Annotated in this window: 50 protein-coding genes (2 of these 50 running past the window's edge); 4 read left to right on the top strand and 46 right to left on the bottom strand. The window is 38.6% G+C overall.

The annotated features are described in order from the left end of the window. Positions 1-496 carry the 3' portion of a DUF2987 domain-containing protein gene (locus ABJE44_RS14860; protein ID WP_348111460.1) on the top strand. The gene continues 134 nt to the left of window position 1, outside the view, so only the last 496 of its 630 coding nucleotides appear in the window; its start codon lies beyond the left edge, outside the window; it ends in the stop codon at positions 494-496. Positions 497-566: 70 nt separating this feature from the next. Here the strand turns inward: ABJE44_RS14860 and ABJE44_RS14865 are convergent, their stop codons facing one another. The 11 genes from ABJE44_RS14865 to ccoN form a co-directional block, all read right to left on the bottom strand. Then, entirely contained in the window at positions 567-1,613 is a 1,047-nt protein-coding gene (locus ABJE44_RS14865; RefSeq protein WP_348111459.1) for a patatin-like phospholipase family protein, read from the bottom strand. A gap of 10 nt (positions 1,614-1,623) precedes the next feature. Further along, positions 1,624-2,541 (bottom strand): tRNA 2-thiocytidine(32) synthetase TtcA, encoded by a 918-nt coding sequence (ttcA, locus tag ABJE44_RS14870; protein WP_348111490.1) that lies wholly within the window; start codon positions 2,539-2,541, stop codon positions 1,624-1,626. Between the two features lie 176 nt (positions 2,542-2,717). Continuing rightward, positions 2,718-3,650, bottom strand: a complete 933-nt coding sequence (gene uspE / locus ABJE44_RS14875) for a universal stress protein UspE (protein WP_348111458.1) — start codon at positions 3,648-3,650, stop codon at positions 2,718-2,720. Positions 3,651-3,759: 109 nt separating this feature from the next. After that, positions 3,760-4,431 carry a sulfite exporter TauE/SafE family protein gene (locus ABJE44_RS14880; RefSeq protein WP_348111457.1) on the bottom strand — a complete coding sequence of 224 codons (672 nt, stop codon included), beginning with the start codon at positions 4,429-4,431 and terminating at the stop codon, positions 3,760-3,762. Next, positions 4,424-4,615 carry a cbb3-type cytochrome oxidase assembly protein CcoS gene (gene ccoS / locus ABJE44_RS14885; protein WP_348111456.1) on the bottom strand — a complete coding sequence of 64 codons (192 nt, stop codon included), beginning with the start codon at positions 4,613-4,615 and terminating at the stop codon, positions 4,424-4,426. The genes ABJE44_RS14880 and ccoS overlap by 8 nt, the downstream gene beginning before the upstream one ends. Before the next feature lie 13 nt (positions 4,616-4,628). Continuing rightward, a complete protein-coding gene (locus ABJE44_RS14890; RefSeq protein ID WP_348111455.1) occupies positions 4,629-6,998 on the bottom strand; it encodes a heavy metal translocating P-type ATPase in 2,370 nt (789 codons plus the stop codon). Positions 6,999-7,002: 4 nt separating this feature from the next. Continuing rightward, on the bottom strand, positions 7,003-7,494 hold the full coding sequence (locus ABJE44_RS14895) for a FixH family protein (RefSeq protein ID WP_348111454.1): 492 nt from the start codon (positions 7,492-7,494) through the stop codon (positions 7,003-7,005). 80 nt (positions 7,495-7,574) lie between these two features. Continuing rightward, positions 7,575-8,531, bottom strand: a complete 957-nt coding sequence (gene ccoP, locus ABJE44_RS14900) for a cytochrome-c oxidase, cbb3-type subunit III (protein WP_348111453.1) — start codon at positions 8,529-8,531, stop codon at positions 7,575-7,577. Next, entirely contained in the window at positions 8,524-8,697 is a 174-nt protein-coding gene (locus ABJE44_RS14905) for a cbb3-type cytochrome c oxidase subunit 3 (RefSeq protein ID WP_133471571.1), read from the bottom strand. Before ABJE44_RS14905 ends, ccoP begins: the two co-directional genes overlap by 8 nt. Position 8,698: 1 nt before the next feature. Continuing rightward, positions 8,699-9,304, bottom strand: a complete 606-nt coding sequence (gene ccoO / locus ABJE44_RS14910) for a cytochrome-c oxidase, cbb3-type subunit II (protein WP_133471570.1) — start codon at positions 9,302-9,304, stop codon at positions 8,699-8,701. Positions 9,305-9,316: 12 nt separating this feature from the next. Further along, positions 9,317-10,750: a cytochrome-c oxidase, cbb3-type subunit I gene (ccoN, locus tag ABJE44_RS14915; RefSeq protein WP_348111452.1), complete on the bottom strand. Its 1,434-nt coding sequence runs from the start codon at positions 10,748-10,750 to the stop codon at positions 9,317-9,319. Between the two features lie 231 nt (positions 10,751-10,981). Between ccoN and ABJE44_RS14920 the strand changes: the two genes are divergently transcribed. Continuing rightward, entirely contained in the window at positions 10,982-11,443 is a 462-nt protein-coding gene (locus tag ABJE44_RS14920; RefSeq protein ID WP_348111451.1) for a hypothetical protein, read from the top strand. A gap of 52 nt (positions 11,444-11,495) precedes the next feature. Here the strand turns inward: ABJE44_RS14920 and bfr (ABJE44_RS14925) are convergent, their stop codons facing one another. The 5 genes from bfr (ABJE44_RS14925) to ABJE44_RS14945 all read right to left on the bottom strand — a co-directional run bounded on the left by bfr (ABJE44_RS14925) (position 11,496) and on the right by ABJE44_RS14945 (position 15,574). After that, positions 11,496-11,963 (bottom strand): bacterioferritin, encoded by a 468-nt coding sequence (gene bfr, locus ABJE44_RS14925; RefSeq protein WP_348111450.1) that lies wholly within the window; start codon positions 11,961-11,963, stop codon positions 11,496-11,498. A 1-nt stretch (position 11,964) separates the two neighbouring features. Continuing rightward, positions 11,965-12,438: a bacterioferritin gene (gene bfr, locus ABJE44_RS14930; protein WP_348111449.1), complete on the bottom strand. Its 474-nt coding sequence runs from the start codon at positions 12,436-12,438 to the stop codon at positions 11,965-11,967. Between the two features lie 122 nt (positions 12,439-12,560). After that, a complete protein-coding gene (locus ABJE44_RS14935; RefSeq protein ID WP_348111448.1) occupies positions 12,561-14,147 on the bottom strand; it encodes a cation:proton antiporter family protein in 1,587 nt (528 codons plus the stop codon). Positions 14,148-14,607: 460 nt separating this feature from the next. Continuing rightward, positions 14,608-15,243, bottom strand: a complete 636-nt coding sequence (locus ABJE44_RS14940) for a heparan-alpha-glucosaminide N-acetyltransferase (protein WP_348111447.1) — start codon at positions 15,241-15,243, stop codon at positions 14,608-14,610. 79 nt (positions 15,244-15,322) lie between these two features. Then, positions 15,323-15,574 carry a hypothetical protein gene (locus ABJE44_RS14945; protein ID WP_348111446.1) on the bottom strand — a complete coding sequence of 84 codons (252 nt, stop codon included), beginning with the start codon at positions 15,572-15,574 and terminating at the stop codon, positions 15,323-15,325. Between the two features lie 136 nt (positions 15,575-15,710). Here ABJE44_RS14945 and fabA point away from each other — a divergent pair, with 136 nt between their 5' ends. Beyond that, the gene (fabA, locus tag ABJE44_RS14950) at positions 15,711-16,229 is read left to right on the top strand and encodes a 3-hydroxyacyl-[acyl-carrier-protein] dehydratase FabA (protein WP_348111445.1); all 519 of its coding nucleotides are present in this window, start codon (positions 15,711-15,713) and stop codon (positions 16,227-16,229) included. Between the two features lie 53 nt (positions 16,230-16,282). On the opposite strand, the gene rmf is transcribed toward fabA, so the two are convergent. The 30 genes from rmf to ABJE44_RS15100 all read right to left on the bottom strand — a co-directional run bounded on the left by rmf (position 16,283) and on the right by ABJE44_RS15100 (position 55,928). Continuing rightward, positions 16,283-16,456 carry a ribosome modulation factor gene (gene rmf, locus ABJE44_RS14955; protein ID WP_348111444.1) on the bottom strand — a complete coding sequence of 58 codons (174 nt, stop codon included), beginning with the start codon at positions 16,454-16,456 and terminating at the stop codon, positions 16,283-16,285. Between the two features lie 274 nt (positions 16,457-16,730). Further along, positions 16,731-18,419, bottom strand: a complete 1,689-nt coding sequence (locus ABJE44_RS14960; protein WP_348111443.1) for a DUF3466 family protein — start codon at positions 18,417-18,419, stop codon at positions 16,731-16,733. 26 nt (positions 18,420-18,445) lie between these two features. Next, positions 18,446-20,347, bottom strand: coding sequence for an ABC transporter ATP-binding protein (locus ABJE44_RS14965; RefSeq protein ID WP_348111442.1), 1,902 nt, complete (start codon positions 20,345-20,347; stop codon positions 18,446-18,448). Next, complete coding sequence (locus ABJE44_RS14970) at positions 20,344-20,577, bottom strand: glutaredoxin family protein (protein ID WP_348111441.1); 234 nt, start codon at positions 20,575-20,577, stop codon at positions 20,344-20,346. The genes ABJE44_RS14965 and ABJE44_RS14970 overlap by 4 nt, the downstream gene beginning before the upstream one ends. A 14-nt stretch (positions 20,578-20,591) precedes the next feature. Further along, positions 20,592-22,691: a bifunctional 23S rRNA (guanine(2069)-N(7))-methyltransferase RlmK/23S rRNA (guanine(2445)-N(2))-methyltransferase RlmL gene (gene rlmKL / locus ABJE44_RS14975; RefSeq protein WP_348111440.1), complete on the bottom strand. Its 2,100-nt coding sequence runs from the start codon at positions 22,689-22,691 to the stop codon at positions 20,592-20,594. Positions 22,692-22,802: 111 nt separating this feature from the next. After that, positions 22,803-23,327, bottom strand: coding sequence for a cell division protein ZapC domain-containing protein (locus tag ABJE44_RS14980; protein ID WP_348111439.1), 525 nt, complete (start codon positions 23,325-23,327; stop codon positions 22,803-22,805). Positions 23,328-23,447: 120 nt separating this feature from the next. After that, the gene (gene pyrD, locus ABJE44_RS14985; RefSeq protein ID WP_348111438.1) at positions 23,448-24,455 is read right to left on the bottom strand and encodes a quinone-dependent dihydroorotate dehydrogenase; all 1,008 of its coding nucleotides are present in this window, start codon (positions 24,453-24,455) and stop codon (positions 23,448-23,450) included. Positions 24,456-24,529: 74 nt separating this feature from the next. Then, entirely contained in the window at positions 24,530-29,365 is a 4,836-nt protein-coding gene (locus tag ABJE44_RS14990; protein ID WP_348111437.1) for an NAD-glutamate dehydrogenase, read from the bottom strand. A 276-nt stretch (positions 29,366-29,641) separates the two neighbouring features. Continuing rightward, positions 29,642-29,863, bottom strand: coding sequence for a DUF2835 domain-containing protein (locus ABJE44_RS14995; RefSeq protein WP_133471546.1), 222 nt, complete (start codon positions 29,861-29,863; stop codon positions 29,642-29,644). A 14-nt stretch (positions 29,864-29,877) separates the two neighbouring features. Continuing rightward, on the bottom strand, positions 29,878-32,460 hold the full coding sequence (pepN, locus tag ABJE44_RS15000; RefSeq protein WP_348111436.1) for an aminopeptidase N: 2,583 nt from the start codon (positions 32,458-32,460) through the stop codon (positions 29,878-29,880). A gap of 69 nt (positions 32,461-32,529) precedes the next feature. Further along, positions 32,530-34,002: a Na+/H+ antiporter NhaC gene (gene nhaC, locus ABJE44_RS15005; RefSeq protein ID WP_348111435.1), complete on the bottom strand. Its 1,473-nt coding sequence runs from the start codon at positions 34,000-34,002 to the stop codon at positions 32,530-32,532. Positions 34,003-34,039: 37 nt separating this feature from the next. Beyond that, entirely contained in the window at positions 34,040-35,380 is a 1,341-nt protein-coding gene (locus ABJE44_RS15010) for a sodium-dependent transporter (RefSeq protein ID WP_348111434.1), read from the bottom strand. 65 nt (positions 35,381-35,445) lie between these two features. After that, positions 35,446-37,485, bottom strand: a complete 2,040-nt coding sequence (gene prc / locus ABJE44_RS15015; protein ID WP_348111433.1) for a carboxy terminal-processing peptidase — start codon at positions 37,483-37,485, stop codon at positions 35,446-35,448. 4 nt (positions 37,486-37,489) lie between these two features. Beyond that, positions 37,490-38,134: an RNA chaperone ProQ gene (gene proQ / locus ABJE44_RS15020; protein ID WP_348111432.1), complete on the bottom strand. Its 645-nt coding sequence runs from the start codon at positions 38,132-38,134 to the stop codon at positions 37,490-37,492. A gap of 17 nt (positions 38,135-38,151) precedes the next feature. Then, positions 38,152-38,442: a hypothetical protein gene (locus ABJE44_RS15025; protein ID WP_348111431.1), complete on the bottom strand. Its 291-nt coding sequence runs from the start codon at positions 38,440-38,442 to the stop codon at positions 38,152-38,154. Then, positions 38,443-38,922, bottom strand: a complete 480-nt coding sequence (locus ABJE44_RS15030; protein WP_348111430.1) for a GAF domain-containing protein — start codon at positions 38,920-38,922, stop codon at positions 38,443-38,445. A 35-nt stretch (positions 38,923-38,957) separates the two neighbouring features. After that, entirely contained in the window at positions 38,958-39,647 is a 690-nt protein-coding gene (locus ABJE44_RS15035) for an SIMPL domain-containing protein (protein WP_348111429.1), read from the bottom strand. A gap of 343 nt (positions 39,648-39,990) precedes the next feature. Continuing rightward, a complete protein-coding gene (gene prpF / locus ABJE44_RS15040; RefSeq protein ID WP_348111428.1) occupies positions 39,991-41,169 on the bottom strand; it encodes a 2-methylaconitate cis-trans isomerase PrpF in 1,179 nt (392 codons plus the stop codon). An 82-nt stretch (positions 41,170-41,251) separates the two neighbouring features. Beyond that, entirely contained in the window at positions 41,252-43,873 is a 2,622-nt protein-coding gene (gene acnD, locus ABJE44_RS15045) for a Fe/S-dependent 2-methylisocitrate dehydratase AcnD (protein WP_348111427.1), read from the bottom strand. 65 nt (positions 43,874-43,938) lie between these two features. Continuing rightward, a complete protein-coding gene (gene prpC, locus ABJE44_RS15050) occupies positions 43,939-45,063 on the bottom strand; it encodes a 2-methylcitrate synthase (RefSeq protein ID WP_348111426.1) in 1,125 nt (374 codons plus the stop codon). 70 nt (positions 45,064-45,133) lie between these two features. Beyond that, positions 45,134-46,015, bottom strand: a complete 882-nt coding sequence (gene prpB, locus ABJE44_RS15055; protein WP_348111425.1) for a methylisocitrate lyase — start codon at positions 46,013-46,015, stop codon at positions 45,134-45,136. Further along, entirely contained in the window at positions 46,012-46,689 is a 678-nt protein-coding gene (locus tag ABJE44_RS15060) for a GntR family transcriptional regulator (protein ID WP_348111424.1), read from the bottom strand. Before ABJE44_RS15060 ends, prpB begins: the two co-directional genes overlap by 4 nt. Positions 46,690-46,782: 93 nt before the next feature. Beyond that, positions 46,783-47,907, bottom strand: a complete 1,125-nt coding sequence (locus tag ABJE44_RS15065) for an alanine--glyoxylate aminotransferase family protein (RefSeq protein ID WP_348111423.1) — start codon at positions 47,905-47,907, stop codon at positions 46,783-46,785. A 180-nt stretch (positions 47,908-48,087) separates the two neighbouring features. Next, complete coding sequence (locus ABJE44_RS15070) at positions 48,088-48,609, bottom strand: gamma carbonic anhydrase family protein (RefSeq protein WP_348111422.1); 522 nt, start codon at positions 48,607-48,609, stop codon at positions 48,088-48,090. Positions 48,610-48,813: 204 nt separating this feature from the next. Then, the gene (locus tag ABJE44_RS15075) at positions 48,814-49,683 is read right to left on the bottom strand and encodes an acyl-CoA thioesterase domain-containing protein (protein WP_348111421.1); all 870 of its coding nucleotides are present in this window, start codon (positions 49,681-49,683) and stop codon (positions 48,814-48,816) included. Between the two features lie 36 nt (positions 49,684-49,719). After that, entirely contained in the window at positions 49,720-51,573 is a 1,854-nt protein-coding gene (locus ABJE44_RS15080; RefSeq protein ID WP_348111420.1) for a protein kinase, read from the bottom strand. Between the two features lie 3 nt (positions 51,574-51,576). Next, a complete protein-coding gene (rlmJ, locus tag ABJE44_RS15085; RefSeq protein ID WP_348111419.1) occupies positions 51,577-52,452 on the bottom strand; it encodes a 23S rRNA (adenine(2030)-N(6))-methyltransferase RlmJ in 876 nt (291 codons plus the stop codon). A gap of 89 nt (positions 52,453-52,541) precedes the next feature. Beyond that, entirely contained in the window at positions 52,542-53,744 is a 1,203-nt protein-coding gene (locus tag ABJE44_RS15090; RefSeq protein ID WP_348111418.1) for a 2-oxo acid dehydrogenase subunit E2, read from the bottom strand. Between the two features lie 19 nt (positions 53,745-53,763). Beyond that, complete coding sequence (locus ABJE44_RS15095) at positions 53,764-54,741, bottom strand: transketolase C-terminal domain-containing protein (RefSeq protein ID WP_348111417.1); 978 nt, start codon at positions 54,739-54,741, stop codon at positions 53,764-53,766. A gap of 2 nt (positions 54,742-54,743) precedes the next feature. Then, positions 54,744-55,928: a thiamine pyrophosphate-dependent dehydrogenase E1 component subunit alpha gene (locus ABJE44_RS15100; protein WP_348111416.1), complete on the bottom strand. Its 1,185-nt coding sequence runs from the start codon at positions 55,926-55,928 to the stop codon at positions 54,744-54,746. A gap of 281 nt (positions 55,929-56,209) precedes the next feature. Between ABJE44_RS15100 and ABJE44_RS15105 the strand changes: the two genes are divergently transcribed. Continuing rightward, positions 56,210-57,671 carry the 5' portion of a M2 family metallopeptidase gene (locus tag ABJE44_RS15105; RefSeq protein ID WP_348111415.1) on the top strand. 392 nt of this gene lie beyond the right edge of the window, so the window shows 1,462 of its 1,854 coding nt (coding positions 1-1,462); its start codon is at positions 56,210-56,212; its stop codon lies off the right edge, out of view.

Below are 57,671 nucleotides of genomic sequence, written 5' to 3' on the forward strand. Positions count from 1 at the left end.
TGCTTTTGGGTTTCAACACATAGCAAATAATCGTCTTTGTAAAATTTCCTCAGCACAAATAGTTACCCAAAAACAAACATTACCTTTAGTGGTAGAGGCTAATGATAGATTTACGGTTCCGACCGATAAAATTTTGAAAATGGCTAAGGCGATAGTTGTACTAGACATTAACGATCAAGCTAATCAATGTGATATTTCTGTACAGCTAGAGACTAAACCTCAATATTTAAAAATGCATTACTCTCAAGATGAGCTGGGCTATCTATTAGACCAATACACTGCTTTTTTTGATGATATGGGTGGGTTTCTATCTTTTATGATGCCTTCAGTAGAAGGGTTGGTTTTTCATTTCGACGTAAACTCAAAGCCTTTTAAAGCTGAGTTTGGTCTACAGCAAGGAAATCGGCTAACCCTAAATAGAGAAGAGATAAAGAATGCCAAAAATTTCAATCTTCCTATTAAGCCCATACGTATTACCGCTTTAGTAGAGAAATAATTATTAACCTCAGTGCTTGAAACTTAATGCCCTGTAATTAAGGGGGGGTTACTATTTTCCAGCTCTGAGTTTACTTAGCCTCATCTAAACTAAGATGATATTTAATTTGAGCTGCGATGCGTTCAACGCTGCCATGGCCCTCTGAAATTAGTTCTTTGGCACGGTAAAACTCCATCATGCCAAAATCTCTAAGCTGGGGCTCAATTAAGATATCTGGAGGATCTCCAGCAAGTCTAGAACGGGTTACTCTTGCAGATAGTATATCTAGAGAGCCCGTCATCGCGTTGATAATTGACGGCGCTGGCGGAGCGGGCACGTTAGTTTGTGGATCTTGATCCTCTTCTTGTTGTTTTTCCAAAGCAGGTTCTAACATATCGAGACATTCTTGAGTAAGGCAAGGCTCATCATCTTCATCTACTGCTTCTTTTATTAACGGTTCTTCTACCACTTCTGAGGTATGAGAGTCTTTCTTAAACCATTGTTGAATCTGTTTATGGCTACGTTTAAAAAAGTCTGATGTTTTCTTTTGGTTATTACCGTGATCTATTTCTCGGTTTACCAATGACTGGGGCCTAAAATCTGCACTTAGGTTCACGGCAATGACAAAGTCAGCTCCTAGCATCCTACACATATTAACAGGAACAGGATTGACAACCCCGCCATCAACTAACCACCGGTTTTCATGTAGACTCGGCGGAAATAAGCCAGGTATAGAGCATGAGGCTCTCACTGCACTAGCAATTGAACCTGATAAAAAGTTAACTTCTCTGCCGCTGTATAAGTCTGTAGCAACTGCCCCAAATGGCATATCTAGTTGCTCGAATGTTTCACAGCTGAAATTGTCTTCAAGGGCCGTAAATACCTTTTGGCCGCTCATCAAGCCGCCTTTGTGAAAGCCCACCCCCATTAAAGAAAACACTTGCCATTCTGTTAGGCTTTCTACCCACTCAGCTAACTCGGGTAATTTACCTGAAACATAGGCTGCTCCAACATAAGAGCCGATAGAACAGCCCGTTACTATATCAATTTTGATACCCATTTCTTCTAAGGCTTGTATCACACCAATATGTGCCCACCCTCGAGCTGCACCGCTCCCTAAAGCTAATCCAATTTTCATGATACTTTCCTTAGAGGTTGGTTACAGCTAGTGGAGTGACTATATTGATTGACTGATTGGTTTCAGATGTCACAGTGTCGTGTTTAACCTCTGGCTCATCAAATCCAATATCTCCATTTTCATAAGGAGTATCTTGAGTACTTAAGTGTTCAAATGCAAAAATGTTATTGTCAGCCAAGTGAGATGGCACCACATTTTGTAAGGCTCTAGCCATATTTTCTATACGGCCAGGAAAGCGTTGTTGCCAGTCTTGGAGCATGCCTTTAATTTTTTTACGTTGTAAGTTTTCTTGGGAGCCACATAAATTACAGGGAATAATAGGAAAGCCCATGTTAGCTGAGTACTCAGCAATATCTTGTTCTGCACAGTATGCTAGAGGCCTAATTACTATATGTTTACCGTCATCACTTACTAGTTTTGGAGGCATAGATTTTAATTGCCCACCATAAAACATATTTAACATTAGTGTCTCCAGCATGTCGTCTCTATGGTGACCTAATGCTATTTTTGTCGCTCCTAAACGACTTGCTGTTTTATACAAAATGCCTCGACGTAAACGAGAGCATAAAGCACAAGTTGTTTTACCCTCTGGTACTTTGTCGACCACAATAGAGTAGGTGTCTTCTTCTACAATTTCGAAGTCTACCCCTAACTCTGTTAAATACTTAGGCAAGATATGTTCGGGGAATCCTGGTTGTTTTTGATCTAAATTAACTGCCACGATACTAAATGAGATCGGTGCGACTTTTTGTTTATAAAGCAGTACGTCCAACATGGTGTAGCTGTCTTTACCACCAGACAGACAAACCATAACTTTGTCGCCTTCTTCAATCATATTAAAATCAGCAATGGCCTTACCGGTAAAATGCCTGATACGTTTGCGATTTTTAGGAGCGTTTGGGTTTGGTTTTAGATCTTGGTTAGGCATATGACTCATGGTTATCTTACTTAAATAAACTGAAAGTTTGTGGCTAGGCGATTATCGGCAAATTATACCCTATATTGGTTGGCTGTCTAAGGGGTAGGCTTTGAAACAATGGAAGTTTTAAAGAGGCCTTGACTTGCATTGATAGGCAAGGCAACAAATAGACCATTTAAAATTGGTTAAGATAATTTTATCGGGGATATAAACCCATCAGGCTTAATGGCTAATACATCACAATTTAGCTTATCTATTACATGTTCAGCAGTATTCCCTATAAGTGCTGCAGAAATCCCTTGCCTACCCACTGTCCCCAGTACGACTAATTCAGCATCAAGTTTCGAGGCGTAGTCTGGAATGACGTCTTCGGGTAACCCCATCGCCACATGACAAAGCTCAGTAGAGATTTGATATGCTTTTCCATGGGTTTGAAGTGATAATTGATGGTGTTCTTTGACAGTTTCTTGGTGTGTTACCGGATCAAAGTCAGGAATTGTCATAACAATATTAAGTGGTGTACTGGGATAAGCGTTAACCAAATGGACATCTGAAGCTAATAAACTTCCAAAGCTATTTGCATGCTTGGAGACCTGTTCGTTAAGAGATAAATGGTCTGCATCGTTTGCCCCCGCATTGATAGCAGCGATTATTTTACCACCTATAGGCCAATCGTGTTCTTTAACTAAGAGCACAGGGACAGGGGCTTTACGCATAATATGCCAATCTGTAGGCGTAAAAATAACAGATTCCAAGGTATCGTGTTGTTGCGTCCCTTTAACTATTAAATCAAAACCATTTTCTAATACTTCTCGAATGATGCTTTCGTAGGGGCGGTTATGCCAAACAATTTTAATATCTATATCAATAAACTCTCGTCCTATGGTTTTAGCTACTAAATTTTTAAGCCAATCCGTTCTATCGTCAACTACAGCCTGTCGCATATTTTCCCGCTCATCCATAGACAGCATAGTTGTCATTTCATAGGAAAAATCATAAATACATAGGAAGGCAGTTATACTTGCTTGGTTCATTCGTGCGATTTCAAGGGCTCTGGAGAGGGATTTTTGTTGTGTAGAATCTGCTTCAATAACAGCTAAAATTTTATCGTATTGCATTGGCTTACCTCTTAAATTTAAAAAGTTAACACCTTCTCAGTTTATGAAAATAATTTAAATTCTGTCAACCGTTACGTTAACGCTTGGTTTAGTAATAAAGTTGAGATATTTACTTTAAGGAATTTTGAAATGTTAGATACATTTGAAAAGCTGCAAACATTAGCAATAATATCCCTATCACTTTTTTGGTGACCGGTAGCTGTAAATAGGTCTTAGATCTTTCAAACCCTAAGGCCATCAAGAACATGATAGGTAAAGTGCCTAATCCAAAACCTAACATTATTTTTGCACCATTAATGGCTGAGCCACTGGCTAAAGACCAAGTAAGAACTGAGTATACTAAACCACAGGGTAACCACCCCCAAATAGCGCCATAAGGTAATGCTTGTAACGGACTTTTGAAGGGTAATATTTTCTTCGACCAAGGGCGGAGAACTTTCCAAAATAGGCTGCCAATAGCTTCAACTTTGGTTAAACCTTGCCACCAACCTGCAATATAAAGAGCCAATATGACTAAGAACACACTACTTAGAAACTGCAGAATCACTATGCCTTGATCAACTTGTTGGGATACCATTTGACCTAACCATCCGGTTAAGGCACCAGCGACAGTATAACTGGTTACCCTACCTATATTATAAGTAATGGCATACAGCTGAGTAGACGCACCTTTAGGAATAGCATAAGAAAATGCCCCTACAATACCCCCGCACATTCCCACACAATGAATACCTCCCGCCAGACCAATTATTAAGGCAGAAAGAAATGATAGCTCATTCATTTTTTTCTGAAGTAGGGGGAGTTGAGTTTTGCTTATGTTTAGGTAGGTCATCGTCGAACAAGATGCTACTGCCGTGTCTTTCTAAATCATCAAATTGGTTAGATTTAACGGCCCAAAAAAACACGAATACTGCTATACAGACTAATAAAATAGCAATGGGGATCAACACATAAATAATACTCACGAAACACCTTCCATTACTTTAAAAGTCTAATTGAATTGATTACCACAATTAAGGAACTAAGAGACATACCAATGACAGCCATCCAAGGCGTTAATACTCCAGAGACTGCTAATGGTAATACCAAAATATTATACCCTATGGCCCAGCCTATATTCTGCTTGATTTTATTTTTACAACGTTTGGCTATATTAAAAACTAGGTTAATTTTATCTAATGAGTTATCTAGTAGCACTACATCAGCTGAAGATTTAGCTAGATCAGAACTTACTCCTAAAGTAACAGATACATTGGCTTGAGCTAATACTGGCGCATCATTGATACCGTCGCCCACCATTAGAACGGTATACCCATCTTTCTGAGCTTTTTTTATCACGCCTAATTTTTGCTCTGGTGTGTGTTTAGATAACCAATCAGGGATATGTAATTGCTTGGCAATAGCGCACACCATTGGTTCAGCATCGCCACTAATCAGGGTCACCTTTTTATCCTTAAATGTTTCTAATATAGCAATCGTACTTAGACGAATTTTATCGGCTAATGCAAAGCCACAAAGTACTCGATTGTTGGCTTGTAGAAATACGTTACATATCTGCAAAGACTTTGGTATCTCTTGTTCCATGTACAGTTCAGAGCCTAATTTATATTCAATATTATTGATTGTTCCTTTAATGCCTTTACCAATTATTGTTGAAAAATTTACCACAGGGTAGGGGCATTGAATATCTTCGAATGCTTTAGCTATTGGATGCTCTGAATATTGCTCTAAACAAGCAGCAATTTGAAGCCAGTGTTCATCTCGCTTATCCGTGTTGTTTACACATTGACTTAGTGAAAACTTTCCTTCTGTTAAGGTGCCAGTTTTGTCGAATGCCACCCAATCTACATTTGATATTTGTTCTAGTGCGTCGGCTCGTTTTAACAAAATACCTTTACCATTTAAATGAGCGACAGCACAAGACAAAGCCGAGGGTGTTGCTAGGCCTAAGGCACAAGGGCAAGTTGCTATTAGCACAGCTATCATATGCCATAGCGCTTCTTCTGGGTTAATTTGGTACCAAACTAGATAAGTAATAGCGGAAATTAATAATACTACTGCGACAAAATATTGAGAAAATCGGTCCGCTATTCCAGCTATCTTTGGTTTATTGGCCAAGGCCTGACTTTGAAGTTGGTTAATTTGATTTAATACTGAATGCTTTAAAGTACTGGTGACTTTGATGGTTAATGTACCTAACTGATTAACCGTACCTGCATAAACCTTTTCACCTTTTGTTTTACTAATTAGTTCGAATTCACCCGTTAACAAGGCTTCGTCTAGCTGTCCTTGCCCGTCAACTATTGTTCCATCAATGGGAACCAGCTCTCCGGCTTTAACTAACACTAACTGCTCTGATTTTAAAGATTTAGCCAGTACTGGACGTATTTGCTTGTTCTCGACTAAATTGGCCATAGTTGGCATATATTCAAGCATGTTAGCCGATAATTGTGATGCTTTATAACGTGCGCCATGCTCCAAATATCGACTTATCAGTAACAAAAATACAAACATACTCAGAGACTCAAAATAGGTTTGCCCTGTGTTTTGGAAGGTTGCAAGGACACTTGATAAATATGTTAATGACAAAGCTAAGCTAACTGGAACATCCATATTGACAGACTTAGCTTTGAGAGCTCTTAGCGCACCTGAGTAAAACCCTGATGCTGAATACAATAAAACAGGGGTGGTTAATAACAGACTCACCCAATTAAAATATTGCTTTGTTTGTTCATCTATGTGCCCAAATAAATCGAAAAACACGCCTATATTTAACATCATGACTTGCATAGTCATTAAACCGGCTAACCCTAATTTTTTAAGAAATGCTTGGTTTTCTTGCTTGTATGATGCTTCGTGTTGTTCTGGTTGAAAGGGCTTGGCATGATAGCCAATGTTTTCTATGTGTTTTAAGATTGCGCTTAATTGCAGTAAGTCACTGTCCCAACTGACTATTGCCCGCCTTGCTGATACATTCACAGCAACCTGTACTATGCCTTTTAGCTTTGAAAGTTGTTTTTCTATTAGCCAGCCACATGCCGCGCAATTTATACCACTAATGGTTAATTGAATTTCATGGGTATTATTGTTTTTACCAACAAACTCGCTAAGTATTAGGTCATCATCAAATACAGATAATTTTTCAAGTATGTCTTCGTCATTTTCAGAGGCTTTTTCAGCAAACTCACTGCGGTAGTGGTAATAGTCCTCCAGACCGTTTTCCACTATTGATTCAGCGACGGCTAAACACCCAGGGCAACAAAAATGCTGGGGTTTATCCAATACTGTTGTTTGATAATGAGAGCCAGCTGGAACATCTAGCCCGCAGTGGAAACACTTTATGTCCATGAAACTAAGGATTTAACTCAAAAGCTTGCGCTGTAGGGAGGGAAACTACTTTTTGAATTTTCCAGTCTTCATCTAAAGGTTGTAGGCTAATTTGCCATTTTCCTGATATGTCTGTCTCAAGAGGTGAGCGATATACACCTTTTGCGTCTCTTAACAAAGTCACAGAAAAATCCTTGAAATCCTGGGTAGAGTGAAAGAAGTTAAGTGTTAACACTTCCCCCTTACTAGGTGCTCCTGATACAAAGCTTATAGCTACATATTCAGCAGACACTTTAACCGATGTTTGAATATTAAGGTCTTTGGCTTTTTGTACCTTTTGAAACTTTAAATTGATGCCTTTGCCTTCTTTATAATAGTCATCAACTACCATGCTGTCCTCAGAATTAAAAGCCAATCTCATCATAGTAAAACTTAAGACCATTGACGTTAGAGGAACAAATATTAAAAACCATGGCCAAAATTGTTTATACCAAATCTTTGAAGGTGTTGATTGCATCTAGTTGGGGTGCTCTAAGTTTAATTTACAAAATAAAAAGCCCCTGCATAGGCAGGGGCTCTCATTATAACTGATTGTGCCTATTTGTCTTGAGACAAACTATATACATATGCAGCGACTAAATGGATCTTCTTTTCACCTAAGGTATTTTTAAAGGATGGCATAACACCATTTCTACCGTAGGTTAAGGTTTCAGTAATTGTTTTCTCAGTACCACCATACAACCATGTTTGATCGGTTAGGTTAGGGGCACCAAATGCGTAATTACCTTTACCATCTTGACCATGACATGCCGCACAAATTGCAAACCTAGCTTCACCAGCATCAACCAAGTCTTGGTCGAGCTCTGGTCTATTACTAAGGCTAAGTACATAAGAAACCAGTTCTTTTATCCCTTGCTCACCCATAGCATCTAACTGGGCTGGCATTAATGCTTGCCTACCATTGATGAGAGTTTCAGTGATTTTTTCAGGTGTACCACCATACAGCCAATCGTCATCAGTTAGGTTAGGGAACCCTCGTTGACCACGTGCATCAGACCCATGACACTGTGAACAATTTTGACTAAATAAGCGTTGCCCAATTTTAAGAGCTTCAGGATCCTTAGCTAAATCTGTAATCGGCTGTTTGTAATAGCCATCAAAGATAGGGGCGTAAAGCTCGTTAGCAAATGCCACTTCTCTATCATATTGGCTAATTACACCATTATCTTTAACAAGTTCAATTGCAGCTCTAGACTCTTCCAAAGATAGAATTTTTTGATTAGAACTCTGCCAATTCAATAAACCTTTGAAGTTTCCTAAACCAGGGTATAAAACTAAGTAAATCAATCCCCAAGCGATACATATGTAAAATAAGTACGTCCACCATTTAGGAAGCTGATTGTTAATTTCGATAATGCCATCAAATTCATGATGCATATCTTCGCCTTCTTTAACGCCCGTTTGATTAGACAGACACCAGCGTAACAATAGAAAACAACCTAAAATTGACCCCAGTGTTATAACTGAAATCCAGATACTCCAAAAACTACTCATCTACTTTAGACTCCCGATTATTTTGTTGGGGTTCATCATCAAAAATTAGCTTTTCTGCTTCATCAAAGCCTGCTTTAGATTTTTTACTGTATGCCCACCAAACGATTCCTATAAAACAAACAAACACTAAAACTGTATAGATACTGCCACTCGTTGCGTAATCCATATTATTTCAACGCCGTGCCAAGTGATTGTAAGTATGAAATTAATGCTTCCATCTCTGTTTTACCTTTAACGGCGTCTTTCGCACCAGCAATATCTTCATCTGTATAAGGAACACCAAAGTCTCTAAATACTGATAGCTTTTTCGCTGTTAATTCGCCGTCTAGAGTATTTTCCATTAACCAAGGAAACCCAGGCATGTTAGATGCGGGAACTACATCTCTAGGGTTGATTAGGTGAACCTGATGCCACGCATCACTATAACGACCACCAACACGTGCTAAATCAGGACCAGTTCGTTTTGAACCCCATAAAAACGGGTGCTCCCAAACTGATTCACCAGCAACTGAATAGTGACCATAACGTTCTGTTTCAGCTCTAAAAGGACGGATCATTTGACTGTGACAGCCTACACATCCTTCACGGATGAAAATATCACGCCCTTCCATTTGTAAAGGTGTATAAGGTGTTAAGCCATCCACTGGCGTCATAGTTTGTTGCTGGAACATAAGCGGTGTTATTTGTGCCATCCCCCCTAAACTAATCGCAACTAGTATAAGAATGGCCATAAGCCCGACATTTTTTTCAATTATTTCATGTGCATTTTTCATCGATAGACTTCCTTACACCGCTTGCGCTTCAGGCTCTACCGCCTGTTCTTTACTATCACTTTTAATCGTTCTGTAGACGTTGTAGGCCATGATCAACATTCCAATCACGACTAAAACACCACCTAAGAATCGAACAAAGTAGAATGGTTTTGATGCTTCAAGAGATTCAACAAAACTATAAGTTAGTGTTCCGTCGTCATTAATTGCACGCCACATTAGCCCTTGAAGTACACCTGACATCCACATAGCGACTATATATAAAACTACACCCACAGTGGCGAACCAGAAATGAACATTAATTAACTTAATGCTATACATTCTGGGCTTATCGAATAACACCGGAATGAGGTGATATATAGAGCCGATTGACACCATAGCAACCCAACCTAGGGCACCTGAATGTACGTGACCAACTGTCCAGTCAGTATAATGTGATAATGCGTTAACCGTTTTAATAGCCATCATTGGTCCTTCAAAGGTAGACATACCGTAGAATGACAAAGAGACCACTAAAAATCGTAAAATTGGATCGGTTCGTAACTTATGCCATGCGCCGGATAACGTCATGATTCCGTTGATCATGCCGCCCCAAGATGGAACAAATAGAATGATAGACATTGCCATACCTAAAGACTGTGTCCAGTCGGGAAGGGCAGTGTAGTGCAAGTGGTGAGGACCTGCCCAAATGTATAATGAAATAAGTGCCCAGAAATGCACTACCGATAGGCGGTATGAATAGACAGGGCGTCCAGCTTGCTTAGGTACAAAATAATACATCATGCCTAAGAAGCCAGCAGTTAAGAAGAATCCAACTGCGTTATGTCCGTACCACCATTGAATCATGGCATCTACCGCACCAGCATAAATCGAGTAGGACTTAGTTAATGAAACTGGAATAACCATGCTATTAGCAATGTGCAAAACAGCAACGGTGATCATGAACGCACCAAAGAACCAGTTTGCTACATAGATATGAGAAACCTTACGAATAATCATGGTGCCGAAGAAGTTAATTATATAGGACACCCAAACTAATGCTAAAAGAATATCAATTGGCCACTCTAGCTCAGCATATTCTTTTGAACTTGTAAGACCCATAGGTAGCGTGATCACGGCTAAAACAATAACCGCTTGCCATCCCCAAAAAGTAAATGTAGCCAGCTTATCGCTGAATAACCTTACATTAGATGTTCGTTGAACCACATATAGCGATGTAGCGAACAATGCACACCCACCAAAAGCGAAAATAACAGCATTGGTATGTAATGGTCTTAACCTAGAAAAGGTTAACCAAGGCGTATCGAAGTTTAATGCAGGCCAATATAGTTGAGCAGCAATAAACACACCCATTGCCATGCCTATAATGCCCCACACAACGGTCATGACCGCAAACTGCCGAATTACTTTATAGTTATATTCGGGATGTACTTGAATAGCTTCACTCATTTAATGAATCTTCCACTCTGTTAACATAAAATTTACTGACTTTTCACAAATAAAAAACAGCATAGTCTGATATTTGCCCAATTAGCTAAGCAATTGATATTTAGCTTAATATGATCCATAACCCTAAATATTCTAGGGATATAATTACTAAAAAGAAAGATAAAACAGCCTTGTCAGCGCTCTTTTTTTTTATCACACTTATTTAGTCTTTAGTTTACCTGTTGAGAAATTGTGAGTCCCACCTTTTTTACCCGAACATTGATCACTATCGCTATTATTTTAGTTGTAATTGGCTTTTTGTTTAGCCAAAGCAATAATTTTGGCCTAAAAACAAACACTCAATGCAACCTAGATAATAAAACGCAATGTGAATTGAATACCCAAAGTGAAGTCGTATCTGTTAAGTTTTTGCAAACCATCCAACTAGAAGAAGAATTAAAGCTGACGATTACTTTAAGTGATAGTTTAAAAATCAAACAAATATGGGTGCAGGGAATAAATATGTATATGGGTAAAACAGCCGTAATATTAGAAAATGTTACTCATATTTCCTCAAGTTTTACCTACGATGGCTTATTGTTTTTAGGTGCATGCAGTGAGCCTGATATGAAATGGCAGCTTATTATACAAACTGAAAATACAGAGAAAGTGACTCAATCATGGTTTTTTAACTTTGAAACTCACAGACATTAAAAAGCCAGATTCAACAAGAGTCTGGCTTAGGGGAGGGGTTACTAAAACAACACTACATTTGAGATTGTAAATAATTAGACAAGCCTAAACGTTTAATTAGTCCTAGTTGTTGCTCTAACCAATGTGCGTGATCCATTTCAGTATCGTCCAATAATACCAAAAGCATATCTCGAGTTACATAATCTTGCTCTGTCTCACAAAGGCTAATGGTATCTTTTAGGGCTTGTGCAACTACATATTCAACTCTTAAGTCACTTTCCAACATACTTGGAACATCAGTACCAATAACTAAACCATCACGCTTAGTCATATCGGGCACGCCTTCAAGAAACAACATACGCTCAATTAATTTAGTGGCATGACCTTTTTCATCATCAAATTCATGGGAGATACGTTCATACAGCTTAGTAAGTCCCCAGTCTTGATACATTTCTGAGTGGATAAAGTATTGATCCATTGCTGCTAATTCATAAGCCAGTAGGGAGTTGAGTTTATCTATAATGATTTGTTTACCTAGCATATTAATCTTCCTCTAACTGGCTTTGCAGATAATTTTCAATACCCATATGCGTAATCTGATATTGTTGAGTTTCTATCCAATCTATATGATCTTCTTCGTACTTTAAAATGCCTTCAAATAAATCTCTTGATACAAAATCTTGGAGCTCTTCACACAGGCTAATAGCTTTCTTCAGTAAAGGAATTTGAGATTGTTGAAAAGTCATATCACAGCTCAGCATTTCTGTGGTTTCTTCTCCAATCATTAACTTACCTAATAACTGCAAATTAGGAATACCTTCTAAAAACAAAACGCGCTCGATCAACTCATCGGCCTGCTTCATATCTTTAATTGATTTTTTGTAGGTAAATTTACTTAGGTTTTCAAACCCCCAGTTTTTATACATTTTAGCGTGTAAAAAGTATTGATTAATTGAAGTTAATTCAAAGGTTAATACTTCATTAAGTACACTGATTATCTGTTTGTCACCTTTCATAGAGTTGGTCCATAGATATAGCCGATGAACGCATTATAGTATGCGAATACTTTAAATACCAATCAAACTTATAAAAAACCTTTATAAAACAATAATATACATAGTGATAATGATTCTTGTTATTAGTCTTTATTGAGTCTTGAGCTATGTTTTATCAGCTGCAAACTTTCTTCAGCAAATCCCATTCCTGCCTCTGTAAAAAAGTTGAAAACTTTGTCAGAACCAGCATCAAGTAGCGGTTGAATTTCATCTTCATAACGGGCGATTGAGGCAATCTTTCCTTTGTAATTGGCATGCATCAATTGCTCTGTAATATTACAAATATCCTCAATAGAAGGTAGTGCCAGCAATACCAGTTCTACATGGCTAAGGTCCATGTTTTCCCATAGGTCAACATCTTCACCATCACCTACCATGGCTTGGAAACCTTCCTCTTCAAGCTTCCTAATCCTAACTGGGTCAGCATCCATTCCCCACACTTTATCACCTAAAATACTTGTTAAAGAGGAATAGGCACCTTTACCAACACGCCCTAAACCCACTACTATTATTTGCGCCCCAGTTGGCTGTACGTAAACATCTTCTTTCAAGCGTATTGTTTTCTCAAAATTCTTTAGAGAGTCTTTATACCTTGCATACTGATTATGAGAAGTCTTATAAATAAGGCCTGTTATCACAAATGAAAAAGAAACCGCTAACGCAAAAATTACCAGCCACTGGGCTGTTAACCAACCAATGCTAACTAATAATGCGACAACTATTAGTCCAAATTCACTATAATTAGAAAGAACTAAACTCGCTAAATAACTTGTTCGCGCTCTAAGCCGTAGCATTAGAAATAGTTTAAAAAATATTATAAATTTTATGGGTATAAATAGACAAAGCAAGATCGCAGTCATCAGCAAGTCTAAAGTGGGTAGGGCACTGAACCCTATTGTTAAGAAAAATCCTACTAAAAATAGGTCTTTAAACCCCATTAATGATTTAGACATTTCCGCAGATTTCACGTGGGTTGCAATAATCATCCCCACAACTAAAGCCCCTAAATCTCCTTTAATACCTACGATTTCAAATAACTGATATCCACCCAATGCCAACATAAATCCAGTTAAAACTAGCAACTCTCCATGGCCTACTATTTCTAATATTTTGGCCCATATAGGCTTAATAAAAAACAAAGCTAATAATAAAGGGGCCCAAACTGAAGGGATTTTTCCTGTCACTATTACCAGAAAAAGTACCGCTACTATGTCTTGCATAACCAAAACACCAATAGCTAATTTACCGTGACGTGTCTTAATTTCACCGCTTTCTTCCAGTATTTTTACAATACAAACAGTACTACTAAAACTTAATGAAAATGCCAATAAACAATGAGTATTAAAGTCTAGGTCTGCGAAAACCTCTAACCCTAACCAGGTAAATCCAGCTAAAGATACGTTAACTAAGGTAATCCAAACTAAGGTGTGAGAAATACTGCCTAGCCAAACTTCCTTTTTCAATAAATCTCTAACGTTTAGTTTTAGGCCAATTGTAAATAACATCAGAGTGATGCCTAGGTTCGCCAGTGATTGAAGATTATCAGTCGATTGATAGCCTAAATAATTCAAAACAAACCCAGCTGTTAAGTAACCTATAAGTGTGGGTAAACCTAAAAGTTTAGCACCAAAGCCACAAGCAAAGGCAAGAAGGATAAATGCAAATTCCATAGCACCACAATATAAAGAGTTAGTTAAAATATATGGTAATGCTTTTCTTAAGGAATGTCAGAAGCTTTATTCTTATTAATTAAGCTAACTGAACCTGTGATCAGTTGTCACACATTAACCCAGTAGTGCAAAGTCATCATAAAATAACAAGAGTATGTTGCGGCAACTTCAAATACGGTAGTGTCGGTGACTAGCAGATGTATTTGTTTAAACACTAGTTAGTAATGGAATATGTATTAATATATTTAATTTAACATAATATACATTATAGGAACTCAAGTATCTATGTAGCACATAGGCCAATGATGCTTATATTGGCATAGCCTTACCTTGATAATTCAATAATGTTATCAACTAAATACAAGTGGCTATATCTTTATCAACACGTATTAAAGTTTAAGTATTTATACAGAGTTAGAAACCTGTGGAGTTTCAAATATAAGTGTATCGAGCATGACGATTAAATAGATTTTATCGCCAGCAAGATCCCATACATTATTGGTTGATGCACTAAATAAATAATTAATGAGTGCCGGCCTAACATTGCTAACTTTTTTAAAATATAATGTTCAGGAAGTTTTATTGAAAATATGTGTTTATGCATCACAAATACCCCAATTAACACGACGCCTATCCATGGTATTAGGCTTGCGAGATCTACCGTTCTCCTGGGTATGCCAATATTAGAGACAGACCAACGCCATATAGACTCCATTGACAGCCAGCCTAAACTGTAAAAGAAAATAACCAAAACCCCAACGATGAGTGAAATTGTGGGTATTCGAACAAACAACACTGATATCGGTAACGTTACTGCTATTAAATGAATAATGCCAAAATAGACCCAAGTGGTTGGATACATAAATACGCTGCTAATAGTCAAGAATGTAGCAACCAAAATAAGCTTACTGGTGGCCTTAGCTAATTTATTTAAATTAAGGTGTTTGTGATATGCCAAATAACTACTCATACCGACAGCGAGTAAAAATGAACTAACAATAATCGCTCGAAAAATTCGCCACTCTATATCTTGGCCAGTGTTATAAGATGCCCACCCGAACGTGCTTAAATCATAACAAAAATGAAAGATAACCATTAAAACAATGGCAAAACCTCTTAATACATCGACTTCATAACATCGATTACTAGCATTGTTACTTAACTTTATGTTTTTATTAGTTATTATTATCTTTCAGCCATTCATTTAATAACTTTATTTGGCCACACTTGTAGGCTGCATAGGTTATGCGTAACGAATTGGATAGTATTTCACTATCTGTCCAACCGGTTTTCTCTGAGATTTCGTTATAACAAAATTTGGCGTTAGGTGTGACATACCCTCTAACTTGTTTATTACCTTTCTCTTTTTGTCTTTCACGAAAACGTTTTTGTTTTTCAGCATTTGCGTTAGCTTTTAATTTATTCATTGTGCTCTTAATTGTGTCTTTTATACTTTTTATGTCTATTTTTGATAAAAAGTAGTAGTTTTTGACTGTTCAGAGTTGTTTAGCTTACAAGTGTTCGCTAAATTACTCTCTAAAATAATTTAGGCAAGTATATAGAATGACAATACAACAAAATAGTTTCACGAGAGAAGAACTTTTAGCCTGTAGCCAAGGTGACTTATTTGGACCAGGTAATAGTCAGCTCCCCGCCCCTAATATGTTAATGATGGATAGAATTGTAGAGATACATGAAACCGGCGGAGAGTTTGATAAAGGTTATATTGAAGCTGAGTTAGACATCACCCCTGACCTTTGGTTTTTTGAATGTCACTTTCCTGGTGACCCTGTCATGCCTGGTTGTTTAGGATTAGACGCCATGTGGCAATTAGTTGGATTTTTTTTGGGGTGGTCTGGTGGTCCAGGTAAAGGGCGTGCATTAGGTGTGGGTGAAGTTAAATTTACTGGACAAATTTTGCCCACAGCAAAGAAAGTCACATACCGTATCGATTTAAAACGTGTCATCAAGCGTAAATTATTTATGGGTTTAGGTGATGGTACAGTGGCGGTTGATGGTAGGGTTATTTATCAAGCTAAGGACTTAAAAGTTGGTTTGTTTCAAGACACTAGTAGCTTCTAATTAACCGCCCATTAACAACTTTTTATAAAAAAGCCCCTGTCGGGGCTTTTTTTTTATTTAACTAGTCCTAAATTTCGATCTCCTATGGCTGCTCGCCACCCGCCTAACCACTCCGACCTCACCTCTGAACTTTGGAACGGACAATTATCTTTTGAACGCCCTGAAATGCCTGCTTGGTAACCTTTGGAATGTGCTCTGGAAAGTCTGTCTCTTTTCTGTCTTTTCATGGAGTTCTCTCTTTGGGTTGAAGGATTAGTTGGCAGTTCTTGTGAACTACAACATACCAATAATGCAAATGTTGACTTGGTTCAATACTAAAACTACATATTTACATTGCTTTATGGGTAACTTATTGAAACTCATTATCTTTTAACTATGAAACAATTTTATCTAAAAAATCTTTTTTTAAACACAACGGTAATATGAAATCTAGTTGCGCTTTTTAGCCTAAAAATTAGATATAAAAAAACCGCAATTAAGCGGTTTTTAACAACTAGATTTTTACTTTTTGGTTAAACGCCGCCACATTAGCCACATTCCAGAAAACAATAATAGCCAGCTAATTGAGGCTCCTTGACGAGGCATAGCAACTTCATCTTCAGGCACCTCACAGGTATCTGCTTCACCACCTTCAATAGGAATTAATTTCACAGCGCCTACCGTATCTACCAGTATTTCGTTACCACCAGAATCAATGACTAATTCGCCCCTAGAGTCTCGTAAAGGGGCTTGATAAAGTGCTGTTGCAGCAATTTCATCGTTATCGTTTATGCTATTGGCTTGGACTATTGTATATTTAGAATCACAATCTATTAAGTCCCCTATTCTATTAAACTCTTTTACATTGTGGTCATATAGAAAGCCTTCAGAGCGCCTTTGTCCTAGTGATGCTTCAACTTCACCGTAGCCAACCACTAAATTATTGTTATTAATGGCCAAGGCTACGCTTTCAGAGCCCAGGAAAAAATCATCTGGAAATTCTAATTCACCTAAACTCATATCATAAACAAAAAATTTATCTCGATTGACACCGTTAATTCTTTGAACTTGATAGCCAACTACTAGATTGTTGTTATTTATATCTGTAGCTGAGCTAATAGTTGCAGAACTTGCTGCAACAGTAAGATCGGGGTTAGGTGTTAAGTTTAATACTTCATCACCGTCAAAAACAACTCCGTAGGTTCGAATGACTGTCGCATTACTAGTAGTATATTCGCCTTGGGATATTCCAACAGCAATACCATTATCATTTATGGCATGGGCTCGGCTTGTATAACTGGCGATGTCTTCGGCTTCTGGTTCAAATAAAATACCTAATTCAATGGTATCTAATAGGTTACCATTATCATCAAGCTCCCAAACTAAGCCTCTTAATTGCGAAGCTAGCGTTGGGTCACCTGCAAGAGATGAAGCTAGACTTGATATACATGACTCATATGGAATATCACCTCTCAAATCTTCATCTTCACAACTTTCTTCAGCAAGTTCGTAAGTATCGCTTAAAAACTCTGTGGTCCCATACCCTACTACTTGGTTGCTTTCATTAATTCCATAGGCCTCACTATAGCCACCGGCAAAATCTTCTGGCGGGGGCAATTCAGTAGTTTGCCCATTGCGGGATACAAACCCCCTAGCGCCAAACTCGTAGACTATAAATGTAGTTTCTACGCCATTTTCAAATTGGTAATCAACTTTAGAAAAGTATCCTTGGCTACTACCTACTGAAAAATCAGAATTATTTATATCTCGGGTATTTACATTTGAACTTAAGGTGTAGTCACCATCTGCTGATGCTTCTTGATCAAATACCGGAATGTAGTCGGTCTCATCTTCTGACGCTTGGTAGCTAATTGTATCTGCGATCTGTTGAAAGAACTGAGAGCCTTCTTGTTGCCTTCTAATATAAGCTAGTAGTAATTCGTAATCTGTCTCATTAATATTGCCAACACTCGCTGCTTCGGAATCTGTCAATACGACAGAATCAAAATTAATTAAATCTATATCAATTGGAATATCATATGGAAGTTTTACATTAACTGAAATTTCACCGTCATCATTAATGGCAGTTGGAAAGCTATCCTGACCTTCATTCGCAACATCTAACTCAACCACTATATACTTTGCGGCTTCTACTGAACTTATTGATAAAAGGGCTATAGATAATGCTACAGCCAGCCTTTTTTTAATCATGTAATATCCTGCTTACTGCTTATGTTTTATTCGAGCATGCCTTCGATTTCGTCCCATCTGTCATAAGATTGAGTGAGTACTGTTTGTATCTCATTCAATTCATTCAATACGGGATCGGTTACGGATGCATCTTGTTTGAAAAATTCAGCGTCATTTACTTTTGCTTGTAAACTTTCAATCTGGTTTTCCAAGGATTCAATTTTTAAAGGTAACGATTCTAATTCATGTTGAAGCTTATATGATAGCTTTTTAGTACTTGCTTCTTTGGACTTCGTTTTTTGACTCTTAGTTTCTGATTTAGTTTCAGGTTTTGAATTTTTATTGCTCGCTAATTGTTGATACCAATTAGCAATATCAGTGCAGCCACCCACAAATTCCTTGACTATACCATTACCTTCAAAGAAGTAGCTTGAGGTAACGACATTGTCTACAAACTCCCTGTCGTGACTCACTAAAACTACAGTTCCTGGATAGTTTGCAATTGTGTCTTCTAGTAACTCCAAAGTTTCAACATCAAGGTCGTTGGTTGGCTCATCGAGTATGAGTAAGTTACTAGGTTTTAGCATCAATTTTGCTAAAAGTAAGCGGTTTTTCTCACCCCCTGATAACGATTTTACGGGAGAGTTAACACGTTCTGGGGTAAACAGATAATCTTGGAGATAACTCATTACATGTTTAGTGCGACCATTTAAGGTTACTTCACGCTTACCGTCGGCTATACAATCGATAACTCTTAACTCGCCGTCAAGTTGGTCTCTATGTTGGTCAAAATAAGCAACCTCAATATTTGCCCCAGACTTTACAATACCTGATGTCGGTTTTAACTCTTCAAGTAAAAGCTTTATCAAAGTACTTTTACCACAACCATTTGGGCCAACTAACGCAAGTTTTTCACCGCGCATTATAGTAGTTGTTAATGATTCAACGATTAACTTATCAGAAATTTTGTAATGTAGCGCTTCTGTTTCAAACACAATTTTTCCAGAACTCTTTGACTCACTAACACTAACTTTAGCGCGCCCTAATTTATTAGCTCGTTGTGAATGTTCTAAACGTAACGCTTTAAGTGCCCGCACCCTGCCTTCATTTCTGGTTCTACGGGCTTTTATCCCTTGTCTTATCCAAGTTTCCTCTTGGCTTAACTTTTTATCAAACAAGGCATTTTGCGCTTCTTCAACTTCCAAATCATGGGCTTTTTGTTCAATGTAGGCTTGGTAACTTCCTGGGTAACTAACTAGGTTTCCTCTGTCTAAATCTATTATCCTGCTCGCTACTTTTCTAATGAAAGCTCTATCATGGCTGACAAAGACTACCGCTCCTGAATATCCCGCTATGGCGTCTTCTAGCCATTTGATCATATCAATATCAAGGTGGTTAGTAGGCTCATCAAGTAACAACACATCTGGCTCACTGGCCATCGCTTTAGCTAAGGCTGCTTTTCTTCGCCAGCCACCTGATAAGTCGCTAAGTTGTTGGGTTGGGTCGAGCTGTAGCTTTGTTAAAATTTGTTGGATTTTTTGCTCAAATTGCCAACCATTGTGATGGTCGATTTTATGCTGTAAGGATTCGAGCTTAGACAAGTTTGCGTCAGAAGGATCTTCTGCCACTAAATCTGCCGTCTGAAAATACTCTTTTAGATATTGCCCTACTTCGGCCAACCCCTCAGAAACATAATCAAACAATGAGCACTGCACACTTGAAGGCGGATCTTGTGGCAGGCGAGAAATTTTAACGTCGCTATTAACAATACGCTGGCCATCATCTAGTTTAATTTCGCCTTCAATCACTTTAAGTAATGTAGACTTGCCGCAACCATTACGCCCTACAAGACATAATCTTTCACCCGGTTGAATAACTAATTCGATACCATTTAATAATGGTGGATGCCCTAAAATGATACTGGCATTTTTTAATTGAAATAAACTCAAGATAAAAACTCTACTAATTGTTCTTTATTAAAAGGCCAAGGCAATTCTTGTTGGCTTTCTTCATTAAATAGCACAGGTATTCTGGCTCCATATAAATGGTATAAGTCTGCACTTGAACGCACATCAACTTTGGTTGTTTGTGCTAGTGCAGATGGAGATACTTCCCTAATCAAAGACTCCGCTTGGTCGCACAAGCAACACTCTTTTCCTGAATAAAACATTAATGACATAAGGTTAAATAGTCCTATTGTTTAACAAGTGACCAGCAGTGATGAATTTTAGGGTTTCTCTGAAAATCTTCAGGTAACGTTTGTTTAGAAATATTTTTAATGCTGACACCCATTTTGGTCAAGGTTGCCTCATCTAACTTAAATTGGCGTAGATTGTTAGAAAATATAATCTCACCACCTGGATTCAAACATTTAAGAGCATCACTCAATAAGTTGATATGGTCTCTTTGTACATCCCATGTAGATTCCATTCTTTTAGAGTTTGAAAATGAAGGAGGATCAATAAACATTAAATCATATTTACTATTGTGATGTTTTAGCCAAGTTAAACAATCCGCTTGAATAAATTCATATGCTCCTTTAAGACCATTTAGCTTAAAGTTTTCTTTCGCCCAATCAATATAGGTATTCGACATATCGACCGTAGTAATGGACTTTGCTCTTCCTAATGCGGCATGAACAGATACACTACCGGTATAGGCAAATAGGTTAAGTACGTCTTTACAGTTAGATTTTTGTTGTATCAGTTGTCTGGTAATTCTGTGGTCTAAAAACAACCCTGTGTCTAAGTAATCAAATAAATTAACGATAAACTTGGCGCCGTTTTCAAAGACTTCAATGGTTTCTTTACGTTGCGACACTTTTTGATATTGATTTTTACCTTTTTGTTGCTCTCGAACTTTAAGGATTATCTTATTTGCATCAATACCCGTTACTTGAGGTAAAGACAAAATGACATCTTGTAAACGTTTCTTTGCTTTGTGTTCAGGAACATCTTTTGGCGCTGCATATTCGTGCACCACTAAATAATCCGCGTATCTATCAACCGCTACATTATATTCAGGTAAATCTGCATCATAGATTCTGTAGCAGTTAGTATTTTGCTTTTTTAACCATCTGTCTGTTTTTTGTAAATTCTTTTTAAGACGATTAGCAAAGTCATTATTGATAGGTTTTATTTCACGAACAATACAATTACGCTCATCTAACTCAAAGTTGACGAGTACACACTCAAGCTTACCGTTCATGAGCTTGTATTCTTTCTTAGAACTTAACTTCATTTGACGGAGCAAGTCTCTGTCTGAAGTTAATATAGATAAATTCCATTGTTTAAAGTTTTGTTTTAAAGCCACTCCCCATTTTTGAAAAGTAGGGATCAGTTTGTTGCTATCACTTAATCTTTCACCGTAAGGCGGGTTTGTCACAATGTAACCCGTGTCATCACTGAGCAAACCAAATTTGCATGCATCGTTTGTACTAAAGGTTATACAATCTGCCACCCCAGCTATACGGGCGTTTTCTTTTGCAATTTCGACAACAGACTTATCGATATCATTTGCGTATATCTTACCCGCTGGTGTTTGTTTTTGACTATCAGCTTGTTCCTTAAGCTCGTCCCAAAGTGCTTGTTCGTGTTGTTTCCATGCATCAAAGCCCCATTGCTTACGGCTTAAACCGGGGGCAACATTATTTGAAATTAAAGCCGCTTCAATTGCAATCGTTCCCGCGCCGCACATGGGATCTAATAAAGGCTGTTCAATGTGTTGTGTCCAGCCGCTTCTAATTAACATTGCACTCGCTAAATGCTCTTTAACCGGTGCTAAACCTGTTTTAGCGCGGTAATGGCGTTGATGTAAACTTTGGCCTGACATATCAATATAAACAGCTAAAACATTGCGCCATAATCTAGCTTGAATCCGAATGTCTGGCGTAAGCTTATTAACGGAAGGGCGTTCATCAAAAAACGTTGAAAACTGATCGACTATGGCGTCTTTTACCTTGAGGCCACCAAATTGAGTATTGTTGATGCTTTGATTAGTGCCATTGAAGTCCACCATAAAGGTATCACTTACACCAAAATGACTGGGCCAGTTAGCTTTATCAGTTACTTTGTAGACATCTTCTGCAGTATCTATGTCGCCTTCTGCCAGTTTAACTAATACGCGGTTTGCTAGTCTTGACCATAAACATATCTTATAGGCATCGCTCAACTCACCGGTAACTAAAACCTGGCCAGGCTTACTTTTTAACGCCACATCAGGACAAATAGCTGCTATCTCATCAAACAGCAAACCATCTAGGCCTTTAGAAGTGGTAACTAAAAATTCAAACATTATGTATCTCACAGGGATATGACGTTAAAACGGGCGCGATTATACGGTAAATATGCACTAAGCGCATGTTTAATCAGGAAAAGGATTGGATTAAATACTGAAATTTCAGGACTAAGCTGTTAATTGAGAGCCTGACGCAATCAGAAGAGGTTCTAAACGATTTAACGCCACCTTGACCAATTCAAACTGTTTTAGACACTTCTTGTTAGTAATTGGTATTTCATTGGATATTAACATGCAGGTCGCTAGCTGTAGTTGATCGCACAACACCAAGACGACTCCAGTACCAAACGCCGTGTTTATTTTTGCCAGCTTATGATTCACCCCAAAATATTCAACTTCATCGAACAGCCAACTTTTGGGGGAGATAGGTCTATGAAAAATTAGAGCGGCGGTCGCATTAATTAAAATATGTGTTAACTGTGCTTCAGAGAAATCCGCATCACTATTTAACAAACAGTTTCCAATAGAAAGATAAATTTCTGTATCTCTTAAACTAAAGAGTTGTCTATCTGCAGGTAAGTTAACAATATGTTGTTCATTATAAGCAGTTGTACATTGCCACTCTTTTCCCATGGACAACATTAGCTGACCATTTTCAGAGAACCAAAACCAATCTGCCATAGGCTGTAACATAAAAATTAAGCACCAATTATTAGTAAAATTATTGCCTAAAAACTAACACAAATTTACAAACTTATGGTGCTAATTTGCCATATTTAATTATTCTAAAATAACTAGATCCCCCCATGATCCTTATAAGGAATTTACGATCTCCTTGATCAAAGATGGCCCTTTATAGATCAATGAAGAATACACTTGGATCAGCTGAGATCCTGCTTCGATCCGCTCTTTGGCTGATGATCCGGAGTGAATGCCCCCTACTCCTATAACCGGTATCCTACCTGCGATCTCTTTACATAATTTCTCTGCTACAGCCTGGCTTTTAGCTTGTAACACCGCACCACTTAACCCACCCATTTCTTCAGCGTTTTGTTGTCCGGCAACAAGATCTCTGTCTAAAGTTGTGTTGGTGGCGATGACGCCGTCGATCTCTGCATTGATCAAAGAATTTGACATGTCGACAATTTCTTTGTCACTTAGATCGGGGGCGATCTTAACGAGAATCGGTACATATTTTCCGTGCTCTACTTCTAATAATTTTTGCTCTTTTTTAAGGCCTTGCAGAAGTGTTTCTAGTGCATCTCCATGCTGCAAATTTCTGAGACCTGGCGTGTTTGGTGATGAAATATTTACAGTGACATAACTTGCATAATTGTAAACTTTACGTAAACAAATAAGGTAATCATCTAAGGCATTTTCTTCTGGAGTGGTTTTATTTTTGCCGATGTTAATACCCAATACGCCATCGTATTTAGATTTTTTTACGTTCTCAATTAGGTTGTCTACACCTTTATTGTTGAACCCCATTCGGTTAATTATCGCCTGCCCTTTTGGTAGTCTGAACATTCTAGGTTTATCATTACCCGCTTGAGGTTTAGGTGTGACTGTTCCTATTTCTACAAAACCAAAACCCATAGCGCCAAATGCATCAATACATTCCCCATTTTTATCTAACCCTGCAGCTAAACCCACAGGATTTTTAAATGTAATGCCAAAAACAGTAACAGGTTTAGCGGCAATGCTTTGCTTGTAAATAAAACTGAAGGGGGTATTTTGCGTTCGTCTTAACCAATTAATAGTGAAGTCATGGCTCCATTCTGCATCTTGGGTGAATAGATATTTTTGAATAATTGAATACATATAATTTCTCTTTAGGCATAAAAAAGCCCCGGTGGTACCAAAGGTATCAACCAGGGCTGTGTTAGACAGTTTTATCAGTCGCTAGCGTTGATGCTTAAAAGCATTAACTCTCTGAGGGCAACTGAAAACTTGGCAAACTCATGGGTGCTACTGGTTCTGAACTCTGACATCATATGATACCAGCGATCAAGTAAAGTGTGATTATTGTCCATCCAATTTTTTAGAATGACTTCAGCATCATTACCTTTAGCCGCTGATAATAACACAGAGGTCAACGACCTTTGTTGCCAATCTAGTTCTTCGCGATAAGACGCTCTAGCTAAAGCTTGCCAATGATTGCTCACTGCTTGTTTATCTATTTGAGCTAAGAACCAATGTAACTCAAGCTTAGAACCCAGCTTATAATACAAATTCGAAACCAGTTTAATATTTTTGTTTTCAGATTTGGCTATTTGAGCCAAGTCCATACAAGGAAACATATTACTTAAAGACGCTACCTTAAAGGCAGTTGTCTTAGTTACACCTGATTTTTCCAAATTAGTACAAGCCAGCTGTAACTCTTCAAATTCTTCCTCTACTAGATAGTTTTCTAAATTAGCAAACAAGTCATCATAGGTTGATTGGTAACTATCAATGGCTTCTTGAATGCCAATTAATTTATTACCATGTCTTAGATACCAACGTGAAGCTCTGCGCATGGTGCGGCGAATACTATCTAACATACCTAACTGTACATCAGAAGATATCTTGTTATCCAATGCTTCAACTTCATGCCATAGTGCTTCCATTCTGAAGATGCCTTTTACTACAGCGTAAGCATTAGCAATTTCGTCGACTGCAGCACCAGTCTCCTCTTGAATTCTAAAGACATAGTTCATACCTAAATCATTAATAATATTATTAGTTAACTTAGTGGCGATGATTTCGCTTCGAAGTGGATGCTGTTGCATTTGTGAAGAAAACGTCTGTTGTAGCTTCACAGGAAACGCTTCTATAAGTAATTTGCCGTGATAAGGATTATCGGTAATTGAAGGAATATTAAACTGTTCTTTCATTACCATTTTGCCATAGGCGATTAAAACCGATAATTCTGGTCTGGTTAGCCCTGCTGATTTTGCTAACCTATCTGATATCTCATCATCAGTAGGTATAAACTCAAGCTCTCTATTAAGATAACCTTCGCGCTCTAAGCCGTGAATAAACCTAAGCTGCTCTCTTAGCTGACCTACACCACCTAATTTAGAAATAGATATAGATTCAGTTTGCCTGTAGCAATCTTGAATCACTAAGTCACCTACCTCATCGGTCATTTCATAGAGTAAGTTATTACGTTGCTTAACAGTTAAATCACCAGAGCTTACTAAGGTATTCAATAGAATTTTGATGTTTACTTCGTTATCTGAACAATCAACGCCGCCGACGTTGTCTATAAAGTCGGTATTAACACGGCCGCCACTTTCAGCAAATTCGATACGTCCTAGTTGAGTAGCGCCTAAGTTGCCGCCCTCTCCTATTATCTTTGCTTTTAACTCATTACCATTTACACGCACGTCATCGTTTGCTCTGTCGCCTACTTGAGCATGGGTTTCTTTACTACTTTTAACATAAGTACCTATGCCACCATTCCATAGTAAATCTACCGGCACTTTCAATACAGCATGGATTAACTCGTTTGGTGTCATGCTGGCTTGTTTAGTGCCTAAAGATTTTTTCATTTCAGGGCTAAGCTTTATCGACTTAGCTGAGCGACTAAAAATATCACCGCCCTTTGAAATAATTGACTTATCATAGTCATCCCAACCAAGAGATGGGTTTTCAAATAATCTCTTACGTTCTGCATAACTCGTTTCGATATTTGGATCTGGGTCAAAAAAGATATTTAAGTGGTTAAACGCCACCACCAATTTAGTATGTTTTGACAATAACATTCCATTACCAAATACATCTCCAGCCATATCACCTACAGCAACACATGTGAAATCTGTGGTTTGGCAATCTTTACCCATTTCTCTAAAGTGTCTTTTAACCGATTCCCAAGCACCTCTAGCAGTGATCCCCATTTTTTTATGGTCATATCCAATACTGCCACCTGATGCAAAGGCATCCCCAAGCCAAAAGTTAAATTCTTCAGCAATACCGTTAGCAATATCAGAAAATGTTGCTGTACCTTTGTCTGCTGCAACTACCAAATATGCATCATCTTCATCAAGACGAACCACATCTTTTGGATGAACAACTTTTCCGTCTACTATGTTATCCGTAATATCTAACAAGCTGCGTATAAAGGTTTTGTAACATTCTTGTCCTTCTTTTAGAAAGGCTTCTCGTCCTTTTGCCACAGGTAGTTTTTTACAGACAAACCCTCCCTTAGCACCAACGGGAACGATAACCGTATTCTTAACTTGTTGTGCTTTAACTAAGCCTAATATTTCTGTTCTAAAATCTTCTTGCCTATCTGACCAGCGTAATCCTCCACGGGCAACTTTGCCCCCTCGTAGATGGACACCTTCTATTCGAGGACTATAAACAAAAATTTCATATTTTGGCCTAGGTAAAGGCATGTCCGGAATAAGTTCTGGTAACATTTTATAAGATACATAAGATTTATCATTGCCATCAGGATCTTTTTGATAAAAATTAGTTCGTAACGTTGCCAATATAAGATCTAAATAACGACGAATGATTCTGTCGTCATCTAAGTTAGAAACATCATCTAATTGGGTCTTTAAGGCGGTTAATAGTTTATCTTCTAATTTCTCGCTGCGTTTAACGACTGGGTTAAACTTTTGATTAAATAAATCAATAAGTAGAGCAGCAATTTGAGGATAATTAGCCAACGTATTAGCCATATACTCATGACTAAATGAGCTACCAATTTGACGCATATATTTAGCATAAGAACGTAAAATAGTAACATTACGTCCCGATAAGCCACCACCTAAAACCAGACGGTTAAAAGAGTCATCTTCAAGTTGTGTATACCAAACTTGCGAAAATGCAGATTGAAACAAAATTTGAGCCTGCTCCATATCCATATCATTACTGGTATTATGAAGCATTGAAAAATCCATAATCCAATTTACTGAGCCGTTATCTAAAGTAACTTTGTAGGGGCTTTCATCAATTACTCTTAAACCAAAGTTCTCTAGCATAGGTAATACAGCTGACAGGTGAATAGGCTCATTTTTATGAAATAACTTTAGTCTCACTGCTTTACTATCGGGCCCTTCTTCCAAGGGACGATAAAACAACATATCTAAGGTATTTTCAGCGCTTAGTTGCTCAAGCTTTTCGATGTCAATCAATGCGGCACTTGGTAAATTGCATTCCTTGTAACTATTAGAAAACCCACTGCCATAACAGCTTTCTAATTTTTTAGCTTTAGCTTCTCCGTGATTTGTTCGCAGAGTAGATGCAAGTCTATCTTCCCAACTTTTGTTAAGCTCTATGATGTTCTTTTCTATTTCCTTCACATTATATTCCGCATTGTTATTTTTAACTCGGGTTATGTAGTGGGTTCTGGCGTAAACTGATTCCGAAAAATAGGTTGTAAATTCTACGTCCTGAACACTCAAAAATGACTTCTTTAATAATTCTTGAGTGTCTTTTCTTAACTGAGTGTTGTAGCGTTCTCTTGGTACAAACACCATACAAGATACAAAGCGCCCAAAAATATCCTTACGAACAAATAGCCTGGACATTCCACGCTCTTGCATTTGAAAAATACCTAATATGATTTGTGCGAGCTCTTCAACTGTGCCTTGTAATAATTCGTCTCTGGGGTAAGTTTCTATTATGTTTAAGAATGCTTTGTGACCATGGGTACCAGGGTAAAAGCCAGATAATTTAGAAATATCATCGATCTTTTTCTTTAAAACTGGGATATGTGTGGCGCTACTGTTGTAAAAAGAAGCTGAGTACAATCCAATAAATCTATCTTCTCCCACCACATTACAAGCATCGTCAAATCTCTTGATCCCGATGTAATCCAAATAGGCTGGACGATGCACCCTAGAGCGCGTACTAGTTTTTGTAAGCATTAGCGGGTTACTACTGAGGGCTTCTTCACGAGCAGATGGGGGGATATTTGATAGTACTCTTTCTCGTTCTGTTTTAGAGCTTTTCATTAACCCCAAACTAGTATCGTTATCAGCCACCCAGCGGTAGTCTCCGTCGATTCCAGTTACTGTATAAGAACGATAACCCATTATAGTAAAGTTATGATCACCTAACCAAGCTAAGAATTTTTCGGTTTCTATTTTTTGATCAGTACTACAAGGACTTGGAATTTTACTCAATTCCTCTGTCAATTCATTTAGACGAGTGCGCATTGGCTGCCAATCTTCAACAGCTAATGAAACTTCTTCTACCACAGACATTAATTCGTTTGTCAGTTTATCAAGTGCCTTTTTAGAAGTCTGTCGGTCAACTTCTATTAGAAATACTGTTTGTCTTATTAATCCTTTTTTGCTGCTATTGGGTTCTTCAAAGGAAGCAACTCTGCCATTTTTGTCTCGGCACAATGCAATAGGACTATGAATCAATAAATGCGCTGTAATTCCCATACGGTTTAGCGCCATACGCACTGAATCCACTAGAAATGGCATATCCGTTACGATTAATTCCACAATACTATGAGTTGATTGCCAACCATGTTTACTGATTTCTGGATTAAAAGCGCGAATAAAAGGCTTGTCTGCAGTGTAATCTACAAACTCATTCCATAGACTCAGAGTGGCCCCATATAAATCACTATCACTTCTATTTTCTAAATCAGTACTAGCGATATTTTTAAATAGTATTTTAGAGAAATCGCTTACTTGTAATACTTGTTCAGAGGCGACTTTTTTAGAGATTAACTTATAGACATTTTCAAGAAGAACAGAATGCTGATTATCTACAACGGTCATGTGTTTGCCCATATTAGGTTGACAAAATTTTAATAAAAATATTTATCAACTAAGATGATGTGTAACCTAGATGACAAACAATAAAAGAATAGACAAAAGACTGAGATTTATACAGTTTTTTATTCAAGTATTGATATTCTCGCTAAAAAAAACGTCAAGTAAAAGCTTTAAATTTACCTAAATTTAACATTATTCATAGCTATGCAACTAATATAAGTAAAACTGTTTATATAAGCACTTAGGGGACATTTGGATAAATAATTATGCAAAAATAATTTAGGCTATTTTTTCAAAACTTTGGAATTTATTGTCACTATTAATAACAAGCCTATAGCGACCTTTAATACCTGTGCGGGTAACATGAGGACGTAAATTTTTTACGGGTAGTTGAATGCGTTTACCGTTGTCTGCTGTCATAACAACGGTATTTATGCCTGGTTGATATAAAGATTCACACTCTTCATATTTTAGGGATAAAGTAAAATAGAATGTCTGCATAAGGTTGCCATTGCCTAAGGCAAACTTTTAGATATTTTTTCAAACAAATCTTTACTAAGCCCCTTAGTATCACCAATGCGCATTAATTGATGTTGCATCAGCGCTTGACGAGTTTTGTCTACTTTTTGCCATTGAATCAAAGGGGTAATGACACGAGCCGCTACCTGAGGGTTAACACTATTGAGCTTTATTAAGTAGTCAGCCACAAACTTATAACCACTACCATTTAAATTATGGAACCCCTTCACATTAAAAAATGCGAAGGTCCCCACTAAGGCTCTCACCCTATTTGGATTATTAATCGTAAATTGGCTGTGGCTCATAAGTAGCTCTATTCGCGACAAAATATCATGCCTATCTGTATTGGCATGGAGTGAAAACCATTTATCAAGCACAAGTGGATCGTTATGCCACTTTTCTTCAAAACGTTGCATCAGACCTTCAAATAAATCTAAATCACAAGTCTGTGATGCCGCTAATGCACCCAATGAATCTGTCATATTATCACAGCTAGAAAATTGTTCGTTTATAAGATCTTTAGCTAAGGTTTTATTCCCTAAGCTTAAGTATTTAAGAGCCAAATTGGTGAGCTTTCGCTGCTCAACTTGTTTTTGATTGTATGCATATTTTGGTTTGGTTTGGTTGTGATAAATATCATTCCATTGCGCCTCAAACGTCTGCCCCATTTGTGTTAAAAGCTGTTTACGGCTTTTATAGAGACTATCAATGTCTACTGAGTCGGCTTGTTGAAACAAGGTTTCAAAACTTGGGACAGTTAAGATCTCAGTTTTAAGGTCGTTCTTAATGTCTTTGCTATTAATCACCCCTTCAAAATATTTAACTGTATCGGCTATTAATTGCTGACCTTCTGCATCTGTTTGCCCACTTGCTTTGTGGATGCATTCACTAAATAAGGATTGCCCTGCATCCCAGCGCGCAAAGTCATCTGGAGACTTAACCATCACTTCGGCTAATTCTGACTGCGTATATTCATACCTTAACTTAACCGGGGCACTAAAATTATGGAGTAAAGATGGTGTTGGTTTAGTACCTACCTCTTTAAATTCTAGAGTTTCAGATGCTGCTGTTAACTCTAAAGTATGTTGTTGGCTATCACTTGAATTCAACAGACTAAATTGAATAGGAACAACTAGGTTTTGCTTTTCTTGCTGATCGAAGGTTGCTTTATGACTTTGCTTAAACGTAATTTTGTAGGTTTTAGTATCTGAGTCGTATTCGTCAGAAACATCAATATTTGGTGTTCCAGATTGGCTATACCACAATCTAAATTGTGTTAGGTCTTTACCGTTTGCATCTTCCATGGCTTGTACGAAGTCATCACAGGTAACAGCCTGACCATCAAAGCGTTCAAAATACAGTTTGGTACCCGCTAAAAATCCTTGTTTACCTAATATGGTATGCAGCATTCTGATCACTTCAGAACCTTTGTCGTACACAGTAACAGTATAGAAATTATTCATTTCCATGACTTCGTCAGGCCTAATAGGATGCGACATAGCACTGGCGTCTTCCGCGAACTGATGTTCTCTGATCACGCGTACATTTTTAATACGATTAACTATAGGTGATCCCATATCAGCACTAAATTGCTGGTCACGAAACACAGTTAAACCTTCCTTTAAACTTAGCTGAAACCAATCCCTACACGTAACCCTGTTACCAGTCCAATTGTGAAAGTATTCATGGCCGATAACGGCTTCAATATTAAAGTAATCTTCATCTGTAGCCGTTTCTGAATTTGCTAACACAAACTTGCTGTTAAACACATTTAGGCCTTTGTTCTCCATGGCTCCCATATTGAAAAAATCCACAGCGACGACCATATAAATATCGAGATCGTATTCTAAGCCAAATTCTGTTTCATCCCACCTCATAGCCTTTTTAAGAGACTCTAATGCGTGAGGACCTCTATCTAACATTCCTTTATCAACAAAAAGCTGTAGTGCAATCTCTCGATTAGATTGGGTTACAAAGGTATCTTCTAAAAGGTCAAAATCCCCCGCTACTAATGCAAACAAGTAACAGGGTTTATTGAATGGGTCTTGCCAAGAAACAAAGTGTTTATTATCCGGTAAATCTCCAGCAGTTACCTTGTTACCATTAGAAAGCAAGAATGGAAATTGGGTTTTATCAGCAATTATTTTGACGTCGTAAACAGCTAGTACGTCAGGTCTATCTAAAAAGTAGGTGATTTTTCTAAAGCCTTCAGCTTCACATTGAGTACAAAACGCGCCAGCAGATAGATATAAACCTTCTAGACTAGAATTTTCTTGAGGGTTAATTATATTCTCAACACGCAACTCAAACTTATCCAGTTCAGTAGGTACAGTTAATGAATCAGGTTCTACTTTATAATCTGTTTGTGCCACACCATTGATAGTAACAGATATCAACTCTAGACTTTCACCATCTAACACTAAGGGCCTATGGTGGCTTCCTTGACGTTCAATTTGTGTAATGCAAACAACTCGAGTCGCAGTAGCATGCAATTCAAATTGTAGATTGACCTTATTGATAGTGAAATCAGCGGGCTGGTAGTCAGCTCTTTTTTTTACTTTTGCAGATATAGTAGACATGGTGCGCTCGAGAAATTACAAATTTTAGCTTGGAAACAGACCATTTATGACTAAATGGCCTTTGTTTAATTATGCTTTAGATACTTTATTTGTTTCAGGTACTGGGATACGAAGTATTTTTATCCCTAAATAAGCATATATAATAGAAAGTACAGGGTTTATTAGGTTGAAAAACGCATAGAACAAGTAATCCAGAGGACTCACTGCTAATACTCCTTGCATATAAACTCCACAGGTATTCCATGGTATAAGTGGTGATGTTAAGGTGCCTCCATCTTCTAGGCTTCTAGACAAATTCAACTGATTTAAACCTCGTTTTTCAAATTCGTCTTTATACATTCTTCCAGGCATAACGATTGCCATATATTGATCCGCAGTAATCAAATTGGTACCGATACAAGTTAAAATGGTACGTGTCACCATATCACCTGCACCTTTAGCCCCTTTTAAAAATGCGGTCACGGCACGCTTTAATAACCCTACTCTTTCTAGCACTGCGCCAAAAGTCATGGCACACATAATTAGCCAAATAGTATTTAACATACTCGACATTCCGCCCCTACTAAGTAGGTCATTGAGGGTTTCACTTGAGGTCGAAAATGATACACCATCGAATAAAGCGGTCCAAACCACCATAATGGATGCTCTTAGGGCGCTTGGTTCATCGCTAGCTAGGTTTGTTATAACGTCTCCTTGAAAAATAATGGCCCAGATACCACCTAAAAGAGCGCCAATGGCAACGGCTGGAAAAGCAGGCACTTTTTTTATCGCCATTGCCAATAATACAAATAAAGGCACTAACATATGAAAACCAAGGTTAAATTCTTGTCCTAAGATAGCCTGCATTTCTTCAATCTTGCTACTGGAATCAGGAATATCTGCACCCAAGCCAATCACCATAAATATAATAAGAGTTATGATAATACTAGGAACAGTTGTCCACATCATATATTGAATATGTTCAAACAAATTAGTACCTGCAATTGCGGGGGCTAAATTTGTTGTTTCTGATAATGGGGATATTTTATCTCCAAAATATGCACCTGATATTATTGCACCAGCGGTGATGGCTTCTGACATGCCCATTCCGATAGCAACTCCCATTAATGCCACACCAACCGTTGCTGCAGTTGTCCATGAGCTACCAATACTCATAGCAACAATGCCACAAATTAAACAACTTGCCGCGTAAAACATTGAAGGATTTAAAAGGTCTAAACCGTAATAAATCAACGTTGGTACAGTGCCTGATAACATCCAAGTACCAATCAAAGAGCCAACAGCTAATAATATTAATATAGCTCCAAGAGACCTTGAAATACCTTTAATTATTCCCTTTTCAATATCTTCCCAACTATAACCATTTTTAATTCCTATGATTGAGGCAATACCCATGGCTATTAATAATGCTATCTGATTAGGCCCGAAGGATGAGTTATCTCCAAATAAATAAACTGACCCGCCTAACAAAGTAATGAGAATGATTATTGGAATGAGAGCATCTGATAATGATGCTTCTATTTGTTTTTTTTCTTCAGTCATGAATTCTTAAGTCCATCTTAGGGTTTTACAAAGGTGCTTATCCAAAAATGGATAGATAAAACATTACTACAATAATAACGGGACATACAAAACGCACATACCAAGGCCAGACCTTCCAAAATATGCTTTGTTCTGCGTGTTCGTTCCCTTGTTTAATTTCAGTTAATATTTGATCTCTTTTCCAAATCCAACCTGCAAAAATACAGAGGACTAAGCCCAACAAAGGTTGACTATATTTAGTTGTTAAATCAACAACTAAGTCAAACAGAGTTGCCATATTAAAAGCGATGGTTGAACTAATTAAGAAAATTATAATGGTTAACAACCAAACTGCTTTTTTACGGTTAACTCCCTTACTTTCAACGACAAAAGCCACAGGTACTTCTAACATAGAAATTGAAGATGTTAACGCAGCAATTAACATTAAGGCAAAAAACACAAAGGCAACAAACACCCCCACTGTACCCATAGAGTCGAATAATGACGGCAAAACAGCGAAGATTAAATTAGGTCCATCAATGAGCACTCCGGTATCCGTAAAAATTTTAATACCATTGTGTAAGGCTACGTACATAGCAGGAATAATCAACATACCGGCGAGTATTGCTACGCCAATATCTACCAAGGCGACCGATGCACCTAAGGTAGGCAAGTTTTCTTTTTTGCTGACATACGATCCATATACAAGCATGGTCCCCACGCCTAATGACATAGAGAAAAAGGCTTGGCCCATGGCATTAATGAGTAATTTGGGATCGAAAATTAAGCTAAAGTCTGGCTGCAAGTATGCTTTCCAACCATCAATTGCACCTTCAAGAGTAGACACATAGATGATCAACAGCGCAATAATAACAAACAAAGCAGGCATTAGACGCACTGACCATTTTTCGATACCTTTACTTACGCCACCAGTTACTATGCTAGCGGTTAAGCATAGAAACAACCCACAGAATAAAATATCTCGTGTATAAGAAGAGGTTACCAACCAAGTCGATAGCGATTCTTGGCCCGTCATATCACTTATGGTTTGCAAGAAATAAGACAACATCCAGCCAGCAACAAGAGCATAGAAGGAAAGAATTAAAGACACGGTAACAAAGCCCCAAACTCCGGCAGCTTTACCAAGAATATTTCCATTAGAAATTTTACTTAGGGCATCAACCATATTGGAACGAGTGGCTCGACCAATGATAAGTTCTGCCATTAATACTGGATAAGCGAGTAAAAAAGCGAGAAGAATATAAATTAAAACAAAAGCTGCGCCGCCGTTACTAGCGACTTGTGTAGGGAACCCCCATATATTACCTAAACCAACAGCTGACCCAGCTGCGGCTAATACAAACCCAATTCGAGATGAAAATTCTCCGCGTGCACTCATGCATTAACCTTTTCTTATTATTTTTATGAAAGATAAATTTAAGGCCCCACTAGAGGCCTTGAGTTTTACTTTTGTTTACTATTAATTGCGTATACATCAGCAGCCAAAACATCATAGGTAATGTTTGCCGCTTCTTCTAAAAATCCATCAATTTCGTCTAACTCTTCTGGCAAGTCATCTAAGTTTTCTACTTTCTCAAGTCCTAACCTAGCTAAACGTTCATTGGTTCTTACTAAAGCACGCTTTTCGTTTTCCGCTTTTTCGCTTACACGCTCAGATTCAACTAACGATATAGTTTTATCTTCTTTTTTAAGGTTATAGCGAACCATATCTTCATAGATATAGTTAAACTCGGTTTTGACTCTTTGTTTATGAAGTGCCGTTAGATTTTCGACTACATTTTTGTTTTCACCAAAAGTAGTATAATTGGCTCGAGCAATACTATCCCAAGGTAAAGCATTATCTTCTTGGCTTTCACCCCAATCAGCATGATCAATCACTGATGGGAATAAAATATCTGGTATCACACCTTTGTGCTGTGTACTGCCACCATTAATGCGGTAAAACTTAGCTATAGTAAATTGCACGCTGCCCAAAGGGTTTTCATATAAGTCATAAATACGACCTAATGGACGGTGTTGTTGTACCGTACCTTTACCAAAAGTCTGTTCACCTAATATCAAAGCTCGATTGTAATCTTGCATAGCGGCAGCAAAAATTTCTGAGGCTGAAGCACTATAACGGTCAACTAAAACAGTTAAAGGACCGTCGTAGAAAACCTTACCATCAACATCTTGCTCTAACCTTATACGACCGGCCCCATCTCTTATTTGTACAACTGGGCCTTTATCGATAAATAAACCTGACAATAAGGTTGCTTCTGTCAAGGAGCCTCCACCATTACCACGTAAATCAACGATTATACCCTCAACCCCTTGTTCTGTAAGGCTTGCAATTTCTCGTTGTACATCTTGGTGCAATTTGTTGTAAAAAGAAGGGATAGCAATCACCCCTAATTTTTGGTCTTTGTGAGGGCCTGTTTTGGGCGTATAAACTTCAGATTTGGCTTCTCTGTCTTCTAGTTTGATTTTATCACGAATTAAAGTGACAACATCCGGAACTGTCGATTCAGAAGAGCCCTTCATAATCTGTAGTTTTACAGTGCTTCCCTTTGGCCCTTTAATTAACTCAACCACTTCATCTAAGCGCCAGCCAATGACATCAACAAATTCATCTTCGTCTTGAGCCACACCAACAATCTTATCTTCTGGTTTTATCTTCTGTGACAAATCCGCAGGTCCGCCAGGCACTACGCTGCGGATAACCGTAAAATCATCTTCACTTAATAGGACGGCTCCAATACCTTCAAAAGACAGATTCATTTCCATTTGAAAGCGTTCGGCATTTCGTGGTGATAAATAACTGGTATGAGCCTCAATACTTCTTGCAAATGAATGCATCACTGTCTGAAATACATCTTCACTTGAGGTTTGAGTTAAGCGTTTGATGGCTCGCTCGTACCGTTTAGCTAATAGCTCTTGAATTTTTGGCCAATCTTTACCGGCTAGCTTTAAATTAAGAGCATCATACTTAACTCTTTGACGCCAAAGTTCATCAAGTTCAGCTTCGTTTTTTGCCCACTCAGCATCTTCTCTGTCGTAAACAAATTTGTCACTCGCTTCTTCAAAGTTAAACTCTTTGTCTAACAAGCTAAGGGCAAATTGATAACGCTCAGTCCGGCGCTGCATGTTTAACTGGTATATTTCGTAAGCAATACCTAAATTGCCCCTTTCAATAGCATCATCGAATTTTTTACTATTTACAGCAAACTTGGCAATATCTTCGGCTGTAAACACGTTACGATTAAAATCTAATGAACGAATAAAACGGTCAAATATTTTTACAGATAATTCATCATCTAAATCAATTGGTTTGTAATGGGCCCGCAAAAATTGAGATGACACTCTTTTAGCTGCAGCTACATGTTGCGATTCTTGAGTGAGCACGGGTAAATCTTTAACGCCTAAACTGCTTTCTAGGGCTAATGAGCCGGTGCTTACTATAACTAATGCGGATAATACCGATACACGAATTGATTTAATCATTTAATTACCTCTTGGTGCGAGCCAACCTTAAGTTTTCTAATTGCACTTTGACAACCATTCCTGAATCAAGTTGCACCTGAATACCATCTTTCGCAACATCAGTAATGGTTGCAGGCATAGGCGTTTTACCAACTTTTACTGTAACCGCAGTACCGGCAACGATTTGACTATCATTGAGGCGCTCTGCTGGAGGTAGCTTTTCTTTAGGTTGGCTAGGCTTTTTAACTTTGGATGTGGGCTTAAATTTAGGAACATCTTTCTTCTTGAAGTTTTTCTTTACATCTAAACCTGCTGCTTTTTGTTCTTTGCGTTTAGCGGCAACTTTGGCTTTACTTTCTTCAAGCTGTTTTTGTGCATGCTCTACATGTTCATCATCTATTGCTGCTACTTCGTTGCCATCAATATCGACACGTTGTGCACCTTTTTTAATGCTATGTAAATAACGCCAGCTATTGGTGTAATGACGTAAAGATGAGCGTAGTAATGTTTTACTTACACGTTCTTCTTCCGCTAAACGTTCTGCTAAATCTTGGAATATTCCGATCTTTAACGGTTTTGCGTCACCTTTACTACTGAAACAGGCTGGAAATTGTTCAACTAAGAAGCTAATTACTTCTTTGCTGTTCGAAAATTTTTGTGGATTGTCCATTAAGTCTTCTAGTTTGGTTAATTACGAGGTTCTTGGTGCTCATCATCCCAAGTTGCTAGAAGTTGGTCAACCCAGTCGTACAAATCATCGTCATCAATATCGAGTAAATGGCTATCTTCTCGCCAATTTTCCCAAATATATTGGATCATGTTCTCCAAAGACTCAGTTTTTATGTCTTCATCGGCATGATCATACAACATGTGTAACAGAGTATTGAGTCTATCAGCGGCATCATCTGCTCGGTCTTCCCAAAAATCCATGTCATCAACGGTTGCAAGAGCAACATGAATATCAACTAAGTTTTTCATCTACTTGCCTACTTCTAAATTCAATGATTTTTCAAAGACTTCAACTATTTTCGATAATCCAACTTTATCTTGCTCATCAAATCTAGCAACTAATGGACTATCTAGGTCTAGTACTCCAAACACTTTTCCGTCTTTAAGTATGGGCAAAACAATTTCAGAGTTTGATGCTGCATCGCAAGAAATATGACCTGCAAATTCATGCACGTCTTCAATAAGCTGAATCTGGTTATCTTGTGCTGCGGTACCACATACTCCTCTACCAAGTGGAATGCGGATACAGGCTGGTTGACCGTGAAAAGGTCCTAGTACTAATTGCGCTTCTTTATGGAGATAAAACCCCGCCCAATTAACATCAGCTAATGCCCAGTAAATAAGGGAGCTAATATTTGCCATATTAGCGATCACATCTGTTTCAGATGAAACTAAGGCTTCTGCTTGGGCGGCTAACTCAGCATACTGTTGTTTTTTATTTTGATTCATTCAATAAAACCTAAGGTGTTAATCTGTATAGCCAGCTATTCCAAAGAAAACACCACCCTAACTTGAGTTTCGGTAGTCATTTCTCCAGGCTGGTAACTACTGCTAGACTTGGCCTCTTGCATTCGCATTTGAACCGGCATAACTTGTCCTGCTGATTGCTCAGATATGGATATCACTTTGCCTAATTTCAAGTCTAATGTTTTTACCATGTCTTGAGCCCTAGCTTTTGCGTTCAATAAAGCTTGGCGTAATGACATTTGATATTCAACTTCAGACTGACTGCTACTGTAATTAAAATTTGAAATACTGGTGATACCCAATTTTAACACTTCATCAATCGCTTTTTCGTAAATTTGAAGGTCATCCACAGTGACGTTTATGGTGCGCGTTAGAATAAAACCTTTATGTTCACGTTTCTGATTGCTGTATTCAACCCAAGGGTTAAACCTGACTTGTAAAGCTTGTAACGATTTCTTATTTACCCCTACCTTGAGCAAAGCGTTAATCACATTGGTAGATTTTTTAGTCATTACAGTGTTTAAATCTGCGGCTGAACGACCCTTTTCCTCTATGGATAACGAAAAACTAAATCTGTCAGGCACACTAAATACTTGCCCTACTCCAGTTACTTCTATTTGCCGAGTTAAATCGACAGACGAGTTAGACTGCTTAGCATGACTTTGGCTAACGCAGGTTAAAATTAAAATTAATATAATAATACGCATAACTATTCCTGTTTGAATCGAGCGAGTTATCTTAAAGGTTTTTTATGAACCTTAACTTAACAAAATGTAAATAATCAGCTCTTTGAATTAACTGTAAAAAGTAAATTTTTCAGGGGCATTATTATAGATAGCAATACAGGATTGGCAGATACAGCTAGGATCTACATTTTCATTGAGTTGAGCTTTTAATCCGGCGGGTATACTAGTGTTAAAACACCAACAACTACCCAGCTCTGCACTACATTCATTGGCCTTGCAACACAGAGGGCATATTGAAGCGCTTTTTGGTAATGACTGAGGCATAGAAAAACAGCCTTTCTAGTTTTAAGGTTATCGAACTAGTTTAAAAAGATTTAGCAGGAATATAAACCTCTCCTTTCATTAATTTTCTGGCACTACGGCTCATCGATACTTTTTTCACCATCCATACTTCATTAGCAAGTTTTGTCTCTGCCCCCACTTTCAAGGTACCTGATGGATGACCAAATATTACAGAGTTTTTGGGGCCACCACCAGCCGCTAAATTAACCAAAGTACCGGGAATAGCCGCAGCAGTACCGATTGCTACTGCTGCTGTTCCCATCATGGCATGGTGTAATTTACCCATAGATAAGGCCCGAGCTGATAAATCAATATCTTTAGCCATGACCGTTTTCCCACTTGAAGTTTGATATTCAGAGCTTGGTGATACAAAACCAATTTTGGGAGTATGTTGCCGTTCTTTTGCCTGCTCTAAATGTTCTATCAATCCCATTTTCAGTGCACCGTAGGCCCTTATAATCTCAAATTTAGCAAGGGCCGACTCATCGCTATTGATAGTTTCTTGTAATTCAGTGCCTTGATATCCAAGTGCTTTGGCATCAAGAAATATAGTGGGGATACCAGCGTTAATCATAGTCGCTTTAAAAGTACCCACACCGGGTACAGATAATTCATCAACCAAATTGCCCGTTGGGAACATGGCTTCTTCGCCATCCACAGGGTTAACAAATTCAACTTTCACCTCAGCAGCAGGAAAAGTCACCCCATCTAATTCAAAATCACCGCTTTCTTGAACTTGGCCATTAACCATAGGGACATAGGCTATTATGGTTTTACTAATATTAGCTTGCCAAATACGCACGACTGCAACGCCGTTATCGGGAACACGATTGTTATCTATTAAACCATTGCTTATTGCGAATGAGCCAACTGCTGCGGTCAAATTTCCACAATTACCACTCCAGTCGATAAACGGTTTGTCTATAGCCACTTGTCCGAATAAATAATCGACATCATGTTCAGTTTGGTTGCTTTTAGATAAAATCACTATTTTACTGGTACTTGAGGTAGCACCACCCATGCCATCGGTATGTTTACCGTAGGGATCAGGACTACCAATGACTCTCATTAATAATGCATCTCTAGCAGCACCCGCCATTTGAGTTGACTCAGGCATATCGGCTAGTTTAAAAAATACACCTTTACTGGTACCGCCACGCATGTACGTGGCTGGCACAGCCACTTGAGGAAGATAAGACATAGTGTTTTCCTAATTCTTTATTGAAGAATAGACGGCACTAACTTCAGGTTAAGTACCGCTAAAGCGCCAATTCTAATTGAAATCAAGGGGCGTTTGATTCAAGAAAATCATTTGCAAATTTTTGCAGTACACCGCCAGCAGTATAAACAGAAACTTCCTCTGCTGTGTCTAAGCGACACTTAACTGCAATGTCTACCACTTCACCATTGTTTCTAGTCATCTTAAGGTTCATTACACCGCCAGGGGCTGTTGCACCTTCTACATCATAGGTTTCGCTACCATCAATATCATAGGTATGTCGAGTTTCTCCATTTATAAATTCTAGTGGTAATACCCCCATACCGACTAAATTGGTACGATGAATTCGTTCAAATCCTTCAGATATGATCACTTCAACACCGGCTAAGCGGACGCCTTTAGCCGCCCAATCACGAGAAGAGCCTTGACCATAGTCAGCACCCGCGATAATAATCAGTGGCTGTTTGCGTTTCATGTAGGTCTCAATTGCCTCCCACATGCGAGATTCAGTCCCATCGGGCTCAACATGAGTAAACGAACCTTGCTTTATTTTACCCTCATCATCTTTACACATTTCATTGAACAGTTTTGGATTAGCAAAGGTTGCACGTTGCGCGGTTAAATGGTCTCCCCTGTGTGTGGCGTACGAGTTAAAATCAGCTTCTGGTAAACCCATTTTATGTAAATATGCCCCAGCCGCGCTATTTAATTGAATCGCATTTGATGGAGATAAGTGATCTGTCGTAATGTTATCTCCAAGAACGGCTAGTGGTCGCATCCCTTTCATTGTGCGTTCGCCCGCTAGTGCACCTTCCCAATATGGTGGTCGACGAATGTAGGTACTGGTTGGATCCCAATCATATAGTGGGCTTTCAGCTGGCTCAAAGGAGCCTAGGTCAAACATAGGTGTATAAACCTTTTTGAACTGCTCAGGTTTAACACTCGATGTTACTATGGCATCAATTTCGTTATCCGATGGCCAAATATCTTTCAGCTTGATTTGGTTACCATTTCGATCAAACCCTAAGACATCATTTTCAATATCAAAGCGCATGGTACCAGCAATAGCATAAGCCACCACTAATGGTGGTGATGCTAAAAAAGCTTGTTTAGCATAAGGATGAATACGGCCGTCAAAATTACGGTTACCGGATAATACAGCTGTTGAATACAAGTCTCGGTCGATGATTTCTTGTTGGATTTTAGGATCAAGGGCCCCAGACATACCATTACAAGTCGTACATGCGTAACCAACTATACCAAAGCCTAATTTTTCCATTTCTGGTAATAAACCAGATTCTTCCAAGTAAAGCTTGGCAACTTTTGACCCTGGTGCAAACGAAGACTTAACCCAAGGCTTTCTAACCAACCCTAATTCGTTCGCTCTTTTTGCGATAAGGCCTGCGGCAACAAGGTTACGAGGATTAGAAGTGTTTGTACATGAGGTGATGGCGGCAATAATAACTGCACCATCTGGCATTTCGCCATTAGCCTCTTGGACTTTACAATCATTCAAGTTCTTAGCAATGTCTTTTATGACTAGCTCTGAGGTTGCTAATCTACGATGAGGATTAGACGGCCCCGCTAAATTACGGCCAACATGCGATAAGTCAAATTCTAGTACCCGTTGGTACTGAGCTTCAGTTAAATCATCAGCCCACAAACCAGTGTGCTTAGCATAGGCTTCGACTAATTCAACTTGCTCTGGCTCCCTGCCAGTAATTTTTAAATAATCAATGGTCTGCTTATCAATATAAAATAATCCAGCTGAAGCCCCATACTCAGGTGTCATATTCGAAATGGTGGCCCTATCGCCTATGGTTAATGCAGCTGTGCCTTCTCCAAAAAATTCTAAATATGCAGACACCACTTTGGCTTCACGTAAGAATTCTGTCATAGCGAGTACTATATCTGTGGCCGTAATTCCCGGCTGCCGAGTACCAGATATTTTTACGCCGATAATATCAGGTAGCCTCATCATTGATGGCCGCCCAAGCATGACGGTCTCTGCTTCTAAACCACCAACCCCTATAGCAATAACCCCCAATGCATCAACGTGTGGAGTATGGCTATCGGTTCCTACACATGTATCAGGAAAGGCCACGCCATCACGAAGTTGGATAACCGGAGACATTTTTTCTAAGTTTATTTGGTGCATGATGCCGTTACCCGCTGGGATAACATCAACATTTTTAAAGGCGGTTTTAGTCCATTCAATAAAGTGAAACCTGTGTTCGTTGCGTCTGTCTTCAATGGCTCGGTTTTTGTTAAAAGCGTCCCTTTCAAAGCCGCCGTGTTCCACTGCCAAGGAATGATCCACAATTAGCTGAGTGGGTACAACAGGGTTAACTTTTGCTGGGTCGCCGCCCTGCTCTGCTATGGCATCTCGCAAGCCTGCTAAATCAACCAGTGCGGTTTGACCTAAAATATCATGACAAACAACACGGGCTGGATACCAAGGAAAATCAAGCTCTTGTTTACTATAAATAAGTTGCTCAAGGGAGGCTGTTAGTACTTCAGGAGAGCACTTTCTAACTAACTGCTCTGCGAGTACCCGTGAGGTATAAGGTAACTTTTTATAAGCCCCTTTACAGATGTTTTCTATTGCTTCTCTGGTATCAAAGAAGTCAATGGAAGTACCTCCAATCTTATAATTTGGAAGGGGTTTACGGTATTCATAATTCATAAAAGTGCTCAAAAGGTCATTCAGGGAATAAAGGCCGAAACAGCTAAACGGCCTGCCTTATCTAATTACCGCTGTGATATTGCCTTTACGGTTCTAGGTTCTGCCCCTACATAATCTGCACTGGGCCTGATAATACGGTTGTTTGAACGTTGCTCCATCACATGAGCAGCCCAACCCGTTAGTCGTGAGCATACAAAAATGGGGGTAAATAACTTGGTCGGTATGCCCATGTAAAAATAAGCGGAGGCATGGAAGAAGTCGGCATTACAAAATAACTTTTTGGACTCCCACATAAACTCTTCGCAGGCTACCGATACATCGTACAATGTACTATCACCATATTGTGTTGCTAGCTTTTCAGACCACTTTTTTATAATGACATTGCGTGGATCAGATTCACGATAAATCGCATGACCAAACCCCATAATTTTTTCTTTGCGGGCTAACATTCCGGCCATTTTTTGTTTGGCATCAGCTGGAGAAGTAAATTGTTTAATCATGTCCATAGCGGCTTCGTTGGCCCCACCGTGTAAAGGACCTCTCAAAGAACCAATAGCACCTGTAATACATGAATGCATATCAGATAAGGTAGACGCACACACGCGAGCTGTGAAAGTAGAAGCATTAAACTCATGTTCGGCGTACAAAATAAGAGATACATCCATCACCTTTTGATGCTGTGCTGATGGCGTATTACCTGTTAGTAATTTTAGAAAGTGTCCCCCTAGAGAAGGCTCATCACTTGTACACTGTATTTCGATACCTTCATGGCTGTAGCGGTACCAAAAGCACATAATCGCAGGAAATGCAGCAAGTAGTCGATTAGCAGCTTGGTTTTGATTAGAAAAATCACCTTCAGGCTCTAGGTTCCCCAAAAATGAGCAACCTGTGCGCATGACATCCATGGGGTGAGCATCTGCAGGGATTAATTTTAAAACGGACTTAAGCGCTTCCGGCAAATCGCGCTGCTTCGTGAGTTCTTGATTATATTTATCTAACTGTGCTTGATTTGGAAGCTCACCGTTAAATAGTAAATAAGCCACTTCTTCAAAGGTTGCGTTATCAGCAAGATCGGATACATCATAACCACAATAGGTTAGCCCGGAGCCAGATTTCCCTACTGTACACAATTTAGTATCACCAGCACTTTGGCCACGTAAGCCTGCACCACCGAGTTTTTTATCTACCATAATTTTGTCCTGTTTGTTAACAACGTCAACGCGTAATCACTACGCAGTACTTAAAATAGATCCATATCGATTATTTGTTTTTTCCTTCAGAGAACAAAGTATCTAGCTTTTGTTCATATTCGTGATAACCAAGGTAATCGTATAACTCCATACGAGTCTGCATTGTTTCGACAACCGCTTTTTGATCGCCATTGACAAGGATAGACTGGTAAACATTTTCAGCGGCTTTGTTCATGGCCCTAAACGCACTAAGTGGATACAACACCATAGCAGCGCCCCACTCTTTCAATTCACTGGTGTTCCACAATTCGGTTTGTCCAAATTCGGTAATATTCGCCAAAATAGGCACGTCTAAGGCTTCTGAAAAAGCACGATAGTGCGCTTCAGTTTTTACCGCTTCTGCGAAAATTCCATCTGCTCCCGCTGCGACATAAGCCTTTGCTCTGTTTATGGCAGCTTCTAATCCTTCTTGGGCAAAGGAATCGGTTCTCGCCATGATAAAAAAGTCAGAGTCAGTACGAGCGTCAACTGCAGCTTTGATGCGGTCCACCATTTCTTCGCTAGAGACAATCTCTTTATTCGGTCTATGACCACAGCGTTTTTGAGCAACTTGGTCTTCCATATGTACGGCTGCGGCACCGGCCTTTTCCATATCTCTGATGGTTTTAGCAATATTAAAAGCTCCGCCCCATCCCGTATCTATATCAACCATTAGGGGTAAATCGCAGGCTGCAGTAATTCGTTGCACATCTACAATCACATCATTTAATGATGTCATTCCTAAGTCTGGTAACCCATAAGAGGCATTTGCTACACCACCTCCTGATAAATAAATAGCTTTATGTCCAATTTGCTTTGCCATCATGGCCGTATAAGCATTGATAGTGCCTACAATTTGTAGTGGAGTATTGTTTATAAGGGCGTCGCGAAAACGCTTTCCTGCTGATTTCATAGTGTGTTCATCCGATTTTCAACGTTTAGACGGGATGCTGATATATGCCTGCGCATGAGTATTTCAGCTAGCTCACCATCTTTATCTTCGATGGCTTGAATGATGTTTTCGTGCTCTCTAAAGGCTTTTTTGGCTCTGGGGCTTGCCATACCAAACTGAAAGCGATACATGCGTACAAGGTAATACAATTCTTCGCACAACAGGCGTATCAATAACTTATTGCCGCTGCCCATTACAATACGGAAGTGAAAGTCTAGATCCCCCTCTTCTTGCATGTAGGCTTCGCCTTGCTGTAACGACTCAGTTTGATTATGGATAACGAGGAGCTTTCGTAGGTCGTCAATGTGTTCTTTTGACATATTTTTAGCAGCTAACCTACATGCGGTGCCTTCTAAAGATTCTCTTACTCTAAATATTTCTAAAAGCTGTTCTGTCGACAATGTCACAACACGATAGCCAATGTTGGCCTTACGTTCTAACAAGCCACAGCCTTCTAATCGAGACAAAGCATCTCGTAAAGTACTACGGCTAATTTCATAATGTTTGGCTAACTCTGGCTCACTAAGTTTAGAGCCAGTAAATATATCGCCTTCAACTATACGCTGGCGCAAATCAGTGAAAACTGTATCGGCTCGGGTGAGCTTAGGAGGTGCAGTAAATGTATTAGGTTGCAAATTATATTGTCGACAAAGTAAGTGATGAAAAACAGTTTAACTTGTTTTTATGAGATATCAAGACTAATTGTCGACAATATTTATAAGGTGAGGTTATTTAAGTACTTCAGTTAAAGCATTAACACAATAATCCACATTCTTTTGACTAGAGGCGCATCCCATAAGACCAATTCGCCAAACTTTGCCAGCTAACGCCCCTAATCCGGCACCAATTTCTAAATTATAGTCATTCAGAAGCTTAGTTCTGACTTCGGCGTCATCAACATGTTCTGGAATACGCACAGTATTCAATTGTGGTAGGCGATATTTTTCGTCAACCGCAAATTCTAAACCTAAGTTTTCTAGCCCAGCTTTCAGACTTAAATGGTTAGCTTGATGCCTTTGCCAAGATTGCTCTAAGCCCTCTTGTTTTAAAATCAGCAATGACTCGTGCAGAGCATAAAGGCTGTTGACAGGAGCAGTATGATGATAAGCGCGCTTTGCTCCCTTACCCCAATACCCCATCACCAGATCCATATCTAAAAACCAACTTTGAACTGGTGTTTTTCTAGCTTTGATTGCATCAATTGCCGTTGAGCTAAAAGACACAGGAGACAACCCAGGTACACATGATAAACATTTTTGTGTACCTGAATATATGGCATCTATTTGCCATTCATCTACTTTAAGCTCACTGCCCCCTAGAGACGTTACTGCGTCAACAATCGTTAGGCAGTTATATTGTTTGGCTAACTTACATAAAGCTTGGGCATCATTTAATACGCCAGTAGACGTTTCTGCATGAACAAAGGCTACGGCTTTAGTATCCGGGTTCGCATCTAATGCATCTTTAAGCTTATCTAGACTTGTCTGCATGCCCCATTCATCTTGAACTGTAATGGCAACACCGCCACAACGCTCTACATTTTGTTGCATGCGGCCACCAAACACGCCATTTTGGCACACAATAACTTTGTCCCCTGGCTCAACTAAGTTAACGAATACCGCTTCCATCCCTGCAGAACCAGGTGCAGAAATTGGCATAGTGAGCTCATTTTTAGTTTGAAAGGCATACTGTAATAAAGCTTTCACCTCATCCATCAGTGCAACAAACTCGGGGTCTAAATGTCCAATAGTTGGCCTAGCTAGGGCGTGTAACACTTGCGGATAAACATCAGATGGGCCTGGCCCCATTAAAATACGATTAGGGGGAATAAAAGAAGAAAATGTTGTAGACATAATACATAACCTATAGAAATACGATAAATAGAGTGTGCCAATGTTTATTTAACTCAACAAGCACTTAATATTGAGCATAAACAAGATAAATATCACACACTTAAAGAATGACATTATTACTATATTTGATAACAGCTAAAAGCAATAATGCGATGAATATGGGTGCCTTAAGAGCACATTTTATGTTTGTTCTTGTAAGGCTTCTGAAAACCATTTTGCATTATCAACGTAATGCTGAGCAGATTTTTCTAAAAACTTGCGCTGTTCTAAAGGAATACTCTTAACCACTTTCGCTGGGCTTCCCATAACCAATGAGCCGTCTGGGATCTCCATGTTTTCAGTCACTAAACTATTGGCACCGATAACACAATGCTTGCCAATTTTAGCACCGTTTAAGACCACACTATTAATACCTATAAGGCTATAATCTTGGATGCTACAACCGTGTAGCATCACTTTATGGCCTACAGTGACCCCTTTTCCTAATGTCATGGGCACACCATGGTCGGTGTGTAATATTGCTCCGTCTTGAATATTGCTATCTTCGCCAACAGTAATAAGGTCGCAATCACCGCGTATCACGGCGTTAAACCAAACACTGACATTTTTCTCTAGCTTTACTTGCCCAATAACATGGCAACCTGGCGCTAAATAAACGCCTTGAGCTTTTTCTACTCTATGTTTACCTAATGAATACATCATAATTTGCCTAATATCAGTTCTAGCTAAGAAATATCGTAAACGTTAAATTTTACGATAACTTCTGAAAGTTAAATAATGTTTAAACTTATCAGTACTCTTAACTGTAAGGACAAGAACAATATTTTGTTTCTATAAAATCTCTATTCTAAACTCACTTAAAGCAACGTTTAGAGAGACGAAAAACGCCTTTTTGCAGGCGTTTTCTTATCTAGGATTGCGGTTATTAACCTTTCGCATTAACCCTTCTTGCATAGTTGAAGCGACTAGTTTACCTGCTTGATTGAAAAATTGCCCCCTGACCAAACCTCTTGCACTGCCCGAAAATGGGCTTTCAGCACAATACAGTAGCCACTCGTCAAAATCGAAAGGATGATGAAACCACATTGAGTGATCTATGGTCGCTATACGTAAATCTCTATCACGGACTGAGATACCGTGAGGTTGCAAACTTGTGGCTAAAAAATTGTAATCTGAAGCATAGGCCAACATAACCTGGTTTAAGTTAATATTACCTGACAAAACTTCTTCAGCCTTCATCCAAATATAACGCTTAGGCTCTAATACTTCAGGGCTATTAATATCAATAGTTTGTACAGTTCGCATATCAATTACTTTGTGGTAAGCAATATTGGTTGGGCTAGCTCCCAACTCTTTTGCAATTTGTTCCATTAATTTAATATCTGGTGTAATAGTTTCAGGTGCTGGTACATCTGGCATTACCGCAGCTTGATGCTCTAAACCAACTTCAGGCATTTGAAAGGAAGCTGTCATATAAAAAATACTTTCACCATTTTGTATGGCTTTTATACGGCGGGTTGAAAAACTTCCACCATCGCGGACGTTTTCAACATCGAACACCACTTGCTTAGTGGCATCACCAGGCAATAAAAAGTAACTATGAAAAGAGTGTGCGACCCTGCCTTCAGGTAAAGTCAATTGAGCAGCAGCTAGGGCTTGGGCTAAAACTTGGCCTCCAAACAAGGCTCTAAATCCAAGATCCCAACTTTGGCCTCTAAACAATCCTTGTTCTAAGGTTTCTAAATTAAATAAATCGGCTAATTTTACGTCTGACATGTTTTCTCTTTCTATTACAAACCTTTAAGCTGGAAGCTAAGATTTTAATTTTGGATCCGCTGGGTAAAATTTATCAGGTAATTGACTTTGATGCTTAAAGAATCTCGAATCTTTAAAGGGTAATTTCATAAAACCTGAAATTCCAACCCCTGAAATTTTAGGTATAAACTCAATCATTTGCTCTAATAGAGCTTTAAACTCAAAAGCTAAAGAGTGATTCAATAAAGTTAAATCACTATGTATTTTAAGGTGGGTTGGTAATGCTTCAAAAATAATACAGCCACTGTGATGAATGTTATTTAATTTTTTAATAACAGTCATGATGACATCCGGCAGTTCCAGATATTCATCTGGATCATCTCCATCTTCAAAATATGAATGCATACGACTTTGATTTTCTGGCCATGAAATGTCACTTAACGTAAAAGGAATGTCTACTTTATCGTTTGGTATAAATGATTTACTTGCTGATGACCGTTCAATATGCAGAGTGTCTTTAGCATTAAATAGACAAGATTTAAAAATGCCAACTCTGTGAATTGCTCTCGCCAAATGAACTAGATTGTTCAAAGATGATTGAAATGAGAGTTTCATGCCTGCATCGAATAAGGTTAAGTTAGAATCTATTAGCACCCCATTATTTTTCCAATGTATGGATATACCACCAACAACAGGAAATTTGGCTAAACGCCCAACAGCTGCGATAAAAGCTTTTTCAGTGTCGCCCATGCCCTGCATATAATTTTTGTAATATCGATCAAATTGAACGTCATCTATGTGGTGTAAGCTTTCTGCAGTTTTGTCTGACTCCCCCCTTAAAAATGATTTTCTAGAGCTGTATTCCACGGTATCAATAACTTTAGTTTCAGGGCTTATCCAAAATGGCAATAGCACTTTATAATCACTACGATTTACGTCATTAGTTACGATATTTCGCATGTGCCTCATATTGGTAATAAAATAATCACCGCCTTTTTCTCTAACAGTAAAATCTTCACTCATCATAGCTGTTAACGTTCTTGCCAACTCCTCAGGTAACCCTAATGCATTAGCAGATATAACCTTACAGCCAAATCGGCTAGATTGACCAGAAGCCAATGCATACAGAGTACTTGCAACACCTTGCTCATCAAAACGTACCGATGATAAAGCACCGTTTAATTGCTCATCACCTATAAAATATACATCCCCTAGACGAGCATTAGTTTGCTGCATATCACTAGACATCAAATCCATTATATTAGTGCCTAAAAATTGCCGATCTTCATCTAATTGTGCAAACACTGAAGACCCCCAGTCAATTAGCCCTAAGCCGCAAGTTTGTACCTTAAAAACTATATTTGATGGCTTAATATCTCCATGGACTATGGGTTTGTTGTAGCCTCGGGTTTTAAAAGTTCGAAGGTACACTAAAATATTGGCTAATTGCGCTGCAATCTCAATTAGCCAACTCACTGGTAAAGGCCCATATTTCAAGGATACTTTTTCTAAATCATCCCCTTCCGCTAGTTCCATTGCCAAAATCGACTGCTTTTTTATCCTTTGATACTCTATTAACTTAGGTACTAAGGGGTGGTTAATTAAACTTAACATATAAGCTTCTTCTTCAAGCCTATCCTGAATATGTTGCGATAAGTTTACTCTAGAGAATTTAAACACTTGTTTCTTAGGGAGCCACTTAGCAGCAGTTTTTGGCTCAGTAAGCATGCAAGAAAATACAAATCCAAACGCACCTTTACCAATTAAACAGATGTCTTCATATCCTAAGTACTGTAATTGGTTAATGCATAAGGTCACCCAGTCTTTTAACTTTTTTGCGTCTATATGACTAAGCAAATATACAGATTGCTCGTCTGGAATATAAAAGTGTCTTAATTTAGATTGATACAAAACTTAATCTTGAATTAACCATTCAACGTTAAAGCTTGCGCTACTGTCTTGGGCTAATAATGGGGTTATTTCTTGCAAACAATTGCTAATGCTCTCATTTAGTTGCCATGGCGCATTAATTATTGCAACTCCAGAACCATACATACCTGAATATTCATCTGCAGAAGTTACGCATAACTCAACATTAAGTAGGTTTTTAAAGGGCTGCTGGCGTAAAGAGTCCAAAAGTACTTGGCTTTTTCCGAGCTTACTATTTGTGTTGCTAATGTTGTTTTCATTACCATTACGTTCGCTGATAAGTGGATACCAGATTGCAAATATTCCAGTAGACCAACGTTTGTATACTTTAGATATTGTGTCTAAGACTTGTTCATACTCAGATGCAAGCTCATAAGGAGGATCTATTAATACTAACCCTCGCTTTATTTCTGGAGGAGTCATAGCAATTAACCCCTCAAATCCATCTCTATGATGTACTGAAATATTTTTACCATTTAAGTTATGTTTTAAGTTTTTAATTTCTTGAGTATTCCATTCCATCAAGGTTAATTTATCTTGCGGTCTCATACATGATTTAGCAATTTCTGGTGATCCAGGATACTGTTTGAACGTCTTATAAGCAGAAACAAGTTCTAGGTATTGGTTAATTACAGGTTCTTCAAAATTTTGACCTACTAAACAATCAATACCTTGTTTAAATTCTTGAGTTTTTAAAGCTTGTTCAGAATTTAGATTATAAACTCCAGCTCCACTATGGGTATCAAAATATACAAAACCTTTATCTTTACGTTTGAGTTTATTCAATAGGGAAATTTGGCAAATGTGCTTTAAAACATCACCGTGATTTCCCGCGTGAAAGCTATGACGATAACTAAACAATATGTAACTCCATTCTTATTAATAATATCTATGATAAAACAAATTCACTGGCGTCGTTAGCAGCTTTGTACAACGCCATAACGATTACTTTATAGTGGGTGTAATAAGCTAATTGGATTTTCGATATAGGATTTCAATAAGTTATTAAATTTCACCAAGGTTGAACCGTCTATAATTCTATGATCTGCAGACCAACTAACTTGCATTATGTTAACTGCTATAGCTTTATCTTGTTCATTAAATCTAGGTAAGCGTTGAATTCTGCCAAGGGCTAGGATAGCTGATTCTGGGGTGTTTATGATGGGGGTAACAACTGTGCCACCTAATACACCAATATTGGAAACTGTAATTGTGCCTCCTTTTAACTCTTCAGTTTTAACTCTTCCCAATCTAGCTCGGTCAACTAACTCGTTATACTGAGATGTAATATCCATTATAGAAAGGCGTTCAACCCCTTTTATATTTGGAACCAACAATCCTACTTTTGAATCAATTGCGAACCCAATATTATGAGTATCCATGTAGGTGATTTCTGAACAATCATCGTTTACTTGAGCATTTATAATTGGAAATTGGTGTAGCGCTAAGGAAATTGCTTTTATAAAAAATGGCATAAAAGTAAGCTTTAGTTGTTTTTGTAAGTAGGTATCCAGTAGCTGAGACTTTACATCAATTAGCTTATCTAGTTGAATTTCCTCACTGACACTAAAGTGTGGCACTGTCAAAGCTGCATGACTCATCTTTTTAGCCATAGATGCCTTAACCCCTTTTATAACTTCAACGGTATTATTTGCTTTGTTACTTTTGTCATCACTATCGCTCACTACAAATTGACTCAAGTCATCTCTAAGTACCCTACCTTTATCACCAGTTCCTTTTACTGTTGCTAAGTCTATGCCCATCTCTTTAGCCAATCGCCTAACCGCAGGACTCGCTAGTGCCTTTGATGGAGTACTCTCAATATTTTTAGTTTGCCACTCTACTTTTGAAGGGGAATTATCAGCAGATATCTCTGCGTTTGGTAGAACTGTTTCATTAACCTGTATGGTATTAGTATTAACAGTATCTATAGAAAATAATGGAAAATGAACTTTGGCAATCTCTCCTTCCCCATAATACAGTTTCGTGACTACGCCTGAGTATTTAGCTGGTATTTCAACTAAAGCCTTGTCTGTCATTACTTCAACAACTGGGTCATCTTCTTTAATCTTTTGTCCTTCAACTATTAGCCACTTTACTACCTCGCATTCAACTATTCCTTCACCAATATCTGGCAGAATAAAATCTTTCATGTGTATCTCCATAATGGTTTTAAAAGTTAACCGTGCGAAGAATTGCTTCAAAGGTTTTTAAATGGTCAGGCATATACTCTTTTTCGTGCGCTAATGGAAAAGGCGTGTCTAGGCCACACACTCGGCAGATTGGAGACTCTAAATTTAAAAAGCATTCTTGTTGTACTTTTGTTGTAATTTCAGCTGCAAACCCTGCTGTTTCAGGTGCCTCATGATTTATTAACAAACGCCCAGTGTTACAAACAGACCCGCAAATTTGTTCAGCATCCCAAGGCAAAATACTCACTAAGTCAATAATTTCACAGGATATACCTTGCTCTTCAGCCATTGCAGCAGCCTTTTCTATTATTTCTACTTGAGCTCCCCATGCCACTAACGTGATATCTGTGCCTTTTTTAATACGCTTCGCTTTGCCTAGTTCAAGTTGATAATCGCCTTCTGGCACTTCCCCTACTGAGGCTCGATATAGCCGTTTAGGCTCCATAAATAAAACAGGGTTGTCATCCCGAATGGAAGCAAGTAATAGTCCTTTTGCTTGGTATGGGTTACTAGGTATAACTACTTTAATACCTGGAATATGAGCAAAGAATGCCTCAGGAGATTGAGAGTGATAATGCCCCCCTGCTATCCCTCCCCCATAGGGCGTACGGATAGTTAAGGAGCCACAACTAAATTGCCCACCAGAGCGATATCGAAACTTAGCTGCTTCATTAATAATCTGATCGAAAGCTGGAAATATATAGTCTGCAAATTGTATTTCCGCGACTGGAGTTGCACCCTGAGCAGCGAGACCTGTAGCAAACCCTATAATTCCTTGTTCAGTTATAGGAGTGTTGAAGCAGCGGGCCTTACCAAATGTTTGCTGAAGATTACTCGTCGCTCTGAACACGCCACCAAAATGGCCGACATCTTCACCTAGCACCATGACATTTTCACTTTCTTTCATTGCAATAATCAGGGCTTGATTCACAGCTTGAAGCATATTCATAGCTGTCATCTTTATAACCTCCCCGAGGTTCTTGGATAATGCTTTGGATATTTAGCAATATGTTTTTTTAAATCAGATACTTGTTGTTTTAAATGCCATGGAGGTGTGTCATATACATCTTCAATAATGTCATCAATCTTACAGATTGGTACGTTTTCAGCTTCTTTGAGTGCGGCTAAAACTTGCTCTCTAGTTTTCTCGAAAAAGTGTGTAATCTTGGTCTCATCTAGCCAGCCTTTTTGTTTCATCCAGAGGCTAAACCTCAATATTGGGTCTCTTTGTTGCCAAATGGATTCTTCTTCTTTAGAACGATAGCTAGCTGGATCATCAGAGGTTGAGTGTGCCGCTAATCTATAAGTCATCGCTTCGATGAGGACAGGACAATGTTTATGTAGAGCAATATCTCGAGCTTTTAACGTAGCCATATAAACAGCTAACGCGTCATTACCATCAACTCTAATGGTCTTAACGCCATAACCAATACCTCTGGAAGCTATTCCGTCACCTGCAAATTGTTCTTCAGAGGGCGTAGAGATGGCATAACCGTTATTACGACAAAAAAAGATTACGGGGCAATTGAGAACAGCAGCCATATTTAAACCACCATGAAAATCCCCTTCTGACGCAGCGCCTTCTCCGAAATAACAGATTGTAATTGCTGCCTCACCAGCCATTTTTTGACCATAAGCATAGCCACTGGCTTGTGGTATTTGGGTACCTAAAGGTGATGAAATAGTCATGAAATTTAGCGCTTTTGAACCGTAATGAATTGGCATCTGACGTCCTTTATTCAGTTCCCTTTCGTTACTAAATAGCTGATCCATAAACTCCTGAGTTGAAAAGCCACGATAGGCTAAAGCACCTTGCTCTCTATATTGAGACATAATCATATCTTGGTCATGGAGTGCGGCGGCGCTGCCAATTATCGCGGCTTCTTCTCCGGTACAAGCCAAATAAAAACTAATTCTACCTTGTCGTTGCGCGGCTACCATACGCTCATCTAAAATTCTAATGTAATGCATAGTTTGCAGAATTTTTACTGCTGTAACTTTGTCTATTTCACAATCGCTAACTTCAGCATGTAAACAACCATCCTGTTGCAACAAGCTAAACATGGGGATGTCAGTTAAGGCATTTTCAATTATTTTGCATAAATGAGATGACCCAATTTTTGACACATGATTTCTTTTTTTCATACCACCCCACCAAGAAACAATTAATCTACATATGTTATATAAATGTAAATTCTAGTTGTCTGGTACGGGTAATGTTTTGCAAAATCATCTAACAAACTAAGTAACACCAAACAGGATTACTATAAATATCAAATAAATAATGATGAATATCCTAGTAATGCTTACAAAAGTAGGTTTGATAGCTTAATTAAATTGGGCCTATGGTATTTGAGTACTTTTAAGGTAAATTAATCAGATAACTCCGAACAACAATTTTAATAACACATAAAAAAGGGAAACCGATGCAGATACGATACCCGTTCAGCGCCATGATGCTTTCTTTAACACTAGCATTATCTGGTTGTGGGGATGATTCCGTCCCAAGCCAAGCCTCCAAAACCAAAGAGCTAACCACTCAGCTAACAGCACAAGATGCAAAAGAATTTGTAGAGCAAGCACAACAAGAGGTTGAGCAGTTAATGGGGCCTGCCGCTCAAGCTGCATGGGCTTATCAAACTTATATTAATCAAGACACCGCTGCATTGTCAGCCTATATGAATGAAAAGATAGGTAGCCTATCTACAAAATTGGCGAAACAGGCAGCTGATTTTAATAACGTTGAAGTTGATGCCGATACCCGACGTAAACTGAATTTAATGCGCAATAGCTTAGTTTTACCGGCACCGGCTGATCCTAATAAATCGCAAAAATTATCTCAAATCACCTCTGATTTAGAGGGTATGTATGGCAGTGGTAAATATTGCACTGACAAAGAAAATTGCATGGGTTTGACTGAAATGTCAGCAATTATGGCAAGCAGTCGTGACGAAGCAAAACTTTTAGAACTTTGGCAGGGATGGCGCAATGTGTCCCCTCCTATGAAGCCTTTGTACGAAGAGGAAGTCGTACTTGCTAATGAAGGAGCAAGAGAGCTCGGTTTTGAGGATATCAGTGATCTTTGGCGTGGTAGTTATGATATGCCAGCCCAAGCCTTTTCGGTAGAACTTGATCGTCTGTGGGGACAAGTTAAACCTTTTTATGATGCCCTACATTGTCACGTAAGAGCGGAACTAGGTGAAGAGTACGGAGAAGATAAAGTACCCCAAGACCAGCCCATACCGGCTCATTTACTCGGTAATATGTGGGCTCAATCTTGGGGTAACATTTATGACATTGTCAAACCTGAACAAAAACTAGAAGTGATCGATGTGACAGCGGCTCTTACTAAACACAACTACGATGAAATAAAAATGGTGAAGCAAGCTGAATCATTTTTTTCATCATTAGGGTTTGAGCCTTTACCTGATACCTTCTGGGAACGCTCACAGTTTACTAAGCCAGCTGATAGAGATGTGGTGTGTCATGCATCAGCTTGGAATTTAAACGACATTGATGATTTACGTATTAAAATGTGTATTCAAAAAACAGGTGAAGAATTTGCTGTGATTCACCACGAACTCGGTCACAACTATTATCAACGTGCTTACAATACACAACCTTTATTGTATAGGGGCTCTGCTAACGATGGATTTCATGAGGCAATCGGCGACACCATTGCTTTATCTATTACTCCTAAGTATCTAAAAGAAATCGGTTTAGTGGATACGGTTCCTGATGCATCTAACGACATAGGTATGTTACTTAAGCTTGCCTTAGACAAAATTGCCTTTGTTCCCTTTGGTTTGATGGTGGACCAATGGCGCTGGAAAGTATTCTCTGGTGAAGTAAAGCCAGAAGACTACAACAAAGCTTGGTGGGAATTAC

Source organism: Paraglaciecola sp. (assembly GCF_039942875.1).
GTDB lineage: Bacteria > Pseudomonadota > Gammaproteobacteria > Enterobacterales > Alteromonadaceae > Paraglaciecola.

Excerpts from the sequence above, each read along its gene's own strand:
- ABJE44_RS14865 (WP_348111459.1), bottom strand. The coding sequence starts at position 1,613 with ATGAAAATTGGATTAGCTTTAGGGAGCGGTGCAGCTCGAGGGTGGGCA.
- ttcA (WP_348111490.1), bottom strand. The coding sequence starts at position 2,541 with ATGCCTAACCAAGATCTAAAACCAAACCCAAACGCTCCTAAAAATCGC.
- uspE (WP_348111458.1), bottom strand. The coding sequence starts at position 3,650 with ATGCAATACGATAAAATTTTAGCTGTTATTGAAGCAGATTCTACACAA.
- ABJE44_RS14880 (WP_348111457.1), bottom strand. The coding sequence starts at position 4,431 with ATGAATGAGCTATCATTTCTTTCTGCCTTAATAATTGGTCTGGCGGGA.
- ABJE44_RS14890 (WP_348111455.1), bottom strand. The coding sequence starts at position 6,998 with ATGGACATAAAGTGTTTCCACTGCGGGCTAGATGTTCCAGCTGGCTCT.
- ABJE44_RS14895 (WP_348111454.1), bottom strand. The coding sequence starts at position 7,494 with ATGCAATCAACACCTTCAAAGATTTGGTATAAACAATTTTGGCCATGG.
- ccoP (WP_348111453.1), bottom strand. The coding sequence starts at position 8,531 with ATGAGTAGTTTTTGGAGTATCTGGATTTCAGTTATAACACTGGGGTCA.
- ABJE44_RS14905 (WP_133471571.1), bottom strand. The coding sequence starts at position 8,697 with ATGGATTACGCAACGAGTGGCAGTATCTATACAGTTTTAGTGTTTGTT.
- ccoO (WP_133471570.1), bottom strand. The coding sequence starts at position 9,304 with ATGAAAAATGCACATGAAATAATTGAAAAAAATGTCGGGCTTATGGCC.
- ccoN (WP_348111452.1), bottom strand. The coding sequence starts at position 10,750 with ATGAGTGAAGCTATTCAAGTACATCCCGAATATAACTATAAAGTAATT.
- bfr (WP_348111450.1), bottom strand. The coding sequence starts at position 11,963 with ATGCTAGGTAAACAAATCATTATAGATAAACTCAACTCCCTACTGGCT.
- bfr (WP_348111449.1), bottom strand. The coding sequence starts at position 12,438 with ATGAAAGGTGACAAACAGATAATCAGTGTACTTAATGAAGTATTAACC.
- ABJE44_RS14935 (WP_348111448.1), bottom strand. The coding sequence starts at position 14,147 with ATGGAATTTGCATTTATCCTTCTTGCCTTTGCTTGTGGCTTTGGTGCT.
- ABJE44_RS14940 (WP_348111447.1), bottom strand. The coding sequence starts at position 15,243 with ATGGTTATCTTTCATTTTTGTTATGATTTAAGCACGTTCGGGTGGGCA.
- ABJE44_RS14945 (WP_348111446.1), bottom strand. The coding sequence starts at position 15,574 with ATGAATAAATTAAAAGCTAACGCAAATGCTGAAAAACAAAAACGTTTT.
- fabA (WP_348111445.1), top strand. The coding sequence starts at position 15,711 with ATGACAATACAACAAAATAGTTTCACGAGAGAAGAACTTTTAGCCTGT.
- rmf (WP_348111444.1), bottom strand. The coding sequence starts at position 16,456 with ATGAAAAGACAGAAAAGAGACAGACTTTCCAGAGCACATTCCAAAGGT.
- ABJE44_RS14960 (WP_348111443.1), bottom strand. The coding sequence starts at position 18,419 with ATGATTAAAAAAAGGCTGGCTGTAGCATTATCTATAGCCCTTTTATCA.
- ABJE44_RS14970 (WP_348111441.1), bottom strand. The coding sequence starts at position 20,577 with ATGTCATTAATGTTTTATTCAGGAAAAGAGTGTTGCTTGTGCGACCAA.
- rlmKL (WP_348111440.1), bottom strand. The coding sequence starts at position 22,691 with ATGTTTGAATTTTTAGTTACCACTTCTAAAGGCCTAGATGGTTTGCTG.
- ABJE44_RS14980 (WP_348111439.1), bottom strand. The coding sequence starts at position 23,327 with ATGTTACAGCCTATGGCAGATTGGTTTTGGTTCTCTGAAAATGGTCAG.
- pyrD (WP_348111438.1), bottom strand. The coding sequence starts at position 24,455 with ATGTATTCAATTATTCAAAAATATCTATTCACCCAAGATGCAGAATGG.
- ABJE44_RS14990 (WP_348111437.1), bottom strand. The coding sequence starts at position 29,365 with ATGACCGTTGTAGATAATCAGCATTCTGTTCTTCTTGAAAATGTCTAT.
- ABJE44_RS14995 (WP_133471546.1), bottom strand. The coding sequence starts at position 29,863 with ATGCAGACATTCTATTTTACTTTATCCCTAAAATATGAAGAGTGTGAA.
- pepN (WP_348111436.1), bottom strand. The coding sequence starts at position 32,460 with ATGTCTACTATATCTGCAAAAGTAAAAAAAAGAGCTGACTACCAGCCC.
- nhaC (WP_348111435.1), bottom strand. The coding sequence starts at position 34,002 with ATGACTGAAGAAAAAAAACAAATAGAAGCATCATTATCAGATGCTCTC.
- ABJE44_RS15010 (WP_348111434.1), bottom strand. The coding sequence starts at position 35,380 with ATGAGTGCACGCGGAGAATTTTCATCTCGAATTGGGTTTGTATTAGCC.
- prc (WP_348111433.1), bottom strand. The coding sequence starts at position 37,485 with ATGATTAAATCAATTCGTGTATCGGTATTATCCGCATTAGTTATAGTA.
- proQ (WP_348111432.1), bottom strand. The coding sequence starts at position 38,134 with ATGGACAATCCACAAAAATTTTCGAACAGCAAAGAAGTAATTAGCTTC.
- ABJE44_RS15025 (WP_348111431.1), bottom strand. The coding sequence starts at position 38,442 with ATGAAAAACTTAGTTGATATTCATGTTGCTCTTGCAACCGTTGATGAC.
- ABJE44_RS15030 (WP_348111430.1), bottom strand. The coding sequence starts at position 38,922 with ATGAATCAAAATAAAAAACAACAGTATGCTGAGTTAGCCGCCCAAGCA.
- ABJE44_RS15035 (WP_348111429.1), bottom strand. The coding sequence starts at position 39,647 with ATGCGTATTATTATATTAATTTTAATTTTAACCTGCGTTAGCCAAAGT.
- prpF (WP_348111428.1), bottom strand. The coding sequence starts at position 41,169 with ATGTCTTATCTTCCTCAAGTGGCTGTGCCAGCCACGTACATGCGTGGC.
- acnD (WP_348111427.1), bottom strand. The coding sequence starts at position 43,873 with ATGAATTATGAATACCGTAAACCCCTTCCAAATTATAAGATTGGAGGT.
- prpC (WP_348111426.1), bottom strand. The coding sequence starts at position 45,063 with ATGGTAGATAAAAAACTCGGTGGTGCAGGCTTACGTGGCCAAAGTGCT.
- prpB (WP_348111425.1), bottom strand. The coding sequence starts at position 46,015 with ATGAAATCAGCAGGAAAGCGTTTTCGCGACGCCCTTATAAACAATACT.
- ABJE44_RS15065 (WP_348111423.1), bottom strand. The coding sequence starts at position 47,907 with ATGTCTACAACATTTTCTTCTTTTATTCCCCCTAATCGTATTTTAATG.
- ABJE44_RS15070 (WP_348111422.1), bottom strand. The coding sequence starts at position 48,609 with ATGATGTATTCATTAGGTAAACATAGAGTAGAAAAAGCTCAAGGCGTT.
- ABJE44_RS15075 (WP_348111421.1), bottom strand. The coding sequence starts at position 49,683 with ATGTCAGACGTAAAATTAGCCGATTTATTTAATTTAGAAACCTTAGAA.
- ABJE44_RS15090 (WP_348111418.1), bottom strand. The coding sequence starts at position 53,744 with ATGAAAGATTTTATTCTGCCAGATATTGGTGAAGGAATAGTTGAATGC.
- ABJE44_RS15095 (WP_348111417.1), bottom strand. The coding sequence starts at position 54,741 with ATGACAGCTATGAATATGCTTCAAGCTGTGAATCAAGCCCTGATTATT.
- ABJE44_RS15100 (WP_348111416.1), bottom strand. The coding sequence starts at position 55,928 with ATGAAAAAAAGAAATCATGTGTCAAAAATTGGGTCATCTCATTTATGC.